The 56,287-nt window shown below is 74.3% G+C and carries 48 protein-coding genes, 1 tRNA gene and 1 pseudogene; 31 read left to right on the forward strand and 19 right to left on the reverse strand.

Annotation, left to right across the window (positions count from 1 at the left end; translation table 11 throughout):
* The 5 genes and pseudogenes from ACFUEL_RS01160 to ACFUEL_RS01180 all read left to right on the forward strand — a co-directional run.
* Positions 1-291: pseudogene (locus ACFUEL_RS01160) on the forward strand (hypothetical protein); the annotation flags it as partial.
* Between the two features lie 26 nt (positions 292-317).
* Entirely contained in the window at positions 318-1,118 is an 801-nt protein-coding gene (locus ACFUEL_RS01165) for a segregation and condensation protein A (protein ID WP_380233780.1), read from the forward strand.
* Positions 1,119-1,303: 185 nt separating this feature from the next.
* A complete protein-coding gene (gene scpB / locus ACFUEL_RS01170) occupies positions 1,304-1,900 on the forward strand; it encodes an SMC-Scp complex subunit ScpB (RefSeq protein WP_380233834.1) in 597 nt (198 codons plus the stop codon).
* Positions 1,900-3,180, forward strand: coding sequence for a pseudouridine synthase (locus ACFUEL_RS01175; RefSeq protein ID WP_380233781.1), 1,281 nt, complete (start codon positions 1,900-1,902; stop codon positions 3,178-3,180). The genes scpB and ACFUEL_RS01175 overlap by 1 nt, the downstream gene beginning before the upstream one ends.
* A gap of 218 nt (positions 3,181-3,398) precedes the next feature.
* Positions 3,399-4,376 carry a helix-turn-helix domain-containing protein gene (locus ACFUEL_RS01180; protein WP_033255663.1) on the forward strand — a complete coding sequence of 326 codons (978 nt, stop codon included), beginning with the start codon at positions 3,399-3,401 and terminating at the stop codon, positions 4,374-4,376.
* 95 nt (positions 4,377-4,471) lie between these two features.
* On the opposite strand, the gene ACFUEL_RS01185 is transcribed toward ACFUEL_RS01180, so the two are convergent.
* The 3 genes from ACFUEL_RS01185 to ACFUEL_RS01195 are packed head-to-tail and all read right to left on the reverse strand — an operon-like array spanning position 4,472 to position 8,605.
* Entirely contained in the window at positions 4,472-4,834 is a 363-nt protein-coding gene (locus ACFUEL_RS01185; RefSeq protein ID WP_380233782.1) for a DUF952 domain-containing protein, read from the reverse strand.
* Positions 4,835-4,883: 49 nt separating this feature from the next.
* Positions 4,884-6,461, reverse strand: coding sequence for a mucoidy inhibitor MuiA family protein (locus ACFUEL_RS01190; RefSeq protein WP_380233835.1), 1,578 nt, complete (start codon positions 6,459-6,461; stop codon positions 4,884-4,886).
* Positions 6,458-8,605 carry a DUF4139 domain-containing protein gene (locus ACFUEL_RS01195; protein WP_380233783.1) on the reverse strand — a complete coding sequence of 716 codons (2,148 nt, stop codon included), beginning with the start codon at positions 8,603-8,605 and terminating at the stop codon, positions 6,458-6,460. The genes ACFUEL_RS01190 and ACFUEL_RS01195 overlap by 4 nt, the downstream gene beginning before the upstream one ends.
* Before the next feature lie 204 nt (positions 8,606-8,809).
* Here ACFUEL_RS01195 and ACFUEL_RS01200 point away from each other — a divergent pair, with 204 nt between their 5' ends.
* The 3 genes from ACFUEL_RS01200 to der all read left to right on the forward strand — a co-directional run bounded on the left by ACFUEL_RS01200 (position 8,810) and on the right by der (position 12,427).
* A complete protein-coding gene (locus ACFUEL_RS01200) occupies positions 8,810-9,895 on the forward strand; it encodes a prephenate dehydrogenase (protein ID WP_380233784.1) in 1,086 nt (361 codons plus the stop codon).
* 232 nt (positions 9,896-10,127) lie between these two features.
* The gene (gene cmk / locus ACFUEL_RS01205) at positions 10,128-10,844 is read left to right on the forward strand and encodes a (d)CMP kinase (protein ID WP_380233786.1); all 717 of its coding nucleotides are present in this window, start codon (positions 10,128-10,130) and stop codon (positions 10,842-10,844) included.
* Between the two features lie 128 nt (positions 10,845-10,972).
* Positions 10,973-12,427, forward strand: a complete 1,455-nt coding sequence (gene der / locus ACFUEL_RS01210; RefSeq protein WP_380233787.1) for a ribosome biogenesis GTPase Der — start codon at positions 10,973-10,975, stop codon at positions 12,425-12,427.
* 107 nt (positions 12,428-12,534) lie between these two features.
* Here the strand turns inward: der and ACFUEL_RS01215 are convergent, their stop codons facing one another.
* Positions 12,535-13,203 carry a hypothetical protein gene (locus ACFUEL_RS01215; protein WP_380233788.1) on the reverse strand — a complete coding sequence of 223 codons (669 nt, stop codon included), beginning with the start codon at positions 13,201-13,203 and terminating at the stop codon, positions 12,535-12,537.
* A 14-nt stretch (positions 13,204-13,217) separates the two neighbouring features.
* Positions 13,218-14,078, reverse strand: a complete 861-nt coding sequence (locus ACFUEL_RS01220; RefSeq protein WP_380233836.1) for a hypothetical protein — start codon at positions 14,076-14,078, stop codon at positions 13,218-13,220.
* Between the two features lie 692 nt (positions 14,079-14,770).
* Between ACFUEL_RS01220 and ACFUEL_RS01225 the strand changes: the two genes are divergently transcribed.
* Both ACFUEL_RS01225 and ACFUEL_RS01230 read left to right on the forward strand, forming a co-directional pair.
* The gene (locus tag ACFUEL_RS01225) at positions 14,771-15,556 is read left to right on the forward strand and encodes a transglycosylase family protein (protein ID WP_380233789.1); all 786 of its coding nucleotides are present in this window, start codon (positions 14,771-14,773) and stop codon (positions 15,554-15,556) included.
* Positions 15,557-15,763: 207 nt separating this feature from the next.
* Positions 15,764-16,126 (forward strand): transglycosylase family protein, encoded by a 363-nt coding sequence (locus ACFUEL_RS01230; protein ID WP_380233790.1) that lies wholly within the window; start codon positions 15,764-15,766, stop codon positions 16,124-16,126.
* 27 nt (positions 16,127-16,153) lie between these two features.
* Here ACFUEL_RS01230 and ACFUEL_RS01235 read toward each other — a convergent pair whose 3' ends face one another.
* The 3 genes from ACFUEL_RS01235 to ACFUEL_RS01245 all read right to left on the reverse strand — a co-directional run bounded on the left by ACFUEL_RS01235 (position 16,154) and on the right by ACFUEL_RS01245 (position 18,358).
* Complete coding sequence (locus ACFUEL_RS01235) at positions 16,154-16,759, reverse strand: DUF4865 family protein (RefSeq protein ID WP_380233791.1); 606 nt, start codon at positions 16,757-16,759, stop codon at positions 16,154-16,156.
* 86 nt (positions 16,760-16,845) lie between these two features.
* Entirely contained in the window at positions 16,846-17,442 is a 597-nt protein-coding gene (locus tag ACFUEL_RS01240) for a TetR/AcrR family transcriptional regulator (protein ID WP_380233792.1), read from the reverse strand.
* Between the two features lie 97 nt (positions 17,443-17,539).
* Entirely contained in the window at positions 17,540-18,358 is an 819-nt protein-coding gene (locus tag ACFUEL_RS01245; RefSeq protein WP_380233794.1) for an MBL fold metallo-hydrolase, read from the reverse strand.
* A gap of 414 nt (positions 18,359-18,772) precedes the next feature.
* Between ACFUEL_RS01245 and ACFUEL_RS01250 the strand changes: the two genes are divergently transcribed.
* From ACFUEL_RS01250 to ACFUEL_RS01270, 5 genes are all read left to right on the forward strand, one after another.
* On the forward strand, positions 18,773-19,459 hold the full coding sequence (locus ACFUEL_RS01250) for an alpha-ketoglutarate-dependent dioxygenase AlkB family protein (RefSeq protein WP_380233795.1): 687 nt from the start codon (positions 18,773-18,775) through the stop codon (positions 19,457-19,459).
* A gap of 116 nt (positions 19,460-19,575) precedes the next feature.
* Positions 19,576-20,436 (forward strand): acyl-CoA thioesterase, encoded by an 861-nt coding sequence (locus tag ACFUEL_RS01255; protein WP_380233796.1) that lies wholly within the window; start codon positions 19,576-19,578, stop codon positions 20,434-20,436.
* A gap of 77 nt (positions 20,437-20,513) precedes the next feature.
* Positions 20,514-21,311, forward strand: a complete 798-nt coding sequence (locus tag ACFUEL_RS01260; RefSeq protein ID WP_380233797.1) for a DUF1684 domain-containing protein — start codon at positions 20,514-20,516, stop codon at positions 21,309-21,311.
* Positions 21,312-21,472: 161 nt separating this feature from the next.
* On the forward strand, positions 21,473-22,513 hold the full coding sequence (locus ACFUEL_RS01265; protein ID WP_380233798.1) for a LacI family DNA-binding transcriptional regulator: 1,041 nt from the start codon (positions 21,473-21,475) through the stop codon (positions 22,511-22,513).
* Positions 22,514-22,646: 133 nt separating this feature from the next.
* Entirely contained in the window at positions 22,647-23,108 is a 462-nt protein-coding gene (locus ACFUEL_RS01270; protein ID WP_380233800.1) for a hypothetical protein, read from the forward strand.
* A 31-nt stretch (positions 23,109-23,139) separates the two neighbouring features.
* On the opposite strand, the gene ACFUEL_RS01275 is transcribed toward ACFUEL_RS01270, so the two are convergent.
* Positions 23,140-25,293 (reverse strand): hypothetical protein, encoded by a 2,154-nt coding sequence (locus tag ACFUEL_RS01275; RefSeq protein ID WP_380233801.1) that lies wholly within the window; start codon positions 25,291-25,293, stop codon positions 23,140-23,142.
* A gap of 286 nt (positions 25,294-25,579) precedes the next feature.
* On the reverse strand, positions 25,580-26,356 hold the full coding sequence (locus tag ACFUEL_RS01280; RefSeq protein ID WP_380233802.1) for an MBL fold metallo-hydrolase: 777 nt from the start codon (positions 26,354-26,356) through the stop codon (positions 25,580-25,582).
* A gap of 82 nt (positions 26,357-26,438) precedes the next feature.
* Between ACFUEL_RS01280 and ACFUEL_RS01285 the strand changes: the two genes are divergently transcribed.
* A complete protein-coding gene (locus ACFUEL_RS01285; protein WP_380233803.1) occupies positions 26,439-27,080 on the forward strand; it encodes a TetR/AcrR family transcriptional regulator in 642 nt (213 codons plus the stop codon).
* A gap of 229 nt (positions 27,081-27,309) precedes the next feature.
* Here ACFUEL_RS01285 and ACFUEL_RS01290 read toward each other — a convergent pair whose 3' ends face one another.
* Positions 27,310-30,186: a glycosyl hydrolase gene (locus ACFUEL_RS01290; RefSeq protein WP_380233804.1), complete on the reverse strand. Its 2,877-nt coding sequence runs from the start codon at positions 30,184-30,186 to the stop codon at positions 27,310-27,312.
* Between the two features lie 312 nt (positions 30,187-30,498).
* Between ACFUEL_RS01290 and ACFUEL_RS01295 the strand changes: the two genes are divergently transcribed.
* The 5 genes from ACFUEL_RS01295 to ACFUEL_RS01315 all read left to right on the forward strand — a co-directional run bounded on the left by ACFUEL_RS01295 (position 30,499) and on the right by ACFUEL_RS01315 (position 36,736).
* Positions 30,499-31,800, forward strand: a complete 1,302-nt coding sequence (locus tag ACFUEL_RS01295; protein WP_380233805.1) for an extracellular solute-binding protein — start codon at positions 30,499-30,501, stop codon at positions 31,798-31,800.
* A 98-nt stretch (positions 31,801-31,898) separates the two neighbouring features.
* Positions 31,899-32,879 carry a carbohydrate ABC transporter permease gene (locus ACFUEL_RS01300; protein WP_380233807.1) on the forward strand — a complete coding sequence of 327 codons (981 nt, stop codon included), beginning with the start codon at positions 31,899-31,901 and terminating at the stop codon, positions 32,877-32,879.
* 4 nt (positions 32,880-32,883) lie between these two features.
* Positions 32,884-33,786 (forward strand): carbohydrate ABC transporter permease, encoded by a 903-nt coding sequence (locus ACFUEL_RS01305; protein WP_380233808.1) that lies wholly within the window; start codon positions 32,884-32,886, stop codon positions 33,784-33,786.
* A 76-nt stretch (positions 33,787-33,862) separates the two neighbouring features.
* Positions 33,863-35,287: a GH1 family beta-glucosidase gene (locus tag ACFUEL_RS01310; protein WP_380233809.1), complete on the forward strand. Its 1,425-nt coding sequence runs from the start codon at positions 33,863-33,865 to the stop codon at positions 35,285-35,287.
* A 132-nt stretch (positions 35,288-35,419) separates the two neighbouring features.
* Positions 35,420-36,736 carry a hypothetical protein gene (locus ACFUEL_RS01315; protein ID WP_380233810.1) on the forward strand — a complete coding sequence of 439 codons (1,317 nt, stop codon included), beginning with the start codon at positions 35,420-35,422 and terminating at the stop codon, positions 36,734-36,736.
* Positions 36,737-36,869: 133 nt separating this feature from the next.
* On the opposite strand, the gene ACFUEL_RS01320 is transcribed toward ACFUEL_RS01315, so the two are convergent.
* The gene (locus tag ACFUEL_RS01320; protein WP_380233811.1) at positions 36,870-37,745 is read right to left on the reverse strand and encodes an NmrA family NAD(P)-binding protein; all 876 of its coding nucleotides are present in this window, start codon (positions 37,743-37,745) and stop codon (positions 36,870-36,872) included.
* A 168-nt stretch (positions 37,746-37,913) separates the two neighbouring features.
* On the opposite strand from ACFUEL_RS01320, the gene ACFUEL_RS01325 reads away from it, so the two are divergent.
* Both ACFUEL_RS01325 and fusA read left to right on the forward strand, forming a co-directional pair.
* Positions 37,914-38,804, forward strand: coding sequence for a LysR family transcriptional regulator (locus ACFUEL_RS01325; RefSeq protein ID WP_380233812.1), 891 nt, complete (start codon positions 37,914-37,916; stop codon positions 38,802-38,804).
* Positions 38,805-39,297: 493 nt separating this feature from the next.
* Positions 39,298-41,424, forward strand: coding sequence for an elongation factor G (fusA, locus tag ACFUEL_RS01330; RefSeq protein ID WP_380233813.1), 2,127 nt, complete (start codon positions 39,298-39,300; stop codon positions 41,422-41,424).
* Positions 41,425-41,543: 119 nt separating this feature from the next.
* Here fusA and ACFUEL_RS01335 read toward each other — a convergent pair whose 3' ends face one another.
* A complete protein-coding gene (locus tag ACFUEL_RS01335; RefSeq protein ID WP_380233814.1) occupies positions 41,544-42,623 on the reverse strand; it encodes a helix-turn-helix transcriptional regulator in 1,080 nt (359 codons plus the stop codon).
* A gap of 373 nt (positions 42,624-42,996) precedes the next feature.
* Between ACFUEL_RS01335 and ACFUEL_RS01340 the strand changes: the two genes are divergently transcribed.
* Positions 42,997-44,181: an MFS transporter gene (locus ACFUEL_RS01340; protein WP_380233815.1), complete on the forward strand. Its 1,185-nt coding sequence runs from the start codon at positions 42,997-42,999 to the stop codon at positions 44,179-44,181.
* A gap of 45 nt (positions 44,182-44,226) precedes the next feature.
* Here ACFUEL_RS01340 and ACFUEL_RS01345 read toward each other — a convergent pair whose 3' ends face one another.
* Entirely contained in the window at positions 44,227-45,150 is a 924-nt protein-coding gene (locus tag ACFUEL_RS01345; RefSeq protein ID WP_380233816.1) for a LysR family transcriptional regulator, read from the reverse strand.
* 233 nt (positions 45,151-45,383) lie between these two features.
* Here ACFUEL_RS01345 and ACFUEL_RS01350 point away from each other — a divergent pair, with 233 nt between their 5' ends.
* On the forward strand, positions 45,384-46,082 hold the full coding sequence (locus ACFUEL_RS01350) for a type 1 glutamine amidotransferase domain-containing protein (RefSeq protein WP_380233817.1): 699 nt from the start codon (positions 45,384-45,386) through the stop codon (positions 46,080-46,082).
* Between the two features lie 71 nt (positions 46,083-46,153).
* Here ACFUEL_RS01350 and ACFUEL_RS01355 read toward each other — a convergent pair whose 3' ends face one another.
* Positions 46,154-47,035, reverse strand: coding sequence for a helix-turn-helix domain-containing protein (locus ACFUEL_RS01355; protein ID WP_380233819.1), 882 nt, complete (start codon positions 47,033-47,035; stop codon positions 46,154-46,156).
* Positions 47,036-47,189: 154 nt separating this feature from the next.
* On the opposite strand from ACFUEL_RS01355, the gene ACFUEL_RS01360 reads away from it, so the two are divergent.
* Positions 47,190-47,855 carry a YbhB/YbcL family Raf kinase inhibitor-like protein gene (locus ACFUEL_RS01360; RefSeq protein WP_380233821.1) on the forward strand — a complete coding sequence of 222 codons (666 nt, stop codon included), beginning with the start codon at positions 47,190-47,192 and terminating at the stop codon, positions 47,853-47,855.
* Between the two features lie 134 nt (positions 47,856-47,989).
* Here ACFUEL_RS01360 and ACFUEL_RS01365 read toward each other — a convergent pair whose 3' ends face one another.
* Positions 47,990-48,709, reverse strand: coding sequence for an SDR family oxidoreductase (locus tag ACFUEL_RS01365; RefSeq protein WP_380233822.1), 720 nt, complete (start codon positions 48,707-48,709; stop codon positions 47,990-47,992).
* Between the two features lie 191 nt (positions 48,710-48,900).
* Here ACFUEL_RS01365 and ACFUEL_RS01370 point away from each other — a divergent pair, with 191 nt between their 5' ends.
* From ACFUEL_RS01370 to ACFUEL_RS01385, 4 genes are all read left to right on the forward strand, one after another.
* A complete protein-coding gene (locus tag ACFUEL_RS01370; protein WP_380233823.1) occupies positions 48,901-49,458 on the forward strand; it encodes a TetR/AcrR family transcriptional regulator in 558 nt (185 codons plus the stop codon).
* 94 nt (positions 49,459-49,552) lie between these two features.
* A complete protein-coding gene (locus tag ACFUEL_RS01375) occupies positions 49,553-50,860 on the forward strand; it encodes an MFS transporter (RefSeq protein ID WP_380233824.1) in 1,308 nt (435 codons plus the stop codon).
* A gap of 136 nt (positions 50,861-50,996) precedes the next feature.
* A tRNA-Pro gene (locus tag ACFUEL_RS01380) sits at positions 50,997-51,070 on the forward strand.
* 224 nt (positions 51,071-51,294) lie between these two features.
* On the forward strand, positions 51,295-52,245 hold the full coding sequence (locus tag ACFUEL_RS01385; protein ID WP_380233825.1) for a DUF4238 domain-containing protein: 951 nt from the start codon (positions 51,295-51,297) through the stop codon (positions 52,243-52,245).
* An 88-nt stretch (positions 52,246-52,333) separates the two neighbouring features.
* Here ACFUEL_RS01385 and ACFUEL_RS01390 read toward each other — a convergent pair whose 3' ends face one another.
* The 3 genes from ACFUEL_RS01390 to ACFUEL_RS01400 form a co-directional block, all read right to left on the reverse strand.
* On the reverse strand, positions 52,334-53,602 hold the full coding sequence (locus tag ACFUEL_RS01390) for a tyrosine-type recombinase/integrase (RefSeq protein ID WP_380233826.1): 1,269 nt from the start codon (positions 53,600-53,602) through the stop codon (positions 52,334-52,336).
* Positions 53,603-53,911, reverse strand: coding sequence for a helix-turn-helix domain-containing protein (locus tag ACFUEL_RS01395; RefSeq protein ID WP_380233827.1), 309 nt, complete (start codon positions 53,909-53,911; stop codon positions 53,603-53,605). It abuts the gene before it with no gap.
* Positions 53,912-54,718: 807 nt separating this feature from the next.
* Positions 54,719-55,222 carry an NUDIX domain-containing protein gene (locus ACFUEL_RS01400; protein ID WP_380233828.1) on the reverse strand — a complete coding sequence of 168 codons (504 nt, stop codon included), beginning with the start codon at positions 55,220-55,222 and terminating at the stop codon, positions 54,719-54,721.
* Between the two features lie 341 nt (positions 55,223-55,563).
* Here ACFUEL_RS01400 and ACFUEL_RS01405 point away from each other — a divergent pair, with 341 nt between their 5' ends.
* Positions 55,564-56,247 carry an RNA polymerase sigma factor gene (locus ACFUEL_RS01405; protein WP_380233829.1) on the forward strand — a complete coding sequence of 228 codons (684 nt, stop codon included), beginning with the start codon at positions 55,564-55,566 and terminating at the stop codon, positions 56,245-56,247.
* The last annotated feature ends 40 nt before the right edge of the window (positions 56,248-56,287 follow it).

Genomic DNA, 56,287 nt, shown 5'->3' on the forward strand with positions numbered 1-56,287 from the left:
GCGGAGGACCCCGCGGAGGCCCGCCGGGCGGCCCCCGCCCCGGCCACGGTGCGCGGGCGCGGACGGGCCCGGCGGCCCTCGGGCCGCGAGCGGCACGACGAGAAGATCACCGTGTACGTGTCCGCCGAGGAACTGATGGACCTGGAGCACGCCCGCCTGGTGCTGCGCGGCGAGCACGGCCTGGCCGTCGACCGCGGCCGGGTCGTCCGGGAGGCCGTCGCGGTCGTCCTGGCGGACCTGGAGCAGCGCGGCGAGGCGTCGATCCTGGTGCGGAGGCTGCGCGGCCGCTGAGCCGCGGTCTGCCAGAATGGGCCGTTATGGCGTTCCAGGTCCGGTTGGAGAACTTCGAGGGGCCGTTCGACCTGCTGCTCGGGCTGATCGCCAAGCACAAGCTGGACGTCACCGAGGTGGCGCTGTCGAAGGTCACCGACGAGTTCGTCGCGCACATCAGGGCGATGGGCCCGGAGTGGGACCTGGACGCGGCCACCGAGTTCCTGGTGGTCGCCGCGACGCTGCTGGACCTCAAGGCGGCCCGGCTGCTGCCGGCCGCCGAGGTCGAGGACGAGGAGGACCTGGCGCTGCTGGAGGCGCGCGACCTGCTGTTCGCGCGGCTGCTGCAGTACCGGGCGTACAAGCGGGTCGCGGCGCTGTTCGCCGGGCGCTGGGAGGACGAGGCGCTGCGCCGGCCGCGGACGGTCGCGCTGGAGCCGCAGCACGCGCGGCTGCTGCCCGAGGTGGTGCTGGCGGTCGGGCCGGAGCGGTTCGCGCAGCTCGCCGCCCGGGCGTTCGCGCCCAAGCCGAAGCCGGTGGTGTACGTGGACCACATCCACACCCCGCCGGTGAGCGTGCGCGAACAGGCCGAGCTGGTGGCGCGGCGCCTCGGCGAGCTCGGCACGGCGACCTTCGGGCAGCTGGTCGCGGACGCGGGGAGCACGCTGGTGGTGGTGGCCCGGTTCCTGGCGCTGCTCGAGCTGTACCGGGAGCGGGCGCTGGACTTCGAGCAGCCGCAGGCCCTGGAGGAGCTGCTGGTGCGCTGGACGGCCGCCTCCGGGCAGCGGGTCGAGGTGACCGACGAGTTCGACCGCCCGGCGGGCGGCGGGGAAGGCGGAACGGCATGACGGAGCGGCCCGCCCGGCGGTCCCTGGGCCTGCCGGGCGCCCCCCGGCCCGCGGAGTGGCAGGAGTCGGCGTACCCGGACGGGCAGCGCGTCGAACCGGTGGAGCGCGTCCTGGCGCTGCCCGACGGGCCCCCGGGCGAACCGTCCGGCGAGCTGCCGCTGCGGGCTGCGCTCGAGGCGGTGCTGATGGTCGCCGACGAGCCGGTCGCGGAAGCCAGGCTGGCCGCCGTGCTGGACGCGCCCAAGGACGAAGTGGCCGCCGTGCTGCGGGAGTTGGCGGGCGAGTACACCGCGCAGGGGCGCGGCTTCGAGCTGCGGCAGGTGGCCGGCGGGTGGCGGTTCTACAGCCGCGCGGCCTGCTCGGCGGCGGTCGAGCGGTTCGTCCTGGACGGGCAGCAGGCCCGGCTGACCCAGGCCGCGCTGGAGACGCTGGCGGTGGTCGCCTACCGGCAGCCGGTGTCGCGCGGGAGGGTTTCCGCGGTCCGCGGTGTGAACTGCGACGGCGTGATGCGTACCCTGGTACAGCGAGGACTGGTCGAAGAAGCCGGCACCGAGCCCGAGACCGGAGCGATCCTGTATCGGACGACGAACTACTTCCTGGAACGGATGGGGCTGCGCGGCCTGGACGAGCTGCCGGAGCTCGCGCCCTTCCTGCCCGAGGTCGACGACGTGGAAGCGGAGTCCCTGGAGGGCACGATGATCGCGCAGGCGGTCGCCGCCGCACAGGAAGGGCCGAGGCCGAACCAGGCCGACCAGACGGATATCGACGTACGGACATTTTGATGCGTAGCAGTGGCAACGGTGGCAACGGCAGGAACAGCGGCGGCGGCGGGCAGGGCCGGGGCGGGCAGGGCGGCCGAGGCGGCCAGCAGGGCGGGGGCCGGGGCGGATCGTCGTCCTACGGCAGCGGCGGCGGCCAGGGCGGCCGCGGCGGGCAGTCCTCGCGCGGCGGCTCCTCGTACGGCGGCGGCTCGGGCTCCTCGCGCGGCGGCTCGTACGGTGGCGGCTCCGGCTCCTCGTACGGCGGCGGCCAGGGGCGCGGCGGGTCGGGCTCCGGCTCCGGCTCGTACGGGCGCGGCGGCGAGCGGCGCGAGGAGCGGCGGCAGCCGCGTCCGGAGGAGCGCAGGTACGACCGGCCCGAGTACGGCGGCGGGCCGAACGCGACGCCCGGGCGCGGCGCGTACGACTCCCGCAAGCCCGGGGCGGCGCCCCGGCCGCGCCGGGAGGGGCAGGGCGCGCCCGGCGACCCGCGGCGCCAGCCGCAGCGCTCCCGGGAGCTCCAGGGCCGGATCGAGGACCGGGTGCTGGCCCGGCACGAGGGCCCCGGCAAGGAGGTCGGCGAGGACGGCGAGCGCCTGCAGAAGGTGCTCGCGCGGGCCGGCATGGGCAGCCGCCGGGCCTGCGAGGAGCTGATCGCGCAGGGCCGGGTCGACGTCAACGGCGAGACCGTGCTGGAGCAGGGCCGCCGGGTCGACCCGGCGAAGGACGAGATCAAGGTGGACGGCCTGACCGTCGCCACCCAGTCCTACCTGTTCTTCGCGCTGAACAAGCCCGCCGGCGTGGTCTCCACCATGGAGGACCCCGAGGGCCGGCAGTGCCTCGGCGACTACGTGACCAACCGGGAGACCCGGCTGTTCCACGTCGGCCGCCTCGACACCGAGACCGAGGGCCTGATCCTGCTCACCAACCACGGCGAGCTGGCCCACCGCCTCACCCACCCCAAGTACGGCGTCACCAAGACCTACCTGGCCGCGATCCAGGGCCCGCTGCCGCGCGACCTCGGCAAGACCCTCGCCAAGGGCGTCGAGCTGGAGGACGGCTGGGCCCGCGCCGACAGCTTCAAGGTGATCTCCAACCTCGGCAAGAACTACCTGGTCGAGGTGACCCTGCACGAGGGCCGCAAGCACATCGTGCGCCGCCTGCTGGCCGAGGTCGGCTTCCCGGTCGACAAGCTGGTGCGCACCGCGTTCGGCCCGATCTCGCTGGGCGACCAGAAGTCCGGCTGGCTGCGCCGCCTGACCAACCCCGAGGTCGGCACCCTGATGCACGAGGTCGGCCTCTAACAGCCGCCGCCCCCGGAGCCCGTCCGCCGCACCGCCGCGGACGGGCTCCGGTGCGTGTGCGCACGGACGCGGCCGGCGCTCGACGTGTGAGGCGCACCGCACGCCCTTGCTATCGTTCCGCCCGGTGGCAGAAGATTGCCACCGAAGTTCGCCCCGGCGCGTGGCGGAAGTGCGCCACCGCGTCAGGCCACCGGGCGGCGGGGGAAGGAACCACCACCATGCTGGACGCATTCACCGTGCTGGGCCTCGGGCTGACCGACGGCCAGGTGTACGCCGCGCTGGTCGTCGCGCCGCAGTCCACCGCCGAGGAACTGGCCGAGCACTGCGGCCTGACCCTGGAGCAGTGCCGCGAGGCCCTGGACCGGCTCGCCGAGCAGGGCATGGCCACCCGCGCCCCGGTCGACCGCGAGCGCTACCTGTCGGTCGCCCCCGACGTCGCCATCGGCACCCTGATCGGCCACCGCGAGGCCGAGCTGCGCTCCGCCCGCGCCGAGATGCACCGGCTGATGGACGCCTTCCGCGAAGCCTCCCGGTACACCGACCCGGCGCACTCGGTGGAGGTGCTCACCGGCGGCGAGGCCATCGCCCAGCGGCTGGAGCACCTGATCGAGTCCAGCCAGTACCAGATCCGCGGCTTCGACTGCCCGCCCTACGTGCAGGACCCGACGGTCGAGCAGCCCCGGCAGCGGGCCAAGCTCAAGTCCGGGGTGCGGATCCGCACCGTCTTCGACAAGGAGGCGATCGCCTGGCCCGGCCGGCTGGAGCAGGAGATCCTCACCGGCGTCGAGGACGGCGAGGAGGCCCGGGTCCGCCCGGTGCTGCCGATGAAGATGATGATGGCCGACGACAAGATGGCGATCATCCCGATCAGCGTCGGCGACAGCGTGCTGGACGCCGCCTACGTGATCCACCCCTCCGCGCTGCTGCAGGCCCTGGACGCCCTGTTCGAGGCCGAGTGGGAGCGCGCCGTGCCGCTGCAGACCGTGCTCGGCGACGGCGAGGGCCCCGGCCCGGACGCCGACCACCTCAAACTGCTCGGCCTGCTCGCGGCCGGCCTCACCGACGAGTCGATCGCCCGCTCGCTCGGCTGGAGCGCCCGCACCACCCAGCGCCGCCTGCAGGGCCTGATGCGCGAACTCGGCGCCACCACCCGCTTCCAGGCCGGCATGGCGGCCCGCGAGCGCGGCTGGCTCTGAGCCGGCGGCCCGCGGGACGGGGCTGAGGCCGACGGCCCGCGGGACGGGGCCCTGACGGGGCGTCACGGCCCGCTGGGGCCCCGTTCGGGCGGCGGTCAGCTCCAGGGGCGCAGCTGGGCCCAGCGGCCGTCCGGGCCGCGCTCCAGCTTCTCCAGGCCGAGCACCGCCGTCCGGTTGAGCCGGCCGTAGATGTGCGGGAACAGCACCCCCGCGGCGGCGCCCGGGGGCGGCCCGCCGGCGGCCGCCTCCCACTTCACCATCGGCTCGACCAGCCGCTCCTCGATCAGCAGCGCCATCAGCGGCTCCGGCGCGCCCCGGAAGAACGCGTTGGCCACCGCCAGCACCGTGGGCTCGTCCGGCGAGCAGTGCAGGAAGCCCTCGGTCAGCAGCGACGCGGCGGTGTACGGCCGGCCCGGGTCGCGCAGCCAGTCGTCCAGCGGGGCGAGGTGGTAGATCATGCCTCTTTTGTACCTTCCCGGGGCGGCCGCGCGGGGCGACCGGCGCGGCTCACAGGCCCGCCACCTTCGCCGTCGCCGCGATCTCGTACACCAGCGTCACCGTCCGCCGCCCGCCCGGCGGCAGCGGCACCTCCCAGCGGGCGATGCCCTCCGCGTCCAGCTCGTCCGGCGGCGGCGAGCAGTGCTCCTTGCGCAGCCGCACCTGGACCTCGGCCACCTCGGAGACCGGGATCCGCTCGCGCAGCACCACCGTCCGCTCGGCGTGCTCGTCCGGGCCGGAGAAGCGCGACAGGTGCAGCCGCACCGTGCGGGTCACCAGGGTGCGCTGGCCGCCCAGGCCGGTGCCCTCGCGGCGCTCGTCCGCCTCCCGGACCACCCGCAGCCCGTCCGAGGAGCCGAACGCCAGGCGCACCGGCGCGCCCGGCGCCGCGAACTCCAGCGCGCCCCGGCCGGTGTAGCCCGAGCCGCGCACCAGGTCGACCGGGCCGGCCAGCAGCGCGTGCCCCGACGCGTTGCGGAACGACACCACCTCCGTCACCGCCTCCGACAGCTCCGGCGCCGCCGCGAACTCGCTGCGCGCCGCCGTCTCGAACGCGCTCACCGGCACCCGGTGCGCCCGCCCGTCGGCCGGCACCGACACCGGGTCCGCGGCCCGCAGCACCCGCACCTCGCCGCCGTCGTCCACCCCCGGCAGGCCCGGCTCCAGCGGCCCGGCGTCGGGGACCGCCTGCTCGCGCAGCTCCACCTCCACCGTCTTCCGCTCCTGCGCCGAGCGCTCCCGCAGCACCAGCCGGTCCTCCACCAGCCCCGGCGGCTCGCCCGCCAGCGCCGAACGCGCCGTCGACAGCGTCAACCGCACCCCCGACCAGTCCTCGCCGGTGCGCTGCCACACCACCGCGTCGCTCTCCAGCCGCAGCGTGCCGCCCACCAGCTCGGCCCGGTACGCCGGACGCCACAGCGCGCACGCCACCAGGTGCCCCACCCGGGCCAGGAACCGGCCCGGCTCGGCGCACTCCACCGACAGCTCCACGAACGCCAGCAGCTCGGCCGGCTCCCGCTCCGCCAGGTCCAGCGCCTTCTCGGCCCGGGCCAGCTCCGCCGACAGCTCCGCCGAGCGCAGCCGGGAGGCCCGCAGCCGCTCCCCGTACGACTCGCGCTCCCCGTCCACCCGGTCCAGCTCGCGCGACCACCGGGCCTGCTCCAGCTCGCCGCGGCCCGCGCCCTCGCCGATCTCCCGCAGCAGGTCCGCCGCGAGCTGCCCGAGCAGCGCCAGCCGGGCCTGCAACCGCTCCTGGCGGTGCGACTCGGCCAGCAGCTCGCGCTCCAGGCCGTGCACCCGGCGGCGCAGCGCCGAATCGTCCGGCCCCGGCGGCAGCGGCGCCGGCGGCCGCCAGGACCGCACCAGCCGCACGTCCAGCACCTTCGCCGCGCCGGTCGGCCCGCCCCGCCCGTCCAGCACCGCCGCGTGCAGCGAGCGGTCCACCGCCAGCGCCGTCACCGGGCCCAGCCGCAGCCGGTGCACGCCCGGCGACAGCTCCAGCTCCGCCGTCCGCTCCAGCTGCGCCCGGTCCTCCAGGCACGTCACCGCGGTCACCGGAAGGGGAAAAGTCTCCTCGTGCACGTTCAGCTCCTCCGGTTCCCGCCGACCACGGCCCTACCGGCCGGGATACGGATCACATAACCGCCCGTCAGCTCCACCGAACCTCCCGGCGGCACCACCACCCTGCGGATCCGGGCCGAGGACGGCACCCCGTCGGACGGCTCAGCCGGCGCCGACCAGCCCGGACGCTCCTCGATCCGCACCTCGGCGTCGCCCGCCACCGGCACCCGCTCGCGGACCTCCACCGACGCCTCGTGCGGCAGCCGGTTCACCAGCTCGATCCGCACCGAGTGGTCCAGCACCGTCGTCGAGTTCAGCACCCCCGAGGTCGACTCGCGCACCTCGCTGTGCCGGGCCACCCGCACCTCCTCCGCCCGGCCCAGGCCCAACTCCCGCACCCCGCCCGGCGCCAGCGTCGGCAGCCCCGCCGTCAGCAGGAAGTCGCCGTCCACCGTCACCTCCACCGGACCGGCCAGCAGCGCGTGCGACGTCGCGTTCGACAGCTCCAGCACCCCGTACACCGCCTCCTCCACCGACGGCACGCACACGTAGCCGGTGCGCACCCCCACCGGCAGCTCCGCCACCGCCACCGTGTGCCACACCCCGTCCGAGGGGACGGTCGCCGGGGCCTGCGCGTCGAAACGGTGGTCGAACGAACCGGCCGACACCCGCGGCCACGACCCGTAGCGGGGCAGCGGCAGCCGGGCCGGCTCCGCCGCCGCGGCGGCGGACGGGGCGCCGCCCGGCCGGGACGGCTCCTGCACCTGCTCCTGCTCCGGTTCCGGGAACAGCCGGCCGCGGCGCCGCGGCTCCTGATCCGGGCCCGCCAGCACCAGCGCCGCGTAGTCCAACTGGTCCGGCGACGGGCGGGGGTCGGGCGGCGGCGCGGCCTCCGGCGCCGGGGCGGACGGCGGCGCGCCCGCGAAACCGTACGCCAGGGTGCGCGGCACCGCGCCGGACGGCGGGGGCGGCGGGGCGGCCGACCCCGGGGCCACCGGCGCGGGCATCGACGCGGCCACCGGCGCGGGCACCGGCATCGGGGCCCCCATCGGAGCCGACAGCGCCGGCGGGGCCGGCGGGACCGCCGAGCCGAAGGGCGCACCCGCCGGCGCACCCGCCCCGCCCCCGGGACGGGCGCTGTTCGTGCGGCTCCGCCTCGCGGACGGGGCCGGTGGCGGCTTCGGCACGGCGGCGTTCGTCGGGCCCGCCGGGGCCGCAGCGGCCGTCAGCACCGGCACCCACTGCGGCTCCGGTTTCGAACGCTGCGCGTCCTGCCAGCCGTCGAACAGCCCCGCCAGGCCCGCCGGCTGCGCCCGCCACCCCGACGGCGCGGGCGCCGGCTGTCGGCGGCCGATCCGCAGCGAGGCCAGCTCCGGCAGCGCGCCCGGACCCGCCAGGGCCGCCGTCGACAGCGCCAGCCGCACCCCCGACCAGTCCTCACCCGTCCGCTGCGCCACCGACGCCCGCAGCACCAGCCGCGCCGAACGCTCGCCCCGGCGGTGCGCCAACTGGTACGTCGGCACCCACACCGCGCCCGGCACCGCGTACTCCACCTCCAGCTCCACCGGGCCCTCGCCGAGCACCGTCAAGTCCGCGCACGCCCCCGCCTCCACCCCGCCCGGGTGCTCGGCGCCGGAACGGCCCTGCGCCGCCACCGCCGCCACCTGGAAGGCGTGCTCGGCCAGCCGCAGCTCCTCCGCCAGCTCCACCGAGCGCTCCTGCAGCACCTCCAGCCGGGTGTCCACGAAATCCGCCAGCGCCAGCACCGCGTCCGCCGGGGCGCGCCGGTGCCCCTCGTCCTCGTGCCGGCGCTGCGGCGGCACCGCGCGCAGCGCCGCGACCTCGGCGATCCGCTCCGCCAGCCCCTCCCGGCGCTCCAGCAGCACCTCGAAGCGCGCCCGGAGCTCCTCCAACTCGCGCTTCCAGGGCGGGAGTTCCTCCTCGCCGCGGACCCGCGCCGGATAGCCCAACCGGGCCTCCACCACCCGGCCGCCACCCGACAGCACCCGCACCCGCAGCGACCCCGCCGCCGCCAGCCGCGGCAGCCCCGCCACCCGCACCCGGCCGTCCGCCGGCAGCACGCCCGACGCCCGGCGCCGGCACACCGCGCCCACCGCGTGCACCACCACCGAGTCCAGCCCCGACTCCCACACCGCTCGCTGCCCCGCCACCTGACCCCCTTCGCCGCCTGGCCCGCACCCCGGACCCGGGCGCCCAGTCTGCACCCAACCTCCGTCACCGCACCCGGATTTCCGCTGCGCGTCGGCCCGCCGGGCCGGAACGAGGCGGTGTGCGGGGGCGCGCGGGCGTACGAGAGGATGGGGGCGACTGCACATGCACAGCCGTGCACCGCACCCGGGAGACGAGAAGCCGCCATGCGCACAGCCGCCGTCATCGGCACCGGACTGATCGGCACCTCCGCCGCGCTCGCCCTCACCCGCCGGGGCATCAGCGTCCACCTGGAGGACGCCGACCAGGACGCCGCCCGCACGGCCGCCTCGCTCGGCGCGGGCACCACCGACCCCGCCGACGGCCCGGTCGACCTCGCCGTCATCGCCGTCCCCCCGGCCCTGGTCGGCAAGGTGCTCGCCGACTGCCAGCGGCGCGGCCTGGCCCGCTGCTACACCGACGTCGCCAGCGTCAAGGCCGGACCGCGCGGCGAGATCACCGCCCTCGGCCTCGACACCGTCCGCTACATCGGCTCGCACCCGATGGCCGGACGGGAACGCTCCGGGCCGCTCGCCGCCACCGCCGACCTGTTCGAGGGCCGGCCCTGGGTGCTCACGCCCACCGCCGACACCGACACCGAGACGCTCAACGCCGCGCTCGAACTCGTCGCCCTCTGCGGGGCCATGCCCATCGTCATGGACGCCGCCGACCACGACCGGGCCGTCGCCCTGGTCTCGCACGCCCCGCAACTGCTCTCCTCGCTGGTCGCCGCCAGGCTGGAGCACGCCGAGGAGACCGCCGTCCGGCTCTCCGGGCAGGGCGTGCGCGACGTCACCCGGATCGCCGCCTCCAACCCCGCGATGTGGATCGACATCCTCTCCGCCAACGCGGGCGTCGTCGCCGACGTCCTCGACGACCTCGCCGCCGACCTCGCCCAGACCGTCCACGCGCTGCGGGCCCTGCAGGCGGCCGACGAGAACACCCGGCGCGAGGGCGCCGCCGGCATCGAGGCCGTCATGCGCCGCGGCAACACCGGCCAGGCCCGCATCCCCGGCAAGCACGGCGCGCCGCCCACCCGCTACGAGACCGTCACCGTCGTCCTCGGCGACCAGCCCGGCGAACTCGGCCGCCTCTTCGGCGAGGTCGGCGCGCTCGGGGTCAACATCGAGGACGTGACGATCGAGCACTCGACGGGGCAGCAGGTCGGCCACGTACAGCTCGCCGTCGCTCCGGCGTTGGCGCGGGTGCTGGCGGCGGGGTTGCGGGAGCGTGGGTGGGGGGTTCGGGAGTAGGGCGGGGGGTCCGCTGCGCGGGGCTCGGGGGGTGGGGGAGGAGGGGCAGCGGGTCGGCTGCGTGCGGTTCTGCTGTCGCTCCGGTGCGGGCGTTGGCGGGGTTCCGCTGCGCGGGGCAGGGGTGGCTTGCCGGTGGGGGCGAAGGGTCGGGACTTGGGGCCGGGGTGGGGGTGGGTGGGTGTCCATTAACCTTGAGGGTGAGTTCTTGTGTCGTGAGAGAGAGGTTCGCCCCGTGGACAGTGTCGACCGAGCGTCGAGCGGCCCGGTCGTCGTCGCCATCGACGGACCTTCGGGGTCCGGGAAGTCGACCGTGTCGCGGGCGGTGGCCGCGCGGCTGGGCCTGAGCTTCCTGGACACCGGTGCGATGTACCGGGCGATGACCTGGTGGATGCTCGCCAACGGGGTGGACGTCGAGGACGCGGAGGCGGTGGCCATCGCCTGCGGGAAGCCGGTGATCGTGTCCGGGACGGACGCGGCGGGGCCGACCATAACGGTGGACGGGCAGGACGTGTCCGGGCCGATCCGCGGGCCCGAGGTGACCGGCAAGGTGAGCGCCGTGGCGGCCGTTCCGGCGGTGCGGGCGCGGCTGGTGGAGCTGCAGCGCGGCTGCGCCTCGCACGCCGGGCGCGGGATCGTCGCCGAGGGCCGGGACATGGGCTCGGTGGTGTTCCCGGACGCCACCGTGAAGGTGTTCCTGACCGCCTCCGGGCGGGCCCGCGCCGAGCGGCGGGCCGCGGAGCTGCGGGCGAAGGGCGTGGACGAGGCGACCATCACCGCGATGGCCGCCGACCTGGCCCGCCGGGACGCCGCGGACTCCTCGCGGGAGACCGCCCCGCTGGCCCAGGCCGCCGACGCGGTGCTGGTCGACACCAGCGAACTCACCCTCGACCAGGTGATCGACGCGATCACCGCGCTGGTCGAGGAGAAGGCCGGCCTGACCGCCGCCTGAGCGGCAGGACGTCCGGCTGGAACTGATTCATCCGACCGCGCGAGATCCGCGCGGTTCGCGCTGCCCCCGGGGCAGGTACGCACGGCACGCCCCTGGGAAGGGCCGCGCCGGGAAACGGAAAACGGAACATGAGCAACGACACCACCGCCCACCACGGCGAGCTGGGTGACTCCGAGTACGCCGAGTTCATGGCGCTGGCCGCCGAGGAGGGCTTCGACACCGACGAGGTCGACGCCGACCTGGACGGCCACGGCCCGCTGCCGGTGCTGGCCATCGTCGGCCGCCCGAACGTCGGCAAGTCGACCCTGGTCAACCGCATCATCGGCCGCCGCGAGGCGGTCGTCGAGGACCGCCCCGGCGTGACCCGCGACCGGGTCAGCTACGAGGCGATGTGGGCCGGGCGCCGGTTCAAGGTGCTGGACACCGGCGGCTGGGAGATCGACGTCCTGGGCATCGACGCGATGGTCGCCGCGCAGGCCGAGCTGGGCATCGAGCAGGCCGACGCGGTGCTGTTCGTGGTGGACGCCACCATCGGCGCCACCGACACCGACGACGCCCTGGTCCGGCTGATCCGCCGCTCCGGCAAGCCCGTGGTGCTGTGCGCCAACAAGGTCGACGGCCCGTCCACCGAGGCCGAGGCCGCGTACCTGTGGTCGCTCGGCCTGGGCGAGCCGTACCCCGTCTCCGCGCTGCACGGCCGCGGCTCCGGCGACCTGCTGGACGCCGTCCTGGCGGTGCTGCCGGAGGCCCCGCCGCAGCTGTTCGGCGACGGCCTGGCGCCCGGCGGTCCGCGCCGGGTCGCGCTGATCGGGCGGCCGAACGTCGGCAAGTCCAGCCTGCTGAACAAGGTCGCGGGCGAGGACCGGGTGGTGGTCAACGAGCTGGCCGGCACCACCCGCGACCCGGTCGACGAGCTGATCGAACTCGGCGGCAAGACCTGGAAGTTCATCGACACCGCCGGCATCCGCCGCCGGGTCCACCTGACCTCCGGCGCGGACTTCTACGCCTCGCTGCGCACCTCCGCGGCGCTGGACAAGGCCGAGGTCGCGGTCGTCCTGGTGGACGCCAGCGAGACGCTCGCCGAGCAGGACACCCGGATCATCTCGATGGCCGTCGAGGCCGGGCGCGCCGTCGTCATCGCCTACAACAAGTGGGACCAGCTGGACGAGGAGCGCCGCTTCTACCTGGAGCGCGAGATCGAGCGCGACCTGGTGCAGGTGCAGTGGGCGCCCCGGGTGAACGTCTCGGCGAAGACCGGCCGGCACATGGAGAAGCTCGTCCCGGCGATCGAGACCGCGCTGGCCGGCTGGGAGACCCGGATCCCGACCGCCCGGCTGAACGCCTTCCTCGGCGAGCTGGTCGCCGCGCACCCGCACCCGATCCGCGGCGGCAAGCAGCCGCGCATCCTGTTCGGCACCCAGGCGGGCACCCGTCCGCCGCGGTTCGTGCTGTTCGCCTCCGGCTTCCTGGAGGCCGGCTACCGCCGGTTCGTCGAGCGCCGGCTGCGCGAGGAGTTCGGCTTCGTGGGCACCCCGATCTCGATCTCGGTCCGGGTCCGGGAGAAGCGCAACAAGAAGAAGTAGGCAGTAGCCGGGGTACGGAGAAGGGGAGGGGCCGACCGGCCCCTCCCCTTCGTGCTGCGCGCCGTGTGCCGCGTGCTGCGCGCCGTGTGCCGCGTGCCGCGCGCCGGTCAGGCGTCCCGGCCCGGGGGCAGGGAGAGCACCGAGCGGTGCCGCCCGCCCGAGGTGCCGCCGCCGCCCGGGGCGCCCAGGTAGCCGGTGGCCACCCAGCCCTGGCCGTTGGCCTGGGCGGTGGAGGTCTGCGCGGGCATGAACTGCGGGGCGCCCGCGGCCTGCCCGGCGTACGTCTCGAACGACTGCTGCTGCTGCGAGTAGGCCAGTGCTCCCGTGCGGTCGGTGCTCTCGCGCGCGGGCGACGCGGACGGCTGCGGTTCGCGGACCGCGAAGCCGGTGAACTTCATCCCCTCCTCGCCGGAGCGGTCGCCGGGCAGCGCCCGGAACATCCGCCGGTACTCGGAGTACAGCGTGTCGTAGATCGGCGTGGCCGACACCGGGTGCTCGGCGTCGTACGACGGGCGCATGTTCGGGATCGACCGGCCGGCGCCGCCGGGGCCGGACTGGGCGGAGGGACGGCCGGGGGACGCGAGGTCGTAGCTGTACACGTAGGAGCCAACGAGCGAGACCGGCTTGGGATGCGGGGGCGCGGCCCCCAGTCCTATCCCGCCCGGGGCGCTGGTGTCCTGGTCAACGGCGGTGTCAACGGCGGTGCGGGCGGCCGGGACCGCCGGGGTGTCGGGGGCGCCCCCGGCGGCGGCCGGGTCGTTCACGGGGTCGGTCATCGGTGCGCCCCCGCTCAGGTGCCGGCCAGCGGGAGCATGCCGGCGGCGAGCAGGCCGCGGGCGGCGGCCCGGTCCATGGCGATCCGCAGCAGGTCCTCGCGGGGCTGGCGGCCGATGGTGCCGGCCGGCACCGCGTACATGATCACCTCGGACTTGCGGGCCGCCGCGGCCCGCCAGCCCGGGGTGACCTGGAGCGGTTGGTGGGCCTGCCACCAGGCGGCCGAGCCGCCGGTCGCCGAGGGCTGCAGGATCGCGTGCAGCTGGCCCATCGCCATCAGCACCGACCAGCCGGCCCGCGGCCGGACCGGGGCCTGGTTGACGTCCTGGACGATCTGGAAGCCGTGCTCGGTCAGCAGCGAGAGGAACTCGTCCTCGCCGAGCGCGCTGCCCGGACGGCCGACCGGCCCGGTGGGCTCGACCACCAGCGCGGCGTGCTGGGTGTCGCCGCACAGCACGATGCCGCAGGTCACGCCGAGCACCGCGGGCTGCGGCTGGCCGGCCGGAGCGGTCGGCGGGGCGGTGATCGGCTCCGGGATGCGCACCTCGACCACCGGCTCCGGCTCGGCCTGCGCGGGCACCGCGGCCTGTGCGGGCAGCGCGGCGTCCGCGCCCTGGCCGATCGACTCGACGGCGCCGCGCAACTGCTGCTCGTCCACCGGCACCACCTGGGAGGGCACGCAGCGGGCGTGCGCGAAGGCCAGCACCGCGGTCTCCTCGCCGACGAACAGGACGGTGCTGGTGGGCTCGCGCAGCGAGTCACCCGGTTGTCGGCAGGAGGTGCAGTCGTACGCGTCGGGCGCGTGGGCACCCGCGAGCAGGCTCTCGGCCTCGTCGTCGCCGATCTCGGCGCGTACGTCCTCGCTCACCTCAAGCATGCGCGGCACTGATGACTCCTCGTTTGCCCTGACGTTCCAGGTGCTCGTTCCGGTGCCCCCGGGCGGGACGTCCCGGGCGCGCGGCGCTGGGAGCGCCGACCGCCATTACCAACGGGAGGTTGTGGCTGGGGTCACGGGTGAGCCGCCGGGCGACGGGATTTGCACGGCTTCTGATAGCTCTGTGTATGCGAATAGTCGCATTCTGTCGATGCTGTGCCCGACCTCACACGGGTCAAACTGTGACCGGGGCCATATTCCCATATGGTTTGATCTTGGAAAAAGCGGATGAATCAGACATTTGTTTCCGATCGGCGTGATCGATACCGCCGGTAACGCCGCTTTGACCTGGGATGACCGGAAAGTGTTTGGCGCTGGCGAGCCCGAATCGTAGGTTTTTGCCCGGTGCAACGAGCACCTCCCGGGTTCACCCCCGACGCACGGCCCGCCCGGCTCACCCCGGATCCGGCTCACCCCGGAACCGGCTACCCCGGATCCGGCTCACCCCGGAACGCGGACCAGGCGCCCACCGGCGCGACGGCAGCCAGCCGCCGCCGGGGATGCGGACAGGTGGCCGGGGCGGCAAGCGGCACGTCCGACACGTGCACGGCCCGCCCACCGGACTTGGCGAGCGAACACGGCCCAGTTGGGGCCTGGTTCCGCCTGCCCACCCCGGGGATGTTGAGAGGAATCTCATGACCTTCCGTAACGAGACCGCCGCTGCCACCACCGCCCCCAAGCGCAACCGCGTCCGCGCGGCTGTCATCGGCGGCGCCCTGCTCGCCGCCCCGGTGGCCGGCCTCGTCACGGCCAACACGGCCTCCGCCGCGGACGTCTCCACCTGGGACAAGGTCGCGATGTGCGAGTCGACCGGCAACTGGTCGATCAACACCGGCAACGGCTTCTACGGCGGCCTGCAGTTCACCTCCTCCACCTGGGCCGCCTTCGGTGGCACCGCCTACGCCCCGCAGGCCAACCTGGCCACCAAGGCGCAGCAGATCGCCGTCGCCGAGAAGGTGCTGGCCTCCCAGGGCCCCGGCGCCTGGCCCGTCTGCTCCGTCCAGGCCGGTCTGACCAAGGGCGGCGCGCCGGCCCAGGTCGACACCTCCAGCTCCTCCTTGTCGACCTCGTCCTCGTCGAGCAGCTCCTCCTCGAAGTCGACCTCCTCCAAGTCGACCTCCTCGAAGTCGAACACCGCCGCCTCGGACGACTCCGCCAAGGCGTCCCGCTCCGAGTCCCGCGCCCAGGCCCCCAAGGCCGCCGCGCAGGAGACCCCGAAGCAGACCTGGAAGAACAAGTCCGCCGCGGCGACCACCAACACCACCACCTCCGGCGACAGCTACACGGTGAAGACCGGCGACACCCTGTCCAAGATCGCGGACAGCCTGGGCGTCGACTGGCACACCCTGTACAACAACAACTCCGGTGTCGTCGGCGGCAACCCGGACCTGATCTACCCGGGCCAGGTCCTGTCGGTCTGACCCACCCCCGGGAGGCACCGCTTCCCCGGGATCAGCCCTGATCCCACCCTGTCGGCGTGAAGCCGCCACCCCCGGTCGCGGGGTGGCGGCTTCCGCCGTTCTCGGGTGCCGGGCGCCGTTCCCGGGCACCGGGCGCAGGGGAGGGGAGCCACCCGCTCGGCGGCGTCCGGAGGGTGGCGGCGCGGGCGCCGTGCGTAGCGTCGGGGGATGCGGATACCTCGCTCGTACGGCCGGGCGCTGCTCGTGCTCGGCCTGTTGCTCCCCGCCACCGCCGCCACCGTCGCGGTCGGACCGCCCGCCGCGGCCCGTCCGGCCACGCCGGACCTGGTCTGGGACCGGCTCGCCGACTGCGAGAGCGACGGCGACTGGCAGGCCGACACCGGCAACGGCTACTACGGCGGCCTGCAGATCTGGCCGCCCACCTGGCGGGAGGCGGGCGGCCTGCGCTACGCCGACCGGCCCGACCGTGCGAGCCGGCGGCAGCAGATCACCGTCGGGGAGGAGATCCTGCGCCGCCAGGGCTGGAACGCCTGGGGCTGGTGCGCGCGGGAGATCGGGGTGCTGGATTAGGCCCGCTCCCGGGGCGGCGGTCGCCGGTCACCAGGCGCGGCCCTCGGGCAGCGCGGACAGCTCCGGGGCGGACAGGTGCGGGACGGCGAAGAGCTCCGCCGTCGGGTCCTCCGCCGGGGCGGCGTCCCACAGCGTGAAGCGCAGCAGCTGCCAGCGGCTCGGGTCCAGGGCCAGCACGGCGGTGTGCACGCCCGGACGGCGGGACTCCTCGCGCAGTTGCTCGATCTCGTGCTCCGCGTGCGCGGCCAGGGCCGCCGGGTCCTGCCGGACCGGGACGGCGGTCAGCCGACGGGTCGCGGCGGACGGGGCGGGGACGGCGGCGCGGGCCGGGCCGGAGAAGTGCGCGAGGACGGTCCACTGCCGGACGGCCGGACGCCCGAAGTCCCGGACGATGTTCTCGAACCCGCCGCCGCCCACCAGGAACCGGGCCGCCTCGCCGTCCGAGCGCCACACGTACAGCGGCGCGTACTGGTTGACCGGCGAGCCGCCGACCCCGCGCTCGCGCAGCAGCCACGCCTTGAAGCCGAGCCCCGGGCGGTCGTCCAGGAGCGGGGCGCCGGCCTCGATCCGGCGGCGGATGACGTCGAGGTCGTAGTCGGCGGGCAGGTTGATCTCGTACTGCTTGGCGAGCACGGGCGGGTCCTGTCTGGGGAGTGCGGGCGGACGGGGGGAGGGGGTGGTCGGGGCCGGTGGGGGCGGGTCAGGGTCGGCGGGGGAGGTCAGGGCCGGTGGGGTGGGGCGAGCAGGGTGATCAGGCCGGTCACCGCCTGGTCGAACGGGCCGGTGTCGCCGGCCGCGCGGGCCAGCACGTAGCCGCCCTGGAGCACCGCGACCACGGTCGCGGCGGTGCCGGACGGGTCGACGGACGGCGGGAGCTCCCCGGCCGCCCGGCCCTCCGCCAGCACCTCGGCGAGGCGGCCGCGCAGCCAGCCGAGGGTCTCCTCGACCGGGGCCCGCAGCACCGGGTCGGCCATCACGTCCGGGTCCTGGGTCAGCCGGCCGATCGGACAGCCGCGCAGCACGTCGCGCTCGCGGCGCAGGTACGCGGTGACCCGCTCGACGGCGGTGCCCGGACCGGACAGCAGCTCCTCGGCCAAGGCGCGCAGCTCACCGGCGGTGCGGGTGATCGCGGCGAGGGCGAGCTCGGGCTTGCCCGCGAAGTGGTGGTACATGCTGCCCTGCCCGGCGCCCGCGCGCTGCTGGATGGCCTTCGGGCTGGTGCCGGTGTAGCCGCGCTCCCAGAGCAGGTCGCGGGTGGCCTCGACGAGGCGGTCGGCGGTGGCGCTGTTGGTGTTGGTACCGGGGCTCGGGTTCACGGTACGTACTGTACATACTAGTAGGTACAGTGGGAAGGGCGGGGTGACCGGCCGTCAGGTCGGCCCGACCGGGCGGGTGTTCAGGCCGGACGGGTGTTCAGGCGGCGGTGCGCTGCTCGCGGGCGGCCAGGACGGACACCGAGACGTTGGCCGGCAGCGCGGCCGACGGGTAGCGGTGCAACAGGGCGGCCGCGACCGCCTCCGGGCCGACCGGCTTGCCCAACTCGGTGGCGAACGCGCGCAGGTAGTCGCCGGTCCAGGCGATCGGATCGGGGGCGGGGGCGTCCTCGGGCACCGGCGTGGTCAGGTGGCGGTGGCCCGGGACGGTGCGCAGCGGCTCCAGCGCCGCCATCTCGTCCAGCAGGTCGATCCACGCCTCGCGCTGCGCCGTCCACGGGGTGTCCGCCAGCCACGGGTGCGCGTTCAGCCACAGCAGCGGGCCGCCGAGCAGCGTCCGGCTGCGGTGCTCCCACAGGTAGTGGTGGTCGGGCAGCCCCAGGGACGCCCCGCGCAACTCCAGCCGGTGGTCCTCCAACTCCACGGCATCGCCCTCCAGCGGCTCCAACGCGACCAGCCGGGACGGGAGTTCGTCCCCCAGGTCGGCCCACGCGGCGCGCACCGCCGGGTAGTCGTGCTCGATCCGGGCCCGGACCGGGTCGGGAGCCAGGAGACGCGCCTCGGGGAAGGCGTCGCGCAGCACCTCCGCCGCGAGCCAGCAGTCCGGCGCGTGGTGGGCCACCAGGACGGTGCTGAGCCGGCGCCCCGAACGCTCGACCTCCCGGACCAGCCGCCGCCCGTCCGAGAGCCGCAACCCCGTACCGAGCAGCACCGCCCGGTGCTGACCGAGCACCAGCACCGCGCACGTGTGCAGGGAGGACTCGGGCAGGTCCACCACGCGGAACTCCAGTGGATGCATCGCGCAACCTCCTCCGGCCGGGGAAAGTCCTCCCACCAGGGTCCGACGGGAGGGCGGCGGGCGCATGTGGGGCGGGTGGGGGCAGGTCGCCTGCGGCGGGTGGAGGGGTTTCGACGGGAGGGCGATGGGCGCATGTGGGGCGGGTGGGGGAGGGTCGCCTGCGGCGGGCTGAGGGGGTCCGACGGGAGGGTGGCGGGCGTGTGTGGGCGGGTGGGGATTGCCTGCGGTGGGCTGGGGCGGGTGGAGGAGGGGTTTCGACGGGAGGGCGGCGGGCGCATGTGGGGCGGGTGGGGGAGAGATGCCTGCGGCGGGCTGAGGGGCGGGAGGGGGCCCGACGGGAGGGTGGGGGAGGGCGGCTGCCTGCGGTGCGGGCGGAGGGGTGGGGGTGTCTGTAGGGGGTGGCAGCATGGGGGGATGCGTGGTGGTGGGGTGTTCGTCGGGGAGTTGTTCGGGCGGGGGCGGGAGGAGCCGGCGGACGGGGTGGTGCTGGTGCCGGGGTGGTTGGGGGTGGAGGAGCAGCGGGAGCTGGTGGCGGCGTGCCGGGAGTGGGCGCGGCCGCCGGGCGGGATGCGGTCGGTGGTGCTGCCGGGCGGCGGGGTGATGTCGGTGCGGACGGTGTGCCTGGGGTGGCACTGGTACCCGTACGGCTACGCGCGGACGGTGGTGGACGGGGACGGGGCGCCGGTGAAGCCGTTCCCGGAGCGGCTGGGCGCGCTGGCCCGGCGGGCGGTGGCGGAGGCGTACGGGGAGCGGGCGGGGGAGGTGGCGGGGGCGGCGGGGTTCGCGCCGGACGTCGCGCTGGTGAACCACTACCCGCACGGGGCGCGGATGGGCCTGCACCAGGACCGCGAGGAGCGGGTGGACGCGCCGGTGGTGTCGCTGTCGCTGGGGGACGAGTGCGTGTTCCGGCTGGGGAACGCGGAGGGCCGGGGCCGGCCGTGGACGGACCTGCGGCTGTGCGGTGGCGACCTGCTGGTGTTCGGCGGGGCGAGCCGTTTCGCGTACCACGGGGTGGTGCGGACGCTGCCGGGCACGGCCGACCCGGCGCTGGGCCTGACCGGGCGGCTGAACATCACCGTCCGGCAGTCCGGCCTGGGGTGAGGGGGCCCGCGTGCCGGAGGGCGGGAATGCCAGGCGGGCGCGGAGACTTGTGCTGGACGGACGAGACGTTCGGCGGCACACCCCTGTCCGCCGGCCGTCCGGAGAGGGAGCGACACATGGGAACCCCCGTCGACCAGCTCGTCGACCTGCTCGACCTGGAGCGGATCGAGCTGAACATCTTCCGCGGCCGCAGCCCGGAGGAGTCGCTGCAGCGCACCTTCGGCGGGCAGGTGGCCGGGCAGGCGCTGGTCGCGGCGGGCCGGACGGTCGAGGAGGGCCGGCCGGTGCACTCGCTGCACGCGTACTTCCTGCGGCCGGGTGTTCCCGGCGTGCCGATCGTCTACCAGGTCGAACGGACCAGGGACGGGCGCTCGTTCACCACCCGCCGGGTGCTCGCCATCCAGGGCGGGCGGACGATCTTCGCGCTGACCGCCGACTTCCACCGGCCCGAGCCCGGCGGCATCGAGCACCAGTTCCCGATGCCGGACGTCCCCGACCCGGAGAGCCTGCCCAGCGCGCTGGACGAGGTCGGCGCCCGGCTCGGCGAACTGCCCCCGTTCATCAGCCGCCGCCAGCCCTTCGACATCCGGTACGTGGACCGGCTGAAGTGGACGCGCGAGGAGCTGGACGGGGTGGAGGCCCGCAGCGGCGTGTGGCTGCGCACCAACGGCGCGCTGCCCGACGACCCGCTGATCCACGTCTGCGCGCTCACCTACGCCAGCGACATGACGCTGCTGGACGCCGTCCGCGCCCCCGTCGAGCCGCTGTGGGGCGAGCGGAACTTCGACATGGCCTCGCTGGACCACGCGATGTGGTTCCACCGGCCGTTCCGGGCCGACGACTGGCTGCTGTACCGGCAGGAGTCGCCGATCGCGCACGGCGCGCGCGGCCTGGCCCGCGGCGAGATCTACGACCGCGAGGGGCGGCTGGTGGTCTCGGTGATGCAGGAGGGGTTGTTCCGGCCGTTGGAGCGCTGACGCGGCACCGGGCCGTCCGTCCGAAGCGGCCCGGGGGCAGAGCGACTTGAGAGCAGATCGACTTGGGAGGCAGAGCGATGACCGACACCGCAGCCGAAGCCTGGCGGCGCTGGACGGAGGCCCGGAGCGCCGCGGTGGGTGCGCCGCACGGGCCGCTGGCGCTCACCGGCACCCACTGGTTGGAGCCAGGCCCGGCCGAGATCCCGGGCCTTCCCGGCCGCTGGTGGGCCGAGGGCGGCGCGGTCTGCGCCGAACTGCTCGCCGGGGACGGCGTCCGGATCGAGGGCGGGGAGGGGGAGGCCACCGGCCGGGTCGCCCTGCGGCCGGACACCGACCGGCACCCGCAGATCGCCGTCCGCGACCGGCTGCGGCTGGTCCCGATCGAGCGGGAGGGCGAACTCGCCCTGCGGGTCTTCGACCCCGACGCCCCCGCCCGGGCCGCGTTCGCCGGGATCTCGGTCTACCCGTACGCCCCCGACTGGGCGCTGCCCGCCGTCTTCACGCCGTTCGAGGACGGCGGCCGGGCCGTGCTGGTGGAGAACGCGGACGGCCGGGCCCGGCCGCTCGCCGTGGCCGGGCAGGTCGCGTTCACGCTGGCCGGGCGGGAGCACACGCTGACCGTCAGCGGCTCCGAGGGCTCGGGCGGGCGGCTCAGCGGCGTCATCGCGGACGGCACCAGCGGCCGGGAGACGTACCGGTTCCGGTTCGTCACGCTGCCCGCGCCCGACGCGCAGGGGCGCACCGTGCTGGACTTCAACCGGGCGTTCCTGCCGCCGTGCGCCTTCGCCGACCACTTCATCTGCCCGTTCCCGCCGCCCGGCAACCGGCTGGAGGTGGCCGTCGAGGCGGGTGAGCGGCAGGTGGTCACGGTCTGAGGCGGAGAACGGGCCGGAGGCGGGGCGGGCCGGGGCGGGAGAGGGCGCCCCGCTTTCTGAGAGCGCTCTCTCGGCGGCGCAGCGGGCGCTAGGCTGCTCGCAGCAGGAGACGATCACGTGCGTGCGGGCGTGTGCGCGCGGACGGTGGAGAGGAGCCCACGGTGACCGAGTCCGAAACGGGAACGGGCGGGCGCCCCACCCTGGAATCGGTGGCCGAACGGGCCGGCGTGTCCCGGGCCACCGCCTCCCGGGTGGTCAACGGCGGCGCGGGGGTCCGGGCGGCGCTGCGCGAGAAGGTGGAGCGGGCCGTCGCCGAACTCGGCTACGTCCCCAACCTGGCCGCCCGCACCCTGGTCACCCGGCGCAACCGGGCGATCGCCGTGGTCATCGCCGAACCCGAGGCCCGGTTCTTCTCCGACCCGTTCTTCGCCCAGCACCTGCGCGGCATCAGCCGCGAACTGGCCGCCGCCGACAACCAGATGGTGCTGCTGCTGGCCGAGGACGAGCGCGACCACGACCGGATCGGCCGCTACCTGTCCGGCGGCCACGTCGACGGCGTCCTGCTGTTCTCGCTGCACCACTCCGATCCCACCCCCGAGACCGTCCACCGCCTCGGCCTGCCCTTCGTCATCGGCGGACGCCCCGGCTGGCCCGGCGCCGAGTCCGACCGCGACCTGGTCTACGTCGACAACGACAACCGCGGCGGCGCCCGGCTCGCCGTCCAGCACCTGCGCTCCATCGGCCGCAAGCGGATCGCCACCATCACCGGCCCGCTCGACCAGACCTCCTCCGTCGACCGCCTCGACGGCTACCGCGACCTGTTCCCCGACGGTGACGACGACCTGATCGCGGTCGGCGACTTCACCGCCGACGGCGGCATCCGCGCGATGACCGAACTCCTCGACCGGCGACCGGACCTGGACGCGGTGTTCGCGGCCTCCGACGTGATGGCCTCCGGCGCGATCCGGGTCCTGCGGGCGGCCGGGCGCCGGGTGCCGGAGGACGTCGCGGTGGTCGGCTTCGACGACGTCGAGTCGATCGCGGCCTGGACGGAGCCCCCGCTCACCACGGTCCGGCAGGAGATCGAGGAGATGGGGCGGCTGATGACGCGGCTGCTGCTGCGGCGGCTCAACGATCCGGAGGCTTCGGCACCGTCCTCGGTGATCATTCCGACGCTGCTGGTGGTGCGGGAGTCGGCCTGAGGGGTCTTGCGGGGCGGGGAGGGGGCTCGTCCGCGGGCGTGGTCGCGGGGCGGCTCGGCGAGGTCGGCCGAGGCAGTACCTTGTAGCTCCAGCCCTGCCACGGAGGGTGACCGGGCGGTGGGGAGGAGCAGCTGTGCAGGTTTCCACGCTCAGTCTCTGGGGGGCCGGGGCGTTCGGCGCGGTCATCGGCTGGATCGCCTACCGGACACTGCGGCGGAACACGAAGGCGACGACGCTCACCGACCTGGTGACGGTGATCATGGCCCTGGGCGGCGGGGTGGTGGTCAACACGAAGTTCGCGGACCCGGACCTCTTCGCCTCCTACGGCATCGGGCTGTTCGCCGGGTTCTTCGGCTACTTCCTCGTCGCCCTGCTGGTGGACCGTGCGGAGGGGCGGCGGCGGAAGGCGGCCCCGCCGGAGCCAGTCGCGTCGGTCGCGCCGGAGCCGGTCGCGCCGGAGTCGGTTGCGTCGGAGTCGGTTGCGTCGGAGCCGGTCGTGTCGGTCGTGCCGGTCGGTGCCGGGGTTCCGGCGCCGGCCCCGGAGCCCGTCGGTGCGCCGCGGGAGACGCCCGACGACTGGATGGGCGAGGGGTGAGGGGCCCGGGAAGCCGCCCCGGGCGGGACGGTCACCCGGCGGTGCGCAGGCGCAGGGCGGCGGAGCAGTAGGCGGTGTAGGCCAGCCCCAGGACGTTGCCCCTGCCCAGGAGTTCCATCCGGGTGCGGTGCAGGGCGGAGCCGACGTCCTGCCCGGAGAGCATGAGCTCCCAGAACCGCTCGGCGAACTCCTCGGCCAGGCCCCGGACCACGGTGATCTCCGTGCCGATGACGCCGGCGGCGTGCAGGCCGGCCAGGACGTCGACGAAGGGCAGCCAGGTCCGGGCGTCGTGGTCGACGGTGTGGCAGCCGTTCAGGAAGACCAGGGGCCCGCCGCTCCGTGCCCACTGCTCCCACTCCGGGGCCTCGCCCCAGGCGGCCAGGTCCTCGGGCAGGATGCGGTCGTCGTGGCCGATCTCCAGGACGGTGGGGGTGGTGTCCTCCCCTACCCGGGCGGGGAGCCCGTGGCCGAAGAAGTAGACGCCGGTGGAAGGGGCGCCGGTCAGCGCCAGGCGGAAGGCGTCCTTGCGGTCGCAGACCCGCAGGTCGGGGAAGAAGGCGCGGAGGGCCGCCAGGTGGCGCTCCACCCCGGTGGGGTCGAACCTGGTGCTGCGCGCCACGGTCAGGGAGGGCGCGGCTCCGGCCGGGCCCGCCTCCAGGTGGACGCGGCCGCCGCCCGGGACGGACGCGGGCTGTTCGATGATGTGCTTGAACCCCCAGAAGCCGTACGGGCAGAGCGTGTTGAGCGGGTGCCGGGTCCGGTCCGGGCAGGCGCGGGCGGTCGGGTCCCGGCGCAGTTGCTCCCAGCCGGGCCCGCACTGCCCCAGGGGCGCGTCGGCCTCCACCGGGATGTCGTACAGGAGGGCCCAGGGGAAGGCGAGGTCGTTCAGCTCGGTCCGGCAGATCTGGATCGTCGAGGGCCGGTCGAGCACCCGCCTCAGGGCCTCCCGCTCCGGCCGGGTGCGGGCGACCATCTGGTAGAGCGACCAGCCGCGCCGGGCCAGCCGGGTCATGTCCCGGCGCAGCGCGTCGGGGTCCTTGCGGTTGGCCCGGTCCAGCAGGTTCACCCGCACTTCCCTCCCCTCCTGCACCCGCAGTTCGCTGTGGCAGGCGAGGAGGTCGGCCCGGACCTGCTCCAGCACCGCCACCACCTGGTGCTCGCTGAGCCAGAAGGCGGCGGCGGGGCCGTCCTCGGCGGTGACGTCGACGGTCATCGCGCCGTCGCGGCGGCCCACCCGTACCGCGGCGGCGCGGCGGGGCAGCGCGTCCAGGCCGGTGAAGCCCGGGGTCAGGGTGTGGTCGACGACGGCCCCGGTGGCGCCGCCGGGGCGCTCGGCGGCGGCGACGGAGAAGGTCGCGGTCGCCGACTGCAGCTGGTTGCCCCGGTGGGAGACGATCAGCAGCAGCCGGGCCGGGCCGGGCTCCTCCGGCGTGACGAAGGGGATGTGCAGGTGCCGCCCCCGGTGGTCCGGTGCGCAGCCGTGCCGTCCGCCGGGCGGGCAGTGGCAGACCCAGGCGTCGCCGTGCAGCGGCAGGAAGATCCAGTACCGCTCGGCGGGGAGGTGGAGCTCCGCGCTGACGGCGGTCACCTGGAGCCAGTCGCCCCGGCCGTCGTCGTCCGCGTGGTCGAGGGGCCCTTCGGGGAGCGCCGGGGAGGAGGGCGGGAGGAGGTTGTCGGCGGCCGGTTCCCCGATGCCCAGGCGGAGTTGGTAGGTGCGTCCGGAGGCGAGGAAGAGGTCGGCGGGCACGCTGCGGCGGGAGTGCGGCCAGACCACCGCGAGGTGGAGGAAGCGCGCCTCGGCGCCCCGGCCGGCGGCTTCGTCGAAGTCCTCGCCGAAGTCCTCGTCGGCGGCTTCGTCGAAGTCCTCGTCCGCGGCCGGTTCTTCTCGGGGCAGCTCCGACACCCCCTGGGTGGGGATGCCCAGAGGCTCGCCGAACCGCCGGTGCAGCTCCAGGAACCGGTCCCAGCACTCGGCGGCGGAGTGGCGCTCCTCGTAGATCACGAGGAACGCGGCGTCGAACTGCTCCCCGGTGAGGTCCGGGTCCTCCAGCAGGCCGCGCCAGGCGCTGCGGGTTTCGTTGTCCGGTTCGGAGTGCCACAGCCCGGTGGCGCGGAGGATTCGCAGCAGGCGCTCCGTCTCGGACCGGTAGGCCCGGGTGTACTCCGCCGGTTCCTCCACCGCCACGCCCGTTCTCCTCTCGGCTCCGCCGGGTGCTCTCCGCCGGGTACCGGCATTCTGGGACAGCCGGGTGAGCGGGGGCGAACCGTGCAGCTGGACCGGGGCACCACCAGCCGCCCGGGGTTCCACGGGGGTTCGGCCACGGCGGTCGGACGGGAGGGCGGCGCGGCGCCGACCGTTCCGGTGCGTGGCTCTGGTCCCGAGGAGGTCCCGAGGAGGTCCCGAGGACCCGACAGCAGATGTCCACGAGTCCGGGGGCCACCTGCGGTGCCCGGGTCGGCCGTGCCGTTGTTCAGCGCGGGCCGGTCTGCCGGGCCCGGCGGGTGGCGGTGCGGGGGTCGCCGGTGAGGGGGTGGCCGTGGCCGGGCAGGAGCAGGGCGGCTCCGGTGAGTTCGTCGATGCGGTCGAGGGAGGTCAGGGCGGTGCGGCTGTCGTGGGTGAAGCCGCGGCAGACCAGGGTGGGGCCGGTGTGCCCGGTCAGGCCGTCGTGGGTGACCAGGGCGTCGCCGGTGAAGAGCAGTCCGCGGTGGGGGAAGAGGTAGCCGGTGCTGCCCGGGGTGTGGCCGGGCAGCGGGACGGCCCGCGGCGCGCCGGGGACTTCGTCCAGCTGCCGGCCGGTGTCGAAGGCGCGCACGCCGGGGGTGACGGGTGCGGTGAAGGCTCCGGTGCGGGCGAGGTGGAGCGGGGTGGCGAGGGCGGCGGGTCGGCGCAGGAGGTAGGGCAGTGCGGAGCGTTCCGGCTTGGCGTGGCGCAGGGCGCTGCGCGGGCCGTCGCGCAGGATCGCGGCGTCGCCCTCGTGGATCCAGACGTCGGCGCCGGCCTGCTGGAGGGTGTGGGCCAGTCCGGTGTGGTCGGGGTGTCCGTGGGTCAGGAGCACGGCGCGGATGTCGCTCAGGGAGCGGCCGGCGCCGGCCAGGTGCTCGCGCAGCTGCTTCAGGTGGGCGGGCAGTCCGGCGTCGACGAGGACCAGGCCGTCGGGCTCCTGCACCAGGTAGAAGTTGACGACGTCGTCGCCGAGGCGGTCCACGCCGGGGGCGATGCGCCGGTCCGAGGGGGTGGGGCGGGCCATGCGTTCCTCCGGGGGCGGGGGCGGGGGCGGGGGCGGCCGAATTCGGATACAGTTGACTGTAACGGATGAGAGGGGAGACGGGATGCCCGGCGGGACTCCGCGCCGACCGTACGACTCGGCGCGCCGGCAGCAGGCCGCGCGCCGCAACCGGGCCGCGATCCTGGCGGCCGGCCGGGAGCTGCTGTTCCGCGACGGCTACCGGGCCACCACCGTCCGCGCGGTGGCCGAGCGCGCCGGCGTCTCCCCCGAGACCCTCTACAAGGCGTTCGGCGGCAAGCCGGGCCTGGTCAAGGCGCTGTGGGACGTCACCCTGGCCGGGGACGACGAGCCCCTGGCCATGGCCGAGCGGCCCCAGCTCCAGGCCGTCCTGGCCACCCGCGACGCCCGCGCCAAGCTCCGCCGGTACGCCGCGTTCGTCCGCGGCGTCCACGAACGCCTCGCCGCCCTGTCCGCCCTCCTCGCCGAGGCCGGCCCGGAGGTCGGCCAGGTCCTCGCCCTCAGCGAGGAGGAGCGGATGACCGGCGTGAGCGCCTTCGTCGCCCACCTCGCCGACACCGGCGTCCTGCCCCCCGGCGCCGACACGGTCCGCCTGGCGGAGTCCTGGTGGGCCCTGACCGGCCCCCACCTGTACACCCAGCTCACCACCGGCCGCGGCTGGGACGCCGGCACCTACGAGGACTGGCTGACCGGCCTGCTCGTCGCAGCCCTCCCGAGTCCGACCTGAGCGCCGTTCCACCACCGCCCCTGCCGACCCCGACCAGGGCATCCGGGCCCACCCCGCCCGCCCCGTGGGCCTCCCCCGAGGGCGGGTTCGACCCTCCCGCGCAGTCGACTGCTGCTCAACCCCATGGACAGGTACCGCCGGTCCTCGTGGACAAGGCCACGGCGCGGAAGCGCCGCCGGACCCCGGGGGGTTCGGCGGCGCGCCCGGGAGGGGCGGGGCGGTGGGCCGGTCAGTCGAAGGGGAGGCGCAGGACGGAGGCGTTGCCCTGGGACTGGGTGGCGCCGGTGCGGAGTTGGGCGGGGGCGTTGCCGAGGGCGGGCCAGACCTCGAGCGTGACGGTGCCGTTGCTCAGGTCGGTGAGCGGGGCGCCGGTGGTGGACCGCAGGCCGGCGGCGGTGGCGTTGTAGCGCTCCCAGCCGGGGACGGGGTCGGTGGCGAAGTAGCGGTAGGTCTCCGTCCGGTCGACGGTGCCGTTGCCGTCGAAGTCGTAGGAGACGCGGGCCTGTTGGGCGAGGGCGACGCTGGATCCGGCGTCCACGTACAGGTCGAAGTCGGTGCCGGCGCCGGGGCGGAGGGTGCCGGCGAGGTGGCCGAGGGTGTACGTCAGCGGCTGGTAGGGCGTGCCGTCGTGGTTGGCGCCGCCGCCGGAGGCGATGGTGCTGCCGGTCGCGCCGGTGCCGTAGGCGGCGGTGAGGGTGCCGCCGGGCTGCGGGTAGAGGGTGCCGGCGCGGGTCTGCGGGGTGGTGGGGGAGGCGCTCGGGGACGGGCTCGCCGAAGCGGACGGCGAGGGGGAGCCGGTGGCGCCGCCGGTGCCGCCGTCGGGCTCGGTGCCGCGTTCGGAGGCGGTGGAGCGGGCCGGGACGGTCAGGGTGTAGCCGTCGGAGAAGCGGACGGTGCGGGCGGTGGTGGTGTAGTTGTGCGCCACGTGGGTGCGGGTGCTGCCGTTGGTGAAGACCGCGGCGGTGGGGGTGTCGGCGGTGGTCGCCGGGTCGAGGGTGCCGAGGGCGGCCAGGTCGTAGATCCAGTGGTAGGTGTGGGCCCTGGACTCGCCCTCCTCCGGGGTGTAGCCGGCGTTCCCGGCGTCCCAGTCGGTCTTGGCGGCGGCCGGGTCGGTGAGCGCCTCGGCCTCCCAGAGCAGGTCGCGCCAGTCGGTGAACGCGCCGCCGTTGCCGGCCTTCAGCTCGGCCAGGTTGGCGGCCAGGTCGTCCTTGCGGCGGGCCAGGTAGAGCGAACCCGAGGTGACGGGGAGGAAGTTGATGCCGTGGATCATGCCGGGGGCGGCCGTCCACCAGGTGGAGTAGGCGGCGCCGGAGCCCCAGACCATGCCGACGGTGGAGTGCTGGAAGCCGGCCGGGAAGACCTGGTGGTCGGCGTCGAACCAGTACTGCTGCACGGCGTTGGCCTCGGTGGTGTACAGGTAGACGCCGAGGTCGCGCAGCGAGGTGTCGCCGGTGGCGGCGCCGAACAGCAGCAGTCCGGCGCTGAAGTTCAGCGACTCGGAGGAGGACTCCTCGTTGTTGCCGGCGGCGAACCCGGCGTGGCCGGAGGCCCAGCCGTGGCCCTCGTACGGGTCGAAGTTGCGCAGCCAGGGGAAGCGGGTGTCGGCGCGGTCGGTGTTGGCGGCGTCCTTGGCCAGCAGCTTGACCATGCCGCCCCACTGGGAGTCCGCGGCCCAGGCGGTGTCGTAGCGGGCGACGGTGGCGGCGGCCTGCACGAAGTAGCCGTAGTGGAAGTGGTGGTCGTTGAGTTCGGCGTCGGTGCCGTAGGAGGCCGGGTAGCCGATCAGGGTCTTCCAGGTGGGGTCGTAGGCGAAGCCGGGCGAGCCGGTGCCCGCGAACCAGGTCTGCAGCTTGCCCTTGATCAGTCCGAGCAGCTTGTCGCGGGCCGCGGTGTCGCCCAACTGGTCGGCGATCGGCACCAGTTGGGACAGCTGGCCAAGGGCCTTGCCGACCCAGTAGGTGTCGGTGGCGCCGTGGAACGGGTCGCTCGCGTCGGAGACCTGGTGCAGGTAGCCGTCCAGCGCGGCGCGGTCGTAGGAGCCGGCGTCGGGCAGCGAGGGCAGCACGCCGGTGACGCTCTGCACGGTGGAGAAGGACGAGCCCTGGCGGACCTTCATGGTGCCGCGCGGGGAGGTGTACGTCAGCGCGGTGAGGGCGTCCGGGGTGGCCTGCCACTGCTGCGGGTAGAGCGCGAGCAGGGTGCCGGTGGCGGTGCCCTCCTGGGCGGTGGTGGTGGCGGTGAAGGTGGTGGTGAGCTTGCCCGCGGCCTGGTCGTAGTTCCAGCCGACCCTGGTGTCGGTGACGAAGTCGTAGGCGTAGGTGCGGAACTGCGCCAGGTCGGCGGGGGAGGGCAGCAGGGCGACCGAGTAGTAGTCCTTGCCGCCGAGGTTCGCGGTCAGGGCGGTGCCGTTGACGTTCCAGCTGCTGCCGGTGGGCGCGAACAGGCCGTAGCTGTGGCCGCCGACGGTGATGCCGAGCACGCTGCCCTGGTTGCTGAAGACGGTGGGCGCCGAGGCGGTGGTGACCTGCGCGGCGCCGCCGGTGGCGTGCGCGAACACGTACGGCAGGCCGTGGCCGATCGTCGCGCTGAAGGTGTGCGCGCCGTCCGCCCAGTACGGGGTGACCGTCCAGTCGGACCAGCCGTCGACCTTGGTGTCGGGGGAGTTCAGGCCGGCCACGCCCAGGGTGAGGTCCCGGGTGTGGGTGTAGTCGTACTGGCGGCCGTCGGAGGTGACGGTCGGCGTGGTGGGGTAGCCGACCTCGAGGCCCGCGGCCTGCGCCTTGAAGGTCATCGGGTGGGCGTAGAGGTTCTCCGAGTACGGGTTGCCCGCGTAGCGCTGGTAGATCAGCGAGGACCACCAGTCGTTGGTGGGGGCGGCCTGTCCGGCCGTCCGCGGGGTGACCTTGGGGGTGACGGGCGCGCCGTCGGAGTTGCTCGGGCCGACGGTGCCGGCCGGGCGGGCGTCGCTGTAGCCGCCGAGGCCGACCCGGACGGTGGTTGCGGCGGCGGCGCTGCCGGCGCCGAGGGCCGCCGTCAGGGTGGCCGCGGCGGCCAGCGCCAGGGTGGTGAGGGCGGCCGTGGGGCCGCGCAGGGAGCGGAGCTTCATGATTGGTGTCCACCTTGAGTGGGGGCGGGCGGTGCAAGTATGAGAGCGCTCTCAGCCAGCGGACCGTACGGGTGGGCCCGAAGGGGTGTCAACCGCCCCGACGCACACTGATGCGTTCAGAATTCGAAAGCCCAGGTCGCGACAGCCCGGAGATTACGTTCAGGTTTCGAGGTCTTGACGAGGGAACTTCTGCCCCGGCAGTCTCTCGGCATCGATTGAGAGCGCTCTCAGAAAATTGGGCGCCGACCGAACGGCACCAGCTTCCCTCTTCGCACTCCACCCACGCTCCCGCCCCGCCCTGGAGGCCCTCGCATGGCTACCCCGAGAGTCCGCCGCACCACCGCTGCCCTGGGCAGCACCGTCCTCGCCACCGCACTCCTGCTCACCGCCTGCAGCTCCGGCAGCGGGTCCAAGGACTCCGCCGACGGCAAGGTGACCATCACGGTGGACCTGTTCGGCACCTTCGGGTTCAAGGAGGCCGGGCTCTACGACGAGTACATGAAGCTCCACCCGAACATCACCATCAAGCAGACCGACACCCAGGACGAGGGCCAGTACTGGCAGGCGCTGCAGACCAAGCTCGCGGGCGGCGGCGGCCTCGCCGACATCCAGGGCCTGGAGGTCGGCCGGGTGGCCAGCGTGGTGCAGAAGCAGGCCGACAAGTTCACCGACCTCAAGACGCTCGGCATCGGCGACGTCAACGACGACCTGGTCGAGTGGAAGGGCGCCGCGATCAAGACCGCGGACGGCAAGGTCCTCGGCGCGGGCACCGACATCGGCCCCGAGGCGATCTGCTACCGCACCGACCTGTTCAAGGCCGCCGGGCTGCCCACCGACCGCGCCGAACTGGCCGAGAAGTGGTCCACCTGGCAGGGCTACCTCGACCTCGGCAAGCAGTACGCCGCCAAGGCCGAGGCGGGCAACGCCTGGACCGACAGCGCCGCGGGCATGTTCGCCGCCGAGGTCGGCCAGCAGAAGGTCCGCTACTCCGACGAGGCCGGCAAGCCCGTCTACGACAGCAGCCCGGCCGTGAAGACCGCCTGGAACGACGCCACCGCGCTGGTCGCCGACGGCCTGTCCGCCAAGCTCGCCCAGTGGACGCCCGAGTGGAACAAGGCGTTCTCCACCGGCAAGTTCGCCACTCTCTCCTGCCCCGCCTGGATGATCGGCTACATCAAGGGCCAGGCCGGCGACGCGGGCTCCGGCAAGTGGGACATCGCCGCCGGGCCCGGCAAGACCGGCAACTGGGGCGGCTCCTACCTGACGATCCCGCGCACCGCCAAGCACCCCAAGGAGGCCGCCGAGCTGATCAAGTGGCTCAACGCCAAGGAGCAGCAGGCCACCCTGTTCACCAAGCAGGGCTCCTTCCCGTCCTCCGCCGGCGCCCAGGCCGCCATCAAGGACGTCACCGACCCGTACTTCAACAACGCCCCGATCGGCCAGATCTTCAGCGAGTCGGCCAAGGCGATGCCCGCCCAGGTGCTCGGCACCGACGACGGCGTGATCGGCAAGGCGTTCACCGACGCCCTCGGCGAGGTCGAGCGCACCGGCACCGCGCCGGACACCGCCTGGAAGCACGCCCTGGACAACGTCAAGAAGGCCAACGGCAACTGACGGACCGTCAACTCCGGTAGTCAACTCGGGCGGCCCGCCCCGCCGTTGCCCACACCGCAACGGCGGGGCCGGGCGGCCCCCGTCGAAGGACCCCGCCCATGGCCCTCAGCTCCACCGCCCGGCTGCCCGGCGGCCGACCCGCCGCCGAGCCCGGCAAGCCCGCCAAGCCCGGCAAGTCCGCGAAGCGGCCCGGCGGCCTGCGCCGCCGACTCGCCCCCTACGGCTTCCTTGCCCCGTTCTTCGGACTGTTCGCCGCCTTCGGGCTCTTCCCGCTGCTGTACACCGCCTGGGTGTCGCTGCACCGGGTCGAGCTCCAGACCTCGGACCGGATGGACTGGCTCGGCTTCCAGAACTACACCCGGCTGCTGTCCGACCCGTTCTTCTGGAACGCGCTGCGCAACACCTTCACCATCGGCGTGCTCTCCACCGTCCCGCAGCTGCTGATGGCCCTGGGCCTGGCCCACCTGCTCAACTACAAGCTCCGCGGCCGCACCTTCTTCCGGGTCGCGATGCTGATGCCGTACGCGACCTCGGTGGCCGCCGCGACCCTGGTCTTCGCCCAACTCTTCGGCCGCGACTACGGGTTGATCAACTGGGTGCTGGACAGCGTCGGACTGAACCCGGTCGACTGGCAGGCCAACACCTGGGCTTCCCAGATCGGCGTCTCCGCCATCGTCACCTGGCGCTGGACCGGCTACAACGCGCTGATCTACCTGGCCGGCATGCAGTCCATCCCCGGCGAACTGTACGAGTCCGCGGCCGTCGACGGCGCCTCGCGCTGGCAGCAGTTCCGGCACGTCACCGTCCCCGGACTGCGCCCCACCATCGTCTTCACCGTGGTCGTCTCCACCATCGGCGCCACCCAGCTGTTCGGCGAACCGCTGCTGTACGAGGGCAACTCCGGCGGCGGCATCTCGCACCAGTACCAGACCCTCGGCCTCTACCTGTACGAGCAGGGCTGGACGTTCTTCCACCTCGGCCGGGCCGCCGCCGTGGCCTGGGTGATGTTCCTGCTGATCGTGCTGCTCGCCCTGCTCAACGCGGCGATCGCCGCCCGCCGCAACCGTACGGACCGGTGACCCGATGACCCACGCGACCACCCAGGTACTCGACAAGTCCGTTGCAGCGAAAGGCGGTTCCGTCCGAACGGGCGGCCGCAGGGCGCGCTCGCCGCTGCACGGCGGGCCGCTCGCCTACGCGGTGCTGATCGGCGCCACCCTGCTCGCCGTCTTCCCGTTCTACTGGACGCTGGTCGCCGCCAGCCGCTCCAACTCCGAACTCAGCGCCGCCACACCCGCGTTGACCCCCGGTCCGAACCTGTTCCACAACATCGGCGAGGCGCTCCAGCAGGCCGAGATCGGCAAGGCGCTGCTCAACTCGCTGATCGTGGCGAGCGTGGTCACCGCCGGCGTGGTGCTCTCCTCCACGCTCGCCGGGTTCGCCTTCGCCAAACTGCGCTTCCGCGGCCGCGGCGCGCTGCTCGCGCTCACCGTCGGCACCATGATGATCCCGCCGCAGCTCGGCGTCATCCCGCTGTTCATGGTGATCGTCAAGCTCGACCTGCAGAACAAGCTGCCCTCGGTGATCCTGCCCTCGCTGGTCTCCGCGTTCGGCGTCTTCTTCATGCGCCAGTACCTGGTGCAGGCCCTGCCGGACGAACTCGTCGAGGCCGGCCGGATGGACGGCGCCTCGCTGCTGCGGATCTTCCGCTCGATCGTGCTGCCCGTCGCCCGCCCCGGCATGGCCGTGCTCGGCATGCTGACCTTCATGGCCACCTGGAACGACTTCTTCTGGCCGATCGTCGCGCTCAGCTCCCAGAACCCCACCGTCCAGGTCGCGTTGAAGTCGCTCGGCCAGGGCTACGTCCCCGACCAGTCCGTGGTGATGGCCGGCACCCTGATCGGCACCCTGCCCGTGCTGGTGGTGTTCGGCCTGCTCGGCCGGCAGATCGTCGGCGGCATCATGCAGGGCGCGGTCAAGGGCTGACGCCCGCTGCCCCGTTGGGATGACACACCCTCAACTCCATTGGATGGATCGCGACATGACCGTCGACACTCTCCCCATGACCACTGCCTCTGCCGCCGCCCCCGCCCGCTTCCCGGCCGGATTCGTCTGGGGCGCCGCCACCGCCGCGTACCAGATCGAGGGCGCCGCCGACCAGGACGGCCGCACCCCGTCCATCTGGGACACCTTCGCCCGCCGCCCCGGCGCCGTCCGCAACGGCGACACCGGCGACATCGCCGCCGACCACTACCACCGGTACCGCGAGGACGTCGCCCTGATGTCCGAACTCGGCCTGCGCGCCTACCGGTTCTCGCTCGCCTGGCCGCGCGTCCGGCCCGGCGGCCGCGGCCCCGCCAACGAGGCCGGACTCGACTTCTACGACCGCCTGGTCGACGAACTCCTCGGCGCCGGCATCACCCCCGTCGCCACCCTCTACCACTGGGACCTGCCCCAGGAACTGGAGGACGCGGGCGGCTGGACCGACCGCGACACCGCGTACCGCTTCGCCGAGTATGCGGGCATCGCCGCCCGCCGCCTCGGCGACCGCATCCCCACCTGGACCACCCTCAACGAGCCCTGGTGCGCCGCCTTCCTCGGCTACGGCAACGGCGTGCACGCCCCCGGCCGCACCGACCACGCCGCCGCCCTCACCGCCCACCACCACCTGCTGCTCGCCCACGGCCTCGGCACCGCCGCGCTGCGCGCCGAACTCCCCGACACCGCCCAGGTCTCGCTCACCCTCAACCTGGCCGCCGTCCGCCCGCTCTCCACCGACCCCGCCGACCTCGACGCCGCCCGCCGGATCGACGGCCTCGCCAACCGGATCTTCCTCGACCCGGTGTTCCGCGGCAGCTACCCCGAGGACGTCCTCGCCGACACCGCGCACGTCACCGACTGGTCCTTCGTCCGGGACGGCGACCTCGCCGAGATCTCCCGCCCCATCGACTCGCTGGGCATCAACTACTACACGCCCACCGTCGTCGCGGCCGAGCAGGAGCCGGAGGCCGACGCGGACGCCCCGCGCGGCGACGGCCACCAGGGCGGCAGCCCCTGGCCCGCCGACCAGGGCATCCGCTTCCTGCCCGCCCCCGGCACCCGCACCGCCATGGGCTGGCCGGTCGACGCCGACGGCCTGTACGAACTCCTCACCCGGCTGCGCGACGACCTGCCCGGCGTCCCGCTGCTGGTCACCGAGAACGGCGCCGCCTACGAGGACTACACCGACCCCAGCGGCGCCGTCCACGACCCGGAGCGGATCGACTACCTGCACACCCACCTCGCCGCCGTGCACCGCGCCATCGCCGACGGCGCCCCCGTCCGCGGCTACTTCCTGTGGTCGCTGCTCGACAACTACGAATGGGCGTACGGCTACAGCAAGCGCTTCGGCATCGTGCACGTCGACTTCGCCAGCCAGCGCCGCACCCCCAAGGACAGCGCGCACTGGTACGCCCGGGTGATCCGGGACGGGGCGCTGCCGCAGTAGCGGCGGCGGGGCGTCCCGGCCGCCGACTGCCGGCGGGGCGGCGGTGGGGTGCCGGCGGGGGTGGCGGCGGTGGGGCGTCGTCGGCCGGGCGCTACGCTCTGCCCCCGGATCGAGGGGAAAGAGGGCGCGGGCATGGGATTCCTGGCCGAACGCAGGGCCCGGCAGGCCGAGAACAGGGCGACGCCGGCGGTCGTCGGGGCGAGGCACCGGGCCGGACAGGAGATCGACCGGCTCATCGCCGAGGGCCGCGCCCAGCGCCGGGACCGTGCCTGGGACGCCGTCGCCGCCACCCTGGCCGGGGCCGTCCGGCTCGGCACCGAACAGCTCGGCCCGGACGACCCGAACACCCTGCTCGCCGGGTTCGAGTACGGCCGCACCCTGGTGCTGCTGCGCCGCTGGGCGGAGGCCGAACGGGTGCTCCGGACGGTCGTGGACGCCGCGGCCCCGCACTCCGACCACCCCCGGCAGGACCTCCGGTTCGACGCGCTCGCCGCCCTCGGTACCGTCCTGGTGCGGAGCGAACGGTACGCCGAAGCGGTCGCCGTCCTGGAGGAACACCGGGAACTAGCCCGGCAGTCGGACTGCGACCTGACCGGGAGCCTGTCCGCCGAGGACCTGGCGGACGCCTACCTCGGCCTCGGCCTCGGCCGCGAGGCGGAGGCCGCCCGGCTCTACGCCGACACCGCCGCGCACCGGGAAGCGGAAGTGGAGGCGGAGACGGGCGCGGAGACGGGACGGTCCGACACCACCGTCCTGCGGCTGCGCGGCAAACTGGCCCGGACCCTGCTCCGGCTCGGACACCCGGCCCAGGCCGAGCGGGCGGCCCGCGCCGTGCTCAGGGCCGCCGCCGACAACCCGGCGGCGCTCGGCCGCTGGCCCGCCGCGGCCGTCCTCGCCCAGGCGCTCGTGCAGCAGGACCGGGCCGCCGAGGGCGAGGCCGTCGCCCGGGAGGCGGCCGCCGAATGGCAGCGGGCCAGGGGGCCGGAGAGCAAGCCCCACGCCCGGCTCGGACACGCCCTCGCGGAGGCCCTCAACGCCCAGCAGCGCCACCAGGAGGCGCTGGAACTGGCCCTCGAACACCTCGCCATCGGGGCGGCCGTGGCGGGCGGCGCGGCGGGCGGTGCGAACGGAGGACCCGGCGCTGTCACGGTGTTCCAGTCCGACCTCGCCGCCGCCCAGCTCGGACTGGGCCGCCCCGAGGACGCCCTGCGGGCCGTCGAGCCGTTCCTCGCCCACTGCCGGGCCGAACGGCACCCGCACGACTACACCGCGCTCGTCGCCGAGACCCTGTACGGCCGCGTCCTGGCCGCGCTCGGCCGCACCGCCGAGGCCCGGGACGTCCTCACCGCCAACGCCGCCGGCTGGCGCGAGCGGTACGGGCCGGAACACGTCCGGACGCGGCAGGCGGAGCGTGAACTCGCCGCCCTGACGGGGGAGTCGGCCCCCTGAACGTTCCCGCGCCCCGGAGCCGGCCGGGTGACTCCGGTTTCGGGTGACTCCGGGGCGCGGGGAGGCTCCGGTTTTGGGTGACTCCGGGCGCGGGGAGGCTCCGGTTTCGGGTGGCTCCGGGGTGCGGGGCGGCTCAGGCTCCGGTCGGCGGGGTCGTGAACGCGGTGGCGAACTCCGCGGCGAACGCGGCGAACGGGCGGGCCGGGCGGCCGGTCAGCTTCTCCACGTCCGGGCTGACGTCCGCGGCCCGGCCCGCCGCGTAGTAGCCGTACAGCTCGACCACGCCCTCCGCGTTCCACCGCGGGTACCCGGCGCCGACCAGCGCCTCCAGCGCCTGCTCCGGGCTCGGCGACACGTACCGCACCGGGTGGCCGGCCGTCTCCGCCAGGACCTCCGCCAGCGCGGCGTGGGTCAGCGGGTCGGGTCCGGTCAGGGTGTACACCGCGCCCTGGTGGCCGTCCTCGACCAGGACCGTGACCGCGGCCGCCGCCACGTCCCGGGCGTCCACGTACGAGACCGCGCCCGCGCCGCCCGGCACCGCGAGGACGCCCGTGCGGACCGAGGCCGCCATGCCCAGGAAGTTCTGGAAGAAACCGTTCGGCGTCAGCACCGTCCACGGGAGGCCGCTGGCCCGCAGGTGCGCGAAACCGGCCACGTGCGCGTCCACGAAGCGCGCCCCGGTCGGAGCGCCGTCCGCGCCCGCCGCCGCGTGCAGCACCACCCGCGGCCGGCCGCCCGACCGCACCGCCGCGTCGATCACGTTCCGCTCGTGCTCCACCATCGCCGACTGCGCGGCCACCAGCAGGTACACCGTCTCCGCGCCCGCCAGCGCCGCGTCCAGCGAGGCCGGGTCGGCGAAGTCCGCGACCACCGCCTCCACCCCGGCGTCCCAGCCGGCCGGCACCGAGGCCGCGTCCCGGACCAGCGCCCGCACCGGCACCCCGCGCTCCCGCAGGCCGCCGACCACCGCCGAACCCACCGTGCCGGTCGCACCCGTCACCACGATCATGACTTCTCCCTGGCTCTTCCGTCTCGCCTTCTGACGTGACGTCAGGTCAAAGATCCGGTCAACCCGCCCCGCGATCAAGGCCGTTCCGGCACACAATCCAGTAGCCGTACTCATCGATCAGCCGAGGCCGGGGTGGCCGGACCGAACGAACCCGGGGGTGCAACACCGGTGGACCTCACCGAGATCGAGACCTTCCTCGCGCTGGCCGAGGAACTCCACTTCGGACGCACCGCCGAGCGGCTGCACCTGTCCCAGTCCCGGGTGAGCCAGCTCATCCGCTCCCTCGAACGGCGGATCGGCGCACCCCTGTTCACCCGGACCAGCCGCCGGGTCGCCCTCACCCCGCTCGGCGCCCACGCCCGCCGCACCCTCGGCGACGCCCACCGCGGCCTGCGCCGCAGCTACGACGAGGCCGTGGCCATCGCCCGCGGCGTCACCGGCACCCTGCGCCTCGGGTTCCTCGGCTGCCTCAACGGGCCGCCGCTCACCGACACCGTCGCCGCCTTCACCCGCCGCCACCCCGCCTGCCGGGTCGACGCCACCGAAGTGCCCTGGGTCGAACCGTACGCCGCGCTCCTGACCGGCGAGGTCGACCTGCTGCTCACCCTGCTGCCCGTGGACGAGCCGGGCCTCGCCGTCGGCGCCGTCCTGGTCTCCCACCCGCGGGTGCTCGCCCTGCGCGCCGACCACCCGCTCGCCGACCGGCCCGGGATCGACATCGAGGAACTCGCCGACTGGCCCGTCCTCGACAGCCCCGCCGGCACCCCCGACACCCTCCGGTACGCCGCCACACCGCCGTTCACCCCGCACGGCCGCCCGCTGCGCCGCACCCCCGGCGGCCGCACCTACCAGGAGGCGCTGCACCTGGTCGCCGTCAGCGACACCGTCTGGCCCACCCATCGCGGGCTGTTCCTCGGCCACCGGCACCCCCGGGTGCTGAGCCGCCCGCTCACCGGCCTGCCGGTCGCGAACGGCGCCCTGGTCTGGCGCGACGACACCGTCACGGCGAAGGTGCACGCCTTCGTCGCGTTCGCGGAGGCGGCGGGGGCGGGACGGTGATGGCGGGAGTGGGGGCGTCGGGGACGGGACGGGCGGCGATGGCGGGGGCGGTGACGGCGGCGGGCCGGGTGGCGTCCGACTTCCTTGCCGAACGGCGGAGTTGAGGGGTTCGGAAAATGTGGTGACGACCGGGCCGGGGTTTTCCTAGACTCTGCTCGCTGGACAACGCCCGCGCCCACAGAGGCCGTTGGGCGCACCGTGACGTGAGTGGAGAGGGAGGGGCCGGTCGTGCGTACTGCCGCCGTTGTCGTTCCCCCGTCGCGGTTCGAGGTGATCCTGGTGTCCCGGGCGGGCCGGTGCCCGCTGCGCGGCCGGTGCCGGTAGGAACCACGAACTCCCCGTCCTCCCCAGCTCGTTGACCCCCGTTCTGCCCGCCTGCCGACGTGATGCGGCGGACGCCGCACGGGTGCGCACGGGCCGGCGGACGCGCCTCGTGGGGCCGTGAATCGCGCTGCCGATTCCAGGAGCGAACTCCGAAGGGCCACGGGCCACCATGCGTACCGAACTCGTCACCACCACTGCTGCCACCACCGCCGTCCCCGCAGTCTCCGCTGTTCCCGCCGTTCCCGCCGTCCCCGCAGTCTCCGCCGCGGCCGCCGTCCGGAACCTGGGCATCCTCGCCCACGTGGACGCGGGCAAGACCACCGTCACCGAGCGGGTGCTCTTCCTGACCGGGGAGACCCACAAGCGCGGCGAGGTCCACGACGGCACCACCGTCACCGACTTCGACCCGCAGGAGCGCGACCGCGGCATCACCATCTTCGCCGCGGCCGTCAGCTGCCAGTGGGACGGCCACCTGCTCAACCTGATCGACACCCCCGGCCACGTCGACTTCGCGGACGAGGTGGAGCGCTCGCTGCGCGTGCTGGACGGCGCGGTGGCCGTGTTCGACGCGGTCGCCGGCGTCGAACCGCAGAGCGAGTCGGTGTGGCGGCAGGCCGACCGGCACGGCGTGCCGCGGATCGCGTTCGTCAACAAGATGGACCGGCCCGGCGCCGACCTGGACGCCGCCGTCGCCTCCATCCGGGAGCGGCTCCACCCGGTGCCGCTGGCCGTGCAGTTGCCGATCGGCCGGGAGGGCGGGTTCGTCGGCGTGGTCGACCTGGTCGGCCTGCGCGCACTGACCTGGCCGGACGGCGCCGCACCCGGCGACGGCTGCCAAGTCGGCGACGTACCCGAGGAGTTGGCGGCCGAGGCGGCCCGTCGGCGGCAGGCCCTGGCGGAGGCGGTGGCCGAACTGCACCCCGCCGCCCTGGAGGAGTACTGCGCCACCGGCACCCTCACGGCCGCCACCCTCACCGGCGCGCTGCGCCAACTCACCGGCAGCGGACAGGCGGTGGTGGTGCTGTGCGGTTCGGCGTACCGCAACCGCGGCGTCGAACCGCTGCTGGACGCGGTGACCGCGTACCTGCCGTCGCCGCTGGACGTCCCGCCGGTGCGCGGGGAGTTCGACGGCAGCCCGCAGGAGCGCACTGCCGACGCCCAACAGCCTTTCTCCGCACTGGTGTTCAAGGTCTCCGCGAGCACCACCGGCCGACTCAGCAGCCTGCGGATCTACTCCGGCACGCTACGGAAGGGGGACACCGTGCTCGACGCCCGCACCGGGCGCACCGAACGGATCGGCCGGATCCTGCGGGTGCAGGCCGACCGGCACACCGAGACCGACACCGCGGTGGCCGGCGACATCGTCGCCGTGGTCGGCGCGAAGGGCGCCAAGGTCGGCACCACGCTGTGCGCCCCGCACGCCCCGCTGGTGCTCGAACCGGCCGTCCCCGCCGCCCCGGTGGTGACCGTCGCGGTCGAGGCCCGTCGCACGGTCGACACCGACCGGCTGGCCGTCGCGCTGGCCCGGATCACCGAGGAGGACCCGTCCCTGGTCGTCGGCAGCGACCCGGAGAGCGGGCAGCGGACGCTGTCGGGGATGGGCGAACTGCACCTGGAGGTCGCGGTGGAGAAGCTGCGCCGCGCCGGACTGGAGGTCACCGTCGGACGGCCGAAGGTCGCCTACCGGGAGACCCTCGCCACGGCGGTCGCCGGCCTCGTCCTGCGGCACGTCAAGCAGGACGGCGGCTCCGGCCAGTTCGCGCACATCGTGGTCGACGTCGCCCCGCTCGGCGAACCCGGCACGGACGGCTTCGAGTTCCGCTCCACCGTCACCGGCGGGCGCGTCCCGCAGGAGTTCGTGCAGGCCGTCGAGGCGGGCTGCCGGGACGCCCTCGCGGACGGCCCGCTCGGCCACCCGGTCACCGGCGTCCGGGTCACCCTCACCGACGGGGCGACCCACGTCAAGGACTCCTCCGACCTGGCGTTCCGCACCGCCGGACGGCTCGCCCTGCGCGAGGCCCTGCGGCGCGGCGGCCCGCTGCTGCTGGAGCCCGTCGTGGAACTCACCGCGACGGTGCCCCCGGACGGCGTCGGCGGCGTCCTCGGCGACCTGTCGGCCCGCCGCGGCCGGGTGCACGGCTCCGAGCCGCGCGGCGGCAGCGCGGTGCTGACCGCGACCGTCCCGCTGGCCGAACTCTTCGGCTACGCGGGCGCGTTGCGCGGCCGCACCCAGGGCCGGGGCACGTTCAGCACCCGGCCCGCCGGGTACGCGCCGGCGCCGCGGGCGCAGCAGTAGTGCGCACAGCGGTAGCGGCACAGCAGTAGCGGACGAGGCCCCGTCCTGCCTCCCTCCCCTCGCGGGGCGTCCCCTTGCGGGGCGGGACGGGGCGGGGCCGCGTTCCGTGCTTGCGCCGGTCAGCGCAGCCAGCCGCGTTCGGTGGCGCGGGCCCCGGCCTGGAAGCGGCTGCGGGCACCGAGCACCTCCAGCGCCTCGGCGGACAGCCGCCGGACCGTCCGCTCGGAGACGCCGAGCTTGCGGGCCGCGACCACGTCGGTGTCGCCCTGCTGGAGGATCCGCAGCAGCGCGTAGTGCTGCGCCGTCATGCCGTTCCGGTCACGCCCCCTGGGGTGGCAGAGCGGGGCGGCGCTGTGCCACAGCCCGTCGAACAGCGCGCACAGCGCGGCCACCGGCCCGCGCCCGTGCAGCACGGTGGCGGTGTCCGCGCGCTCCGGGTCGAGCGGCAGCAGGGCGGTCTCCCGGTCCAGCACGACCATGGGCAGCGGCAGGGCGGGCACCGTGCGCACCTGGCCGCCGAGCTCGACCAGACGGCGGGCGTACTCCACGACGGGCGGGTGGCGGCGTACCGCGTCGACGAACAGGGTGCGCAACTCGACGCCGCGGCGCAGTAGTTCGGCGCACAGTGACTCGTCCAGCAGGGCGCCTGCGGGGGTGGGCGGCTCAGCGACCGGTTCGGCGATCGGTTCGGTGCTGTACCCGGTGCTGTGCTCGGTGCTCTGTGCGGTGCTCTGTGCGGCGGTCGGGTCGGTGGCGGGGGAAAGGACCAGGACCTGGGAGGCCGTGTCCGCGCCGAGTTCGGCCAGGCGGTCGCGGATCGCGTCCGTCCCGATCAGGTTCTCGGTGCGGGTGTGGCGGCGTTCGGCCTCGGCCTCGGCCCGCAGTTGGCCGAACGCGGCTCGAGCTTGCTCGAACTCCTGCTGGTGGAGCAGCAGTTCGGCCTCGCGGCGGGCCAGTAGCGCGGCCAGTCCGAGCTCCGGCACCACCGGGTGGAGGGTGGTCGGGTCGTCCCAGGACGGCCTGAGCAGCCCGAGTCCGGTCAACTCGCTGCGGGAGAACCGCAGTTGGTCGACGGTGAGGCCGAGGCGGGAGGTCAGTTCGGCGTCCGTCGCATCGGGGGTGCGCAGCAGTTCACGGTACAGTCGGCCGGCCGGATCGCTCAGGCCGAACGCCCGGAACGCCTGGAGGGCGACGGGCATCTCAGCGGACGCCCGGAGTGCGGCGGCCGGAGTAGGTCACCGTGTGCATCGCCGCCGTTCCTCCGTCCGCCCAGTTCGACCACTCTGGGGTAGGTCTAGACCATTGGGGCGCCCGGTGTCAAAGGGTGCGGGCCGCGGCCGGTGGCCCTGGCCGGAACCGGCAGTGCAGGGTTCGGACACCGTCCGCTCTGGTGGCCGGGCGGGCGGCTCGCCGAAGGTGGTGGGCATGGCCGAAACGATCCCCGCCCCCGCCCCCGCCCCCGCTCCTGCCCCTGTCCCCTCTCCTTCTGCCGCTAGTACTGCTCGGGCCGCCCGTGCTGCCTGGTGGCGGGCCGGGCTCGGGGTGCCGGACCTGACCGGGCACCGGCGGATCGTGGCGGCGACCGTGCTCGACGCGTTCGGGGTCGGGATGTTCGTGCCGCTGTCCTTCCTGTTCTTCGTCCTCACCACCGAACTGACCGTCACCCAGGTCGGGTTCGGCAGCTCGCTGGCCACCCTGCTGTCGCTGCCGGTCGCCCCGCTGGCCGGCGCGCTGGTCGACCGCTGGGGCGCGCGCACCGCGCTGATCGTCAACAACCTGCTGGCGGCGGCCGGTTACCTCGGCTACCTGCTGGTCGACTCGCTGTTCGGGCTGGTCGCCGCGATGCTGGTGGTGCTGTCCGCCGAGCGGCTGTACTTCGCCGCCTGGCCGGGCTTCGTCGCCGACCTGGCCGAGGGCGCCGAACTGGACCGCTGGTACGCCTTCACCACGGCCGGCACCAACGCCGCCGCCGGTCTGGGCGGCGCGGCCGGCGGCCTGCTGCTGGGCACCGGCTGGCCGGGCGCGGCGGTGGCGGTGGTCGCAGTGAACGCGGCCACCAGCGTGGTGGCGGCCGCCCTGCTGTTCGCGCCGGGCCCGCGTCCGGGGCGCTCCGCGCGCCCGAGGGGGCGTGTCGTACGCCAGAGCGCCCCGGGGTGGGTGGCGCTGCTGCGCGAACGGCGGCTGCTGGGGCTGCTGGCCGCGCAGTCCGCGCTCGGGTTCGGCTGGCTGGTCCCCACCGTGGTGCTGCCGGTCTACCTGGTGAAGGTTGCCGGGCTGCTGGCCTGGGTGCCGTCCACCGCACTGACCCTGAACGCGGTGCTGATCGTGCTGGCGCAGTCCGCGACGACGGCCCGGCTGGCGGCCTTCGCCCGTACCAGGGTGGTGGGTTGGGCGGCGGCGCTGATGGCCGGGGCGATCGCCGCCCTGGCACTCGGCGGCGGCCGGCCCTGGTCGGTGTTCGGCGCGGTGCTGCTGTTCACCGCGGGCCAGATCCTCGCCGGCCCGGCCTGCACCGCGATCGCGGCGACCGCGGCCCCGGCCGCCGCCCGGGGCCGCTTCCTCGCCCTGGTCAACCTGGCCTGGGCGGTCTCCGCGGTCAGCGGCCCCCTCCTGGTCGGCACGCTGATCGAACACCACGGCATGCTCTTCTGGCCCCTCCTGTCCGCCCTGGTCGCCGCCGGCGGCCTCGGCTTCCGCGCCCTCGGACGACGGGCGGGCCGGGACGACGAACAGGGCGCTCCGGCCGCCGGTGGCTGAACGGACCCGGCGGGACGTCGCGGCGCGGGGCAGGGGGCGGCGGGGTCACCAGTGGCGGGCGGCGGCCAGTAGTTGCTCCCGGACGACGGCCAGGTGTGGGTTCGGGGCGGGCTCCGGGCGGTGCGCCAGGTACGCGGTGTTGATCGGCGGGTCCTCCGGCAGCAGCAGCGGGACGAGCGCGCCGGTCGCCAGCTCCTCCCGGCACAGGTACGTGGGCAGCACGCTCCAGCCCGCTCCGGCCGCCACCGCCGCGCGCACCGCCCGCAGGTCGGGCACCGTGACGGCGGGGCGGCCGTGCAGCCGGCGGCCGAAGACGTGCCGCCAGTAGCGGCGGACGATCGGCAGGTCCTCGGCGTAGCTGACCAGCGGCAGCCGGGGGATCGCCTCGGCGAGGTCGGCCGGGGCGGCCGGTGGGGCCTGGCCCGCCGGGGACGGCCAGCCGGGGGCGGCGACCAGGACGAACTCCTCGTCCGCCAGCGGTACGGCGGTCAGCGCCCGACCGGTCGGGCGGCGGGTGGCGATCACCAGGTCGTGCCGCCCGGAGCGGAGTTCGTCCAGCAGCGGATCGGTCAGGCCGGTGGCCACCCGGAGCCGCACCCCGGACGCGACCAGCGGGGCGAGCGCGGGCAGCACCAGCGTGCCGAGCAGCTCGGCCGGCCCGGCCAGGTGCACCGGTTCGGCCGCCGGGCGGTGCTCCGCGGCGTCGGCCAGCCGGTCCAGCGGCTCGGCGACCCGCGCCGCGAGTTCGTCCGCCGCGGGCAGTGCCGCCGCGCCGCGGGCCTGCCGCTCGAACAGCTCCCGCCCGTGGCGCCGCTCCAGCGCGCGGACCTGGGCGGTCACCGTCGACTGGGAGAGGCCGAGGCGGCGGGCGGCCGCGGTGAACGAGCCCAGGCGGTAGACCGCGAGGAAGGTGCGCAACTGGTTGAGGTCCGGCGGCTCGGCGGCCGGGGGCGGCGGGGGAGCGTCCATCGGGCGGGCCTCCATCGGGCGAAACCCCATCGGGCGGGTCTTCAGCGGGCATGCGGGCGAGCGGGCAAGCGGGCAAGCTGCTGCGGGGCGAGCGTACCGGTGGGACGGGCGGGCAGAGGCATCGGAGAACCGATCGCTCCCATCGGTCCACCCATTGGATACCGATGGGTCGGCCGGTCTACGGTCGGGGCGCAACCACGACGCAGCCCACCCCCACCCCGGAGGAACCCGAGATGTCGAAGATCCTGTTCGTGATGACCGGCGCCGACCGCTGGACGCTCACCGACGGCACCGAACACCCCACCGGCTACTGGGCCGAGGAGGTCGCCACCCCGTACCGCGCCCTGCACGCGGCCGGCCACCGGGTCGACGTCGCCACCCCGGGCGGCGTCGTCCCGCCCGTCGACCCGGCCAGCCTCGGGCCCGACGCCAACGGCGGTGCCGAAGGGGCCCGCGAACTCGCCGACACGCTGGCCGCGATGACCGTGCTCGACCACCCGCTGGCCATCGCCGACGTCGACCTCGACGACTACGACGCCGTCCTCTACCCCGGCGGCCACGGCCCGATGGAGGACCTCGCCCGGGACGCCGACTCCGGCCGGCTGCTCACCCGCGCCCTCGCCTCCGGCAAGCCGCTCGCCGTGGTCTGCCACGGCCCCGCCGCGCTGCTCGCCGCCGTCGACCCCGCCACCGGCCGCAACGCCTTCGCCGGCCGCCGCGTCGCCGCCTTCACCGACGCCGAGGAGACCCTGGCCGGCTTCGCCGACCGCGCCCCGTGGCTCCTCCAGACCCGTCTCACCGAAGCCGGCCTCACCCTCGACACCGCCACCCCCTGGACCCCGCACGTCGTCGTCGACGGCACCCTCATCACCGGCCAGAACCCGGCCTCCTCGGCCCCGCTGGCCCAGGAACTGCTCAGGCAGCTGGGCTGAACCGGCCGGGTCCGGCGCGCCGTCCGCCGTCCGCCGTCCGCCATTCACCGTCCGCACGGTAGCCGCGGTGCTCAGGCCGCGGTGATCGGGCGGACGGCGGGGTGGGTGGCGGTGCGGGCGGCGGTGTGGGTGGTGACGAGGTGGCGCAGGGCGCGGTCGGTGGCGGGGTCGGCGGGGGTGAGGGTGAAGAGGCGGTGCGGGCCGGTGGTGAGGATGTCGTAGTGGAGCAGGAGGGGCCCGGCTTCGGGGTGCTGGACGCGCTTGGTGCCGGTGGTGCGCTCCAGGACGGTGTGGTCCTCCCACCAGAGGGTGAACTCGCGGCTGTGGGAGCGCAGTTCGGTGAGGAGCGCGGCCAGCTGCGGGTCGTCCGGGTGGTGCGCGGCGGCGGTGCGCAGGTGGCCGACGGTCTCCCGGGCGACCCGCGCCCAGTCGAGCTGGCCGGCCCGGGTCGCTGGGTCGAGGAAGAGCATCCGGGCGGTGTTGTCGGTCGTTCCGGTGCCGAACTCCGGGCCGAACAGCGCCCGGGCCGCCGCGTTGTGGGCCAGCACGTCGAGCCGGTGGTCGGTCAGGTAGGCGGGGAACAGCGGTATCCCGTCCAGGAGTTGGCGCAGCGAGCCGGGCACCTCGGGGTGCCTGGGCCCGCTCGCGGGCAGGACGGGGGTCTCGTCGCGGGCGAGCAGGTGCAGGTGCCGGTGCTCGTCGGGGGTGAGGCGCAGCGCCTCGGCGATGGCGTCCAGGACGGCGGTGCCCGGGGTGCCGACCCGGCCCTGCTCCAGGCGGACGTACCACTCGACGCTGACGGCGGCGAGCTGGGCAACCTCCTGCCGGCGCAGCCCCGGGGTGCGGCGGCGCGGCCCGCGCGGCAGGCTGGCCTCCTCGGGCTGCAGCCGGGCGCGCTTGGCCCGGAGGAAGGCGGCCAGTTCGCTGCGGCGGGCGGGTACGCGTTCGGTCATGCCCCCGATCATCGGCGCCGGCCGGGCGGCCGGTCCAGCGCCGAGACTGGTACGCCGAGTGCCACCATTCGGAGGGCCTCCCCAAGTGGCGGGCACCGGGCGAGGGTTGGGACATCGAAGGCAAGAACCGACGACCGACCGGGAGCCCCGCGCCATGTCACGTTCACCCCGTACGACCGCCGCCACCACCACCATCACCGCCGGGTGGTCGCGGCCGTCCCGGACCGCCGCCGTCCTGCTGTCCGCCGCCGCCGCGATGACGCTGCTGGGGGCCGCCGATTCGAGTGCCAAGGTGCGCGGCGAGGCCAAGGAGTTCGGGCGGGTCTCGGTCCGTTCCGGGATCCCGGCCGACGCCCAGCGGTTCACGGTCAGCAGCCCCGACCTGGTGAACGGCCGCTTCCCGCAGGCCAATTGGGCGAACGCGTTCGGGTGCGACGGCGGGAACCAGCCGCTGCGCCTGGAGTGGCACGGCGCCCCGGCCGGCACCCGGAGCTTCGCCGTCACCATGTTCGACCCGGACGCGCCGACCGGCTCCGGCTTCTGGCACTGGGTGGTCTGGGACGTGCCCGCCGACGCCACCGGCCTGGGGAGGACCCTGCCGGCCGGTGCGGTGGCCGGCGCCGACGACGCGGGCGTGCAGGGCTACCTGGGCCCGTGCCCGCCGGTCGGCGACCGCCCGCACCACTACCGGATCACCGTCTACGCCCTGGACACGCCGAGCCTGGCGCAGCCCGCCGCCACCCCCGCGGCCGTCACCGCCTTCGGGATGGGCGGCCACGTCATCGGCTACGCGCAGACCACGGTGTCGGCCGCCCGGTGAACCCGGCCCGGTGAATCCCGTCCGGTGAGCCCCGTCCGGCGAGCCCCGCCCGGCCGGGGACCGGTCACGGCCCGGGAGCGCGGTCGGCTTGAAGGCGGGCCGCGGGCAGGGTCGTGGGCGGGGGCGGGGTCGGGTTACCGGAGCGGGGAGAGGCGCAGGCCGCCGTCGGTCTCCAGGACGGTGCCGGTCAGGTTGCGGTTGGTCGCGGCGAGCACGACGGCCTCGGCGACGTCCTCCGCGCTCGCGATCCGGCGGGTCGGCAGCTGGGCGGCGGCCTGGGCGAAGTACGCCTCCCGGGCGTCCTGCGGCAGGTCGTTCCACCACGGGGTGTCGACCAGGCCGGGGGAGACCGCGTTGACCCGGCGCGGGGCCAACTCCAGGGCGAGCGGCCGGATCATCGCCTCCAGCGCCCCGTTCACCGCGGCCAGCCCGGCGGTGCCCGGCAGGCCCGTGCGCGCCGAGATCGCGGTGACCAGGGTGACCGACCCGTCCTCGGACAGGTGCGGCAGCGCCGCCTGCACGGTGGTCAACTGCCCCCAGAACTTGGCGTCGAAGGCGTTGCGCAGGGCGCCGAGGTCGAGCTCGGCGAACGCCCCGGCGCCCTCGGCGCCGCTCAGCGAGATCACCAGCCAGTCCAACGTGCCGATGGTGGACAGGACTTCGGCGATCTGCTCGCGGTCGCCGCCGTCCGCCCGGTGCCCGATCAGCTCCGGGTCGCTCGCCGCCAACGCTTCCAGTCGTTCCTTGCTGCGGCCCGCCACGTGCACCACGGCCCCCCGGGCGCGCAGTTGGCGGGCGGCGGCCAGTCCGATGCCCGAAGTGCCGCCGACGACCAGTGCGGTGCGCTCGCTCATGTTGTGCCCTCTCCCCTGTGCTGCATCGATGGGACGAGCCGACCGGCTCCAATTTCGAACCGCTACGTCTCGTCTCGAATTACGGTAGCGTGGCTCCCGTGATCGAGCAAGCGAACCCAGAGCCGAACGGGCCGGCCGGAGCGGCGGCCGCGCCCGGAACGGCCGGAACGACTGACACTGCGTCAACTCCCTTGCGTCCGGGCCGCCGACGCAGCGAGGAGAGCCGGCGTGCCATCCTCGCCGCCGCGTACGAGCTGCTCACCGAGGCCGGGTACGCGCGCCTCACCGTCGAGGGCATCGCCGCCCGGGCCGGCACCGGCAAGCAGACGCTCTACCGCTGGTGGCCGGGCAAGGCCGACGTCCTGCTCGAAGCCGTCACCGCGCACGCCCGGCAGCACATCCCGCTGCCCGACACCGGCGACCACGCCGCCGACCTGCACGCCTTCCTCGCCGCCACCTTCGCCGCCGCCACCCCGCCCACCACCGACGCCCTGCGCACCCTGATGGCCGAGGCCCAGATCGACCCCGCCTTCGGCGAACGCTTCCACCACACCCTGCTCGCCCCCCGCCGCGAAGCGCTCGGCACCCTCACCGCCCGCGCCCACGCCGCCGGCGCGCTCGCCCCCCAGCTCACCCCCGCCGCCGCCGTCGACCTCGCCTTCGGCCTCCTCTGGTACCGGCTGCTCGCCACCCGCGACCCGCTCGACGACCGGCTCGCCGAACTCCTCACCCGCACCCTGCTGCGCTGACCCGGCCGGGACGTCCGCCGGCCCGGTCGCTGCGCCGGACGCCCGGCCCCACCCCGCCCGCAAGATCGTCGAACGCCTGGACGAGCATGGCGGGGTGCCAACCGAAACGCCGTCCCGACCGTCCCCGCCCCCGTCCCCCGAGCCCCGGCCCGCCGCGACCGGGCTGCGCCGCCTCACCCGCGGCGCCTTCGCCGACCTCACCCCGCTCCGCCGCAGCCCCGACTACCGGCGGCTCTGGTTCGGACAGACGGTCTCCTCGATCGGCCAGCAGATGACCACCCTCGCGGTCGGCATCCAGGTCTACGCCCTCACCCACTCCCCGTTCCGCACCGGTCTGGTCGGCCTCTGCTCCCTGGTGCCGCTGGTCGTCTTCGGCCTGTACGGCGGCGCCATCGCCGACCGGGTCGACCGCCGCCTGCTCGGTCTGGTCGGCTCCGCCGGCCTCGCCGCCGTCTCCGCGCTGCTCGCCGTCCAGGCCCTGCTCGACCTGCGCTCCACCGCCCTGCTGTACGCCGCCGTCGCGCTCCAGGGCGGCTTCTTCGCGGTCAGCTCGCCCGCCAGGTCCTCGATGATCCCGCGCCTCGTCCCGCGCGAGCAGCTGCCCGCCGCCAACGCCCTCAACACCATCGGCATGAACCTCGGCCAGACCGTCGGCCCGCTGCTCGGCGGCGTCGCCGTCGCCGCGTACGGGGCGCAGAGCGCGTACCTGGTCGACACCGTCGCCTTCGCCGCCACCCTCTACGCGATGTGGCGCCTGCCCGCGATGCGTCCGCAGAGTACCGCCGGCAAGCGCGCCACCGTCCTCGACGGCCTGCGCTTCCTGCGCGGACAACCCAACCTGCGCACCTCCTTCGCCGCCGACCTCGCCGCGATGATCTTCGGCCTCCCGCGCGCCCTCTTCCCCGCGATCGTCCTCCCCTTCTACGGCGGCGACGCCGGCACCGTCGGCCTGCTCGCCGCCGCCCCCGCCGTCGGCGCCCTCGCTGGCGGCCTCTTCTCCGGCTGGATCGGCCGCATCCACCGCCACGGCGTCGCCGTCCTCGCCTCCGTCGCCGCCTGGGGCCTGGCCATCGCCGCCTTCGGACTCGTCCGCAACCTCCCGCTCGGCCTGCTCCTGCTCGCCGCGGCCGGCTGCGCCGACACCGTCTCGATGATCTTCCGCAACACGATGATGCAGGTCGCCGCCCCCGACGAGATGCGCGGCCGCCTCCAGGGCGTCTTCATCGTCGTCGTCGCCGGCGGCCCCCGCCTCGGCGACTTCGAATCCGGCACCGTCGCCACCCTCACCACCCCCACCCTCTCCATCCTCACCGGCGGCCTCGCCTGCGTCGCCGCCGTCCTCTACCTCGCCGCCCGCCGCCCGGCCTTCCTCCGCTACGACGCCCGCCACCCCACCCCCTGACCCCACCCGCCGCCACACCCCCGAAACCTGGCAGCGAGCACCCCCCGACGTGCTGTATTGTTTTCCACGTCGCCGAGAGATCGGGGGCGAGGTCAGAAAGCCAAGGAGCCCACGAGGGCCACCGGGCGGACGACCACGGGACGTGGCGCAGCTTGGTAGCGCACTTGACTGGGGGTCAAGGGGTCGCAGGTTCAAATCCTGTCGTCCCGACAGTGATGTCGGAAGGCCGTTGTTCGGGAGAAATCCCAGATCAGCGGCCTTTTCTGCTTCCCGCCTCTTGAAGCCGCCACCTGCCCCTGCCATGCTTCGGGCGATCTTGCCAGGGACCAGCCGGGGACCGCGGTGCCGGCCGGGCGCAGCTGGGAGGGCAATTGGGCAGAGCCTCATCGGGGAAGAAGACGGCGCGCGAAGCCGGGAGAACCCGGGACCACACGGTGCCGCAGATGTACCTGAGGCGGTTCGCCGAGCACCGCGGCCGACGTCAGCACGAACTGACCGTGCGCAGGACCGCTGCCATCGACGCACCGTTCCCCGCGATAGTCGGCAACATCCTTGCCGAGCGCGGCTATTACTGGGAGGCCACCCTGGAAGGCGTGCCCCACCACGTGGTCGAGGAATTCTTCTCGCACCTCGATAGCAGGGCGAAGCCTGTCTTCGACGCCATGCTGGACGCCCCCGAGGGGGCGCTGCCCCAGCGGTGGCCGCTGACGGCCGACGAGCGGCTTCACCTGGCCTGGTGGATGGCCGCGCAGGTGCTGCGGACCACTCGCCAGCGGAAGCGGCTGATGTTCGACGTCGGCCCGGCAGAGGAGGCGGCGCAGGTGCCGGCGGATATCGCGGCGATTGCCGCCAACAATCCGCATCTGCGCTACATAGCCGAACACCTCGCTGCGCTCGCGCTGGTTCTCTTCACCAGATCGTGGGGCTTGGGGTTCAGCGACATGTGTCTGCTCACCAGCGACGTGCCCCTGGTGATGCTGAATGGCCAAGACACAGGCAACCAACTGGCGGCGGTGGAGGTCTGCGACATTCTTCTTCCGCTCGATCCCCACCGGTTTTTGTTCCTGCCCGGCCGTGGAATGCAGGAGCAGGATCCGCTGAAGCGCTCGGACCACCGAATGAAGTTCCACGGCGGGCTGGGGATGGCTCTGGTGCAGATCGTCTACGACGTGGCGGACGCCTTCGTTCTCCACCATCCCCGGCATGACCCGTGGCGTCACTGGAAGCCGGAAGGCCCCCGCCAGCCTGCTGCCTGGGACGGGGACGAACACCCGGCACCCATGTACGCGATGCGGTACGCAGTACTGGCTCCTGATCTGACCGTCGAACGCCGCTGGCTGGACGAGCACGCTCCGCCCACTTCGAGGAGTTCTTCAAGAAGCTGAAGCGGGTGATGAGTTCGCCGGACCACTCGGCATGCTGTCCGGCGCAGCATGCCGAGTTCGACCCGGCGGCGTTCACGGGACGCGGACTCTACTGAACGAGCCGTAGGTGGCGGATGGGCGCTGCGCTGGCATCCGCGTGATTCGCGCCGTGTGGTTCGGCGAGGATTGGCTGCCGTTCCGCCGAGAGATGCTTGCTGAGGGTGCGTCCGGCGTTCTCGATGGAGCTCTTGTCCGGGTGAAGGTAGCGCTGGGTCGTGGTGATGTGCCCGTGCCCGGCGATCTTCTGCAGGACGTGGATGGGGACGCCGACGTCGGCGAGCCAGGTGAGGCCGGTGTGCCGGAGGTCGTGGCGGCGTAGGTACTCGTAGCCGAGGCTGACGACGACTTCGTCCCAGTGGGCGGCGTCGCGGAGGATGGCGGTGGTGATGCGGCCGCCGCGCGGGCCGGTGAAGAGGCGGGCCATGGGGTCGTTGCCGACGACGTTCATGCGCCGGTTCACGAGGTCGCGGATCTCTTCGATGATGGGGACGGTGCGCCGCCGTTTGCCCTTGGTGCCTTTATCGATGAGGCCGCCGGGGGCGGTGGTGGTCTGGCGGCACAGGTCCCAGGTCCAGTCGAAGCGGTTGATGTCTTTGACGCGGACGCCGGAGACCTCGCCGATGCGGGCGGCGGTGCAGGCGGCGAAGCGGACGATGTCGCCCCAGCCGCGGTAGTGGTTGTGGGAGCGTTCAACCAGGGCGTTGGCGAGTTGGTCGAGGGCGTCCCAGTCGGCGAGGGCGAGGGATCGGGGGTCGTCGAGTTCGTCCTCGGCTTTCTTGTAGAGGCGTTGCCAGCCGTTGATGCGTGAGGGGTTGAAGTCGATGAGGCCGTCGCGGACGGCCTGCTCCATGACGCGGACGAGCGGGGCGAGGCTGTTCTTGACGGAGGAGACGCTGAGCCCGTCGGCGATCCATGAGTGGAGGGCCCGGTCGGTGATGCCGTTGGTGATGTTGGTGACGGGTATGTGGCCGATGACCGGGACGACGCGGAGTTTCCAGCCCGCGGTGTAGGGGTCGAGGGTGGTGGTCTCCAGGCTGCGCATCGCCAGGTCCCAGTTCTCGTCGCCGTAGTCGGCGAGGGTCATGGTGAGGGTTCTGGGGGTGATGCCGCGTCCTGCGGCCCGTTTCATACAGGCGATCCATGCTTCGGCCTCGGTCTGCGTGGGGACGGAGGCGGAAGCGGATTTGCGGCCGCCGCCGTTGGGTTCTGTCCAGCGCACGCGGGCGCGGTAGCGGAACTCCGGACGGCGGTCGGGTCGGTGCTCAATGTCGGTGGTGAGCTTGACACCCATCGGGATGAGCGGGGTGCGGTCGGACATTCAGGCTGCCTCGGATGGGTCGGTGCGCTTCTGGGCGAGCCACAGCTGGGTGTCGGGGATGCTGTAGAGGTAGAGCCGGGGCGCGATCTGGACGAAGGGCGGGCCTTGCGGGGGAGTGGCGGAGCGCCAGCGCCGCAGGGTCGAGGGGTCGACCTTCAGCAGCGAGGCGAGTTCCTCGGTCGAGTACCAGCCGCTGTGCAGGAGGTCGAACTCCGTTGCCGGGTCGGGTTCGTGCGCGGGGCAGGCGGCGACGGCCGGAGTCGGGTTCGAGAGCCGATTCGCGGCGGGGATGTGGGATCGGGCGTGCATGGTCTCCCTCTGCTGGGTGGTGGAGCCGTGTGGGCTCGGCCGGGCACGCCCACAGTCACCTGTCCGCTTGGACGGGCGGAACAGGGGTTGGCGTGCTGGATGGGGCAGACCGTACGCACGCCTGGTTCTGTGAAGCGCGTCGAGATTAGGCGGGCAGGCCGGGTGGGAGGCGATCTGGCGTCTGCGATCGCAGAAGAGTGTCTGTGGTTGTCGGAGGTCGTTGCAGGTCGGCCCAGGGCGGGAGCCGATTCTTGGTGCCGGCGGCGATGCGCGCTGTGAATGGCGTCCTTGCCCGGTGGGGCGCGGTCGGGCTGCCCTGGCAATGCTTCGGAGTACCCTGAAAGTGGCGGCAGACGAGGGGCCTCGGACACGTTCTGTGACGAACGTAAGGGGCACTGCACGGCTGGCGCCTGGCACCCCACCGCAGCTAACTCAAAAGCTGCGGACTTTTAATCCGTAGGTTCAGGGTTCGAACCCCTGGCGGCCCACCACGGTCGAGGCCAGGTCAGACGCCGTCTGACCTGGCCTTATTCGTTCCCGGAGCGGTTCGGGGGCTGTTCACGCCTCTCTGGCCGGTGCCCGCAATGCCCGAATTGTTGGCCGGTGCGGGGACGGTGCGGGGACGACGCCCCCGAACCGCCCCCTCAGGCCCCCTTTCCACCCACGTACGCCCCCGTCCAGCCAGGCCCATTCGCGGCTCCGGCGGGCACTCTCCGTGAGACCACCGGGCGGCGCTCACTCCGGGGTCGACCGGTCGGTTCTGCTGCACACGAGCCGGTGCGGGGCGGACGTCAGGCCGCCGTCCGGTCACAGCGCGCCGAGGTAGAGGGTCTGCCCGGAGACGCGGGCTTCGGCGACCTTGCTGACGAACTCATGCCGCGGTCCGGTCATCAGCTTCCCCCAGCCCTCGAGGTCGTGGACGGCCCACTCGGTGTGCTCGCTGGCCTGGAGGGTGATCGTGTCGAGCTGCTGGGCGGTCAGGGTGCCGCCGTCGAAGACGTACCCGGCCTTCGCCCGCGGCCACGCGGCGCCGGCGGAAGCGTAGGTGACGGCAAGCAGCCGGGGATGCTCAGCCAGGTCCGGATGGATGGTGCGGAGGTCATGGCCGGTCTCTTCGCGGTACTCACGGATGGCGGTAGTCAGCGGGTCTTCCCCGGGATCAACGTCTCCGCCAGGGAACTGCCACACGTCGGGGTCGCGGCGCGAGCGCAGTCCGAGGGGGCGGCCGTGGACGTCGGTGACGAAGAAGCAGCCGAACATCGTGGCGTTCTCGATGGTCGTCACGTACTGCTCGGGCGGTAGCCAGCCCACGGGTGCTCCGTTCTGAGGGCGGGCTGTCGCCGCCGACCATCCACCGTAACGAGCTGGAGCAGGACTGGGCTACGCCTGGGCCGCCGCCCTCGTCAATGACCTTGCTAGCGAGGACCAGGAAGACGATGCCCTGACCGATCGGATAACTGGCTGCCAGTCAGCCTTCCGCCGCAACTGCAGGTTCGTCGGATTCGTCCCGCTGCGAGAGGATGAACGGTCAGTGGCGCGGGAGGGGTTCGGGCGCGCTTCTAAAAGATCATGGTCGACCTTGTCGTCCGTTCGAGGTCTCCCCGCACACGTACTGGGTGAACGACTGACCGATCCCCGGTCCGGTCCTGCCCGTGGAGGCCCTGATGCCCTTGTCCGACCCCGTCTGCCTGGCCTGCGACCCGAGGGAGTACGCCGTGCGTGCGGTGGCTGGCGCGCACGCCGATCCGATGCAGTGGTGCGGCAGCTGCTGGCGCCTCACCTCCGCGCCCGCTCGGTTCTACCTGCTGCAGAAGCATCGGATCACCGCGTATGTCCAGCGCCGCGCCGGCCACCTCGGCGGCCAGGTGGTGGAGGACATCGTTCAGGAGACCTTCATGGAGGTCCTGGAAGGGATGGACAGGATGCGCCACCCGGAGCGGGTCCAGTTCACGATCGCCCGGCGGGTCATCTACCGGACGGCCCCGGAGTACACCGGGAAGTACGTCTCCTACGTGGGCGAGCTGCCCGAGGACGCGGCGCCGGAGAGCGAGGTGTCGGCGGAGGAGCGTGTGGACATCGAGAAGGCGCTCGAAATCCCTGAGCTCACCGAGAAGGAGCGCGCCTACCTGGTCGACCACAAGATGTACGGCGACTCGGCGGCGGAGACGGCCCGCCGGCATGGGGTGAGTAAGGGTGCCATCACGAGGACCTCGGGGCGCGGTGTCACGAAGCTCAGGGAGAGCCGCTGGTTCGCGATCGCGGAGGCAACCGCCCGCTGGATGACGGTGTTCCACGAGCTGTTCCGGGTGATCGAGCAGATCCTTCACCACCTGTGACAGGAGGCGGAGCTGGTCGTCGGGGTTGTGACGCGGTGTC

Source organism: Kitasatospora sp. NPDC057198, from assembly GCF_042670125.1.
Taxonomy (GTDB): domain Bacteria; phylum Actinomycetota; class Actinomycetes; order Streptomycetales; family Streptomycetaceae; genus Kitasatospora.

Excerpts from the sequence above, each read along its gene's own strand:
- ACFUEL_RS01165 (WP_380233780.1), top strand. The coding sequence starts at position 318 with ATGGCGTTCCAGGTCCGGTTGGAGAACTTCGAGGGGCCGTTCGACCTG.
- scpB (WP_380233834.1), top strand. The coding sequence starts at position 1,304 with ATGGTCGCCGACGAGCCGGTCGCGGAAGCCAGGCTGGCCGCCGTGCTG.
- ACFUEL_RS01175 (WP_380233781.1), top strand. The coding sequence starts at position 1,900 with ATGCGTAGCAGTGGCAACGGTGGCAACGGCAGGAACAGCGGCGGCGGC.
- ACFUEL_RS01180 (WP_033255663.1), top strand. The coding sequence starts at position 3,399 with ATGCTGGACGCATTCACCGTGCTGGGCCTCGGGCTGACCGACGGCCAG.
- ACFUEL_RS01185 (WP_380233782.1), bottom strand. The coding sequence starts at position 4,834 with ATGATCTACCACCTCGCCCCGCTGGACGACTGGCTGCGCGACCCGGGC.
- ACFUEL_RS01200 (WP_380233784.1), top strand. The coding sequence starts at position 8,810 with ATGCGCACAGCCGCCGTCATCGGCACCGGACTGATCGGCACCTCCGCC.
- der (WP_380233787.1), top strand. The coding sequence starts at position 10,973 with ATGAGCAACGACACCACCGCCCACCACGGCGAGCTGGGTGACTCCGAG.
- ACFUEL_RS01215 (WP_380233788.1), bottom strand. The coding sequence starts at position 13,203 with ATGACCGACCCCGTGAACGACCCGGCCGCCGCCGGGGGCGCCCCCGAC.
- ACFUEL_RS01220 (WP_380233836.1), bottom strand. The coding sequence starts at position 14,078 with ATGCTTGAGGTGAGCGAGGACGTACGCGCCGAGATCGGCGACGACGAG.
- ACFUEL_RS01225 (WP_380233789.1), top strand. The coding sequence starts at position 14,771 with ATGACCTTCCGTAACGAGACCGCCGCTGCCACCACCGCCCCCAAGCGC.
- ACFUEL_RS01230 (WP_380233790.1), top strand. The coding sequence starts at position 15,764 with ATGCGGATACCTCGCTCGTACGGCCGGGCGCTGCTCGTGCTCGGCCTG.
- ACFUEL_RS01245 (WP_380233794.1), bottom strand. The coding sequence starts at position 18,358 with ATGCATCCACTGGAGTTCCGCGTGGTGGACCTGCCCGAGTCCTCCCTG.
- ACFUEL_RS01250 (WP_380233795.1), top strand. The coding sequence starts at position 18,773 with ATGCGTGGTGGTGGGGTGTTCGTCGGGGAGTTGTTCGGGCGGGGGCGG.
- ACFUEL_RS01255 (WP_380233796.1), top strand. The coding sequence starts at position 19,576 with ATGGGAACCCCCGTCGACCAGCTCGTCGACCTGCTCGACCTGGAGCGG.
- ACFUEL_RS01260 (WP_380233797.1), top strand. The coding sequence starts at position 20,514 with ATGACCGACACCGCAGCCGAAGCCTGGCGGCGCTGGACGGAGGCCCGG.
- ACFUEL_RS01280 (WP_380233802.1), bottom strand. The coding sequence starts at position 26,356 with ATGGCCCGCCCCACCCCCTCGGACCGGCGCATCGCCCCCGGCGTGGAC.
- ACFUEL_RS01285 (WP_380233803.1), top strand. The coding sequence starts at position 26,439 with ATGCCCGGCGGGACTCCGCGCCGACCGTACGACTCGGCGCGCCGGCAG.
- ACFUEL_RS01290 (WP_380233804.1), bottom strand. The coding sequence starts at position 30,186 with ATGAAGCTCCGCTCCCTGCGCGGCCCCACGGCCGCCCTCACCACCCTG.
- ACFUEL_RS01295 (WP_380233805.1), top strand. The coding sequence starts at position 30,499 with ATGGCTACCCCGAGAGTCCGCCGCACCACCGCTGCCCTGGGCAGCACC.
- ACFUEL_RS01300 (WP_380233807.1), top strand. The coding sequence starts at position 31,899 with ATGGCCCTCAGCTCCACCGCCCGGCTGCCCGGCGGCCGACCCGCCGCC.
- ACFUEL_RS01305 (WP_380233808.1), top strand. The coding sequence starts at position 32,884 with ATGACCCACGCGACCACCCAGGTACTCGACAAGTCCGTTGCAGCGAAA.
- ACFUEL_RS01310 (WP_380233809.1), top strand. The coding sequence starts at position 33,863 with ATGACCACTGCCTCTGCCGCCGCCCCCGCCCGCTTCCCGGCCGGATTC.
- ACFUEL_RS01315 (WP_380233810.1), top strand. The coding sequence starts at position 35,420 with ATGGGATTCCTGGCCGAACGCAGGGCCCGGCAGGCCGAGAACAGGGCG.
- ACFUEL_RS01320 (WP_380233811.1), bottom strand. The coding sequence starts at position 37,745 with ATGATCGTGGTGACGGGTGCGACCGGCACGGTGGGTTCGGCGGTGGTC.
- fusA (WP_380233813.1), top strand. The coding sequence starts at position 39,298 with ATGCGTACCGAACTCGTCACCACCACTGCTGCCACCACCGCCGTCCCC.
- ACFUEL_RS01335 (WP_380233814.1), bottom strand. The coding sequence starts at position 42,623 with ATGCCCGTCGCCCTCCAGGCGTTCCGGGCGTTCGGCCTGAGCGATCCG.
- ACFUEL_RS01345 (WP_380233816.1), bottom strand. The coding sequence starts at position 45,150 with ATGGACGCTCCCCCGCCGCCCCCGGCCGCCGAGCCGCCGGACCTCAAC.
- ACFUEL_RS01350 (WP_380233817.1), top strand. The coding sequence starts at position 45,384 with ATGTCGAAGATCCTGTTCGTGATGACCGGCGCCGACCGCTGGACGCTC.
- ACFUEL_RS01355 (WP_380233819.1), bottom strand. The coding sequence starts at position 47,035 with ATGACCGAACGCGTACCCGCCCGCCGCAGCGAACTGGCCGCCTTCCTC.
- ACFUEL_RS01360 (WP_380233821.1), top strand. The coding sequence starts at position 47,190 with ATGTCACGTTCACCCCGTACGACCGCCGCCACCACCACCATCACCGCC.
- ACFUEL_RS01365 (WP_380233822.1), bottom strand. The coding sequence starts at position 48,709 with ATGAGCGAGCGCACCGCACTGGTCGTCGGCGGCACTTCGGGCATCGGA.
- ACFUEL_RS01390 (WP_380233826.1), bottom strand. The coding sequence starts at position 53,602 with ATGTCCGACCGCACCCCGCTCATCCCGATGGGTGTCAAGCTCACCACC.
- ACFUEL_RS01395 (WP_380233827.1), bottom strand. The coding sequence starts at position 53,911 with ATGCACGCCCGATCCCACATCCCCGCCGCGAATCGGCTCTCGAACCCG.